Here is a 57671-nt window from a genome sequence, read left to right as displayed (position 1 = left end):
AGATCATGGCTTTCAGCGAGCGTTCGTAGAAATATTTGTAAAGACAAACCTGCTACTGAAAAATTAGCTGACTCGTTTAAACCTGGCGCAAGTGAATCGGATAAAAAATCCAAGTGAATTTTTATATCTTCTAATCGCTGCAAAAATGGATCAGTATCTTGTGCGTAAACCTGCCCCGCAGATAAGACTCCAAAAAATAGTAGACAGGCTACTATTAATCTAATATTGTTCATCTAATAAAAAGGGGTAAATTTCTTCAATACTCGTTTCTCCATTTATCAATACTTCCAAAGCACTTTCCTGCAATGTTTTAATTCGCTGCGAACGAAAATAGTCTGAAACATTCTTCGCATTACTAAGGATAAAATCAGACACATGATTATCCACAGGAATTACTTCATATATAGCTTTTCTACCTTTGAATCCTGTGAAGAAACACTCTTTGCATCCTTTCGCGATGAAGTGTTCCTTAATCACATTCTTATGCTTAAAGCTGGTTGGAAAAATCTGTTCGTTCGCAAAAACTTTTTGCTTGCAGTGGGGGCAAAGTAAACGCACTAAGCGTTGAGCAAGCGTGGCATTCAACGTATTCGCCAATAAGAATGAAGGTATCCCCATATCAATTAGACGGGAAATGGTACCCCAAGCCGAATTGGTATGGATTGTGGACAGAACAAGGTGCCCAGTCAGTGCTGCGCGAATAGCCAAATTCGCAGTCTCAGTATCTCTAATTTCGCCCACCATAATTACATCGGGGTCTTGGCGAAGAAAAGTACGCAACGCTTTTGAAAAACTTAAACCTATATCTTCTTTAACCTGTACTTGATTGATCCCCTCCAAAGTATATTCGATAGGATCTTCAACTGTAAGAATATTATCAGTCTCTTTATTCAAAAGCTTCAAAGTAGCATATAGTGTTGTTGTTTTACCGGAGCCGGTAGGACCGCTTATCAACACAATACCATTGGGCTTCCTGATACTTTCGCTATAGCGGCTATAGTCAACGGTAGATAAACCTAATTCACTTAAGTTTATTTCTGCAGCATTATTCCCTAAAATACGCAATACTATTTTTTCACCGTGCAACGTAGGAAGAACAGAAACGCGGATATCGAATTTCAGCCCGCTACGATTAAAAAATATTCTTCCATCCTGAGGAAGTCTTCTCTCCGAGATGTCCATACCTGCCATGATCTTGATCTTATTGATCAATGCTGGATACTCGGCTTTATTCAAGACAATACGTTCCGCTAACTTCCCATCAATTCTTAATCGTATTCTGCATTTCTGCTCATAGATTTCAATATGAATATCACTGCTCTTTAATAGCCGTGCTTCTGTGATGAGTTCAGACACAAAATCCTTTTGCGAAATCTCTACTTTTGAAATTCGCTGATCTTCAGTCTTAGTAACATTCCGCACGTAATGCAATGCGAGCGCCTTCTCAATGGTTGAAGCTTCACATGAAATTAGTTTAATCTTCCTTCCTAAAACAATTTCTAATTCGTCATGCAACCCCTTATTAGATTTACTATCTTCTATGAACAACTCCAGATAATCCGAAGTCACTCTGTGGGGCAAAATTCTATAATGCCAAGCCAGGTCACTGGAAATAACTTTCTTGGTCTCATGATCTACGGTAATATCAGAAAGGTTGGGCATCGATATTACGGATTATGAGTAGGGATAGAAAGCACAAACTCTGAATTCCGGCAAGAGGAATAGTTTTATGCTTATTATAAAATTCAAATTGTTTCAACAGTGAATGCGCTATTAAGGCAACAATAAGACTGACTGTATTAAAAACAACAAAGTTTATTGTATCAAACCATATACAGAATATAAGTAAAAGGAGAATATCCCCAACACCTATATATAGCAAAGGATTAGTAATTTTCTTATACCGCAGGTACAATACCGTTAGCGACATAAAGAGAAGTAATGACAGGTAAGCTAGGTTCATTCCAAAATCAATCAAAAGTCCGATTAACGATATATTATCAAAACGAAGAATAATCAAGGAAGCAACTAATAGGAGATAGAAGACTAATCGTACCATCCTATTCTTAAAGTCTTCATAAGCTATACTCAGTAGTAAACCAGCAACCAAAAATTTGAACCACAACATCTAAGCTTAATCCTTAACAACTTCTACCAAGTCATTATTTTCATTAATCTCCCATACATTAAACTCGCCATCACCATCGAAATCGACTACAGCAGTTGCTTTTACCAAAAAACCTCTGGTGTCAGCACTAATTATTTCAAATGTATAGTTAGATTTTCCATCACTGGTTTCTGTAATCAATTTCTCTTGCTCGAATCCAATTTTTTCGAGATCACTAGAGTACTTAGAAAACTCATAAAAAAAAGTCTTCTCAAGAGTATAAATATGCTTTAATCCTTGCTTAGCCTCCACACTGCGCGTTCTTGAAATAAGAGGCATTAACACTGGCAGAGCCATTAAAACCAAAATTCCAATAATTACCAAAACAACAAGAAGCTCTGATAATGTAAACGACTTGACTTTTAAACCTGAAAATTTACGTCTTGTTGACCCTGACACCAGATTTTTCATTTCGCCAAAGTAACAGGTATCCCGTCTAATGTACAAATATTAATGATGAGAAGTCGTGCTATTTATTACATTGAAAGTAAACAGTAAAAAAAGATTAATCAGTTGATAGTAAGCCTTTATTTAAATCAAGAAACTGCTCCTTACAGCAATTAGGCTAATTTCAGAATGTAGTTTATTAGACGACAGATAGAAGTTATAGTAAAGATTGTCGGCTTTATGTATTATATATATCATCTTGCGATAGAACACTCCAAATTTACGGTATATACTAAGTATATCTATACCCAATACTTAAGGACATATACAGTCTAAATTATTTCTAAATCTTACTTACCATAATTCTGACCAACAAAAGACTGTATATTCGTAAACCTTGCTTTAGATATAAAAGTCTATTCAGATATATTCAAAATTAAATTTCGTTTTTCGGATGGCCGAAGGAACGCCTTATCTCGCTTGAAAAAACAGAAGAACTCAAATTATTCTTTGGCAAACGGTAATTGTGGCAGTGGTTAAAGGATCGCTTTATATGCAAAAGCCAGTCGTACTAATATCGCGAGCACCAAGAATTACTGGTTAGAAAATTCGTTGACTTAAATTCAGTTTAAATCAAGCAAAAAATAACTCTTTGGGCTCAATTTCAGCAGCTTACAACACAAACATTTTTTATTTTGAATTGCCAAAAGCAGAATCTTATCTTTGCCGACTTCCCCCACTGGCTCCAGTAGGCAACAAACAATAGCAGTAGGCTGACTTCTACGAACTATTTCATTTGTAACAAACTGAAATTCAGGAGGGAACGTCACTCCCACTCTTCCACACAACCATGGATGTATTGCGATTGTCTATGGACTTAAAAACAAACAACCTCTAACTAAAGAGCATGCAATTAGCGAAACTGGAGATCAAAGGCTTCAAGAGTTTTGCCGACAAGGTGGTGATCAACTTCGATGAAGGAATCACCGGTATTGTTGGGCCGAACGGATGCGGAAAATCAAACGTGGTGGATTCCATTCGTTGGGTTTTGGGTGAGCAGAAAACAAGTGCCCTGCGTTCCGAGAAAATGGAGAACGTGATCTTCAACGGTACCAGTGGGCGCAGTGCGCAGCAGATGGCAGAAGTATCACTTACCATCAACAACACGAAGAATATACTTCCTACAGAATATTCACAGATCACCATTACGCGCAGACTATATCGTACTGGTGAAAGTGAATACTTGCTGAATGGTGTAACGTGTCGCTTGAAAGATATAACCAATTTGTTTCTCGATACGGGGGTTGCATCGAATACATATGCTATCATCGCGTTGGGCATGGTAGATGATCTGCTGAATGATAAAGACAGCTCACGCAGAATGTTGTTTGAGGAGGCTGCTGGTATATCTAAGTTCAAGAAGCGTAAAAAAGAAACGCTGAAGAAACTCGAAGATACGGATGCCGATCTGGAGCGTGTAGAAGATCTTCTCTTTGAGATTGAGAAGAACATGAAGTCGCTGGAGAAGCAGGCGAAGCAAACGGAGAATTACTATAAGATCAAGGAAGAGTATAAACAGAAAAGTATCACCCTGGCGAAGGTGGTGGTGAGCAAACAGAAGGACAAGTTCAACATCATCAATCAACAGGTACAGGAAGAGAACGATCGTAAAATAGCAATGGCTGCTGAGATCGCAGAGAAAGAAGCTGCCATTGAAAAAGCTAAAGCTGAACTTGTACTCAAAGAAAAAACATTAAGCTCACGTCAGAAGGCGATCAATGAATTTGTTTCGAAGATTCGTCAGTATGAAAGCGAGAAGCAGATCAAGAATGAACGTCTCAAGTATTTGAACGATCGTGCCGCTAGTCTTCGTGATCAGATTGAACAAGATCGTAAGAGCAACGAACGTGCGCGCTTTAGTATACAGAGTCTTGAAACCGAAAGGGATTCTGCTGAGAGTATATTAGCAGAGATGACCAATAAACTGGAGCATCTCAAAGGCGAATACGAAGAGCAAAAAAGAATTACAACTGAATTGCAGACGCAGGCAGATTCACTGCGCAGAGTACAACGCGAGAAACAAGAAGAAAGCTTTCAGATCAACAAAGGTGTTGAGATCCGTGAGATCCAGGTTTCGTCATTCAAGCAAGAACTTGAAAAAACAGCTTCGGATTCATCACAGCAGAGCGCTAGTCTTGTAGAGTTTGAAAACAAACTTAAAGTATTGCAGGATGAACTCAATGTGCGCAATGCAGATCAGGACAGACTAAAGAAAGAAGAAGAAGTAGTACAGGAGCGCATTGTGGCGATGGAAAAAACCATCGAGATGATACGCGAAGAAATGAACGTGACAGGTCGTAAACTCGATGCACGTCAGAATGAATTCAACCTTACTAAATCACTGGTAGAAAACCTCGAGGGCTTCCCGGAAGCTATCAAGTTTTTAAGAAAGAAGGTAGGAAAAAATGCTCCCCTCCTCTCCGATATACTTACTACATCTGAAGAGTATAGGGTCGCTATCGAGAATTACCTCGAACAATATCTCAACTACTATATTGTTGAACACGAATCGGAGGCTTACGATGCAGTAAACATTCTGAGCGATGCTGCTAAAGGTAAGGCTCACTTCTTTATACTGGATTCATTCGAGAAGTTCGAGTCGACTCCAGGACGTATATACGATAACGCCTTCCCGGCAACGGAGATTATTGAATACGATCAGAAGTATAGAAAGCTGATGTCCTATATTCTGGACAAAGTATATATATACGAAGGTGATATCAAGAATCTTCCATCGGGTAGTGACGACAATACATTTATCACCAAGAACGGTAAACTTACCAAGCGCAAGTTTAGCATCTCTGGTGGTTCGGTAGGTCTCTTTGAAGGAAAGAAGATCGGCCGTGCGAAGAACATGGAGAAGCTGGAGAAAGAGATCAAAGAACTCACCTCCAAGCTAGGCGATATCCGCGGAAGCTTATTGGAAAAACAGGCTGACCTTGAGAAGTTGCGTAACAACAAACTTCGTCAGCAGATCGATGAAGTACAAAATTCCATCCGTCAGGTAAACGAAGAGTTTGTATCGGTTCGCACCAAGCGCGAACAGTTCTCGCAGATGCTCGACAGTGCTGATCTACGTAGAGAAGATATACTTGAAAAGATCGATACGCTGTTAAAAGAGCTTGACGATCTGAAACCAAAAGCCAAGCAGGCACTGCACGATTTCGAAGCGCAGGAAGATCGGTTAAGTGCTATAGCACAGGATCTCGCTTCCAACAACGAGTTGCTCACACAAAAATCCGCTGCCTTTAACGAGCAGAATATATTCTTCCACCAGCAGGACAACCGCGTGAAGAGTATAGATCAGGAGATCCGCTACAAGCAGGAATCCATGGATCAAAGTGCGCAGCGCCTCGAAGTGAACAATGAAGATCTTCGTAAAAATGAAGAGGAAGTAAAGCGCATCATCGAGAATACACAAAGTAATGATGATGAGTTACTCGGCATGTACGAAGAAAAAGAGGCCATGGAAAAAGGCCTTAGCGAAGCTGAGAAAGATTACTATGAAAGCCGTGGCTTCATCGACCAGATAGAAAAAGCGTTGCGTGAGATTCAACATCAGCGCCAAAACATCGATACGTTATTAATGGAGATGCAAGGTCAGTTGAATGAAAGCAAGATGCAGCTGAACTCCGTGAAGGAACGTCTTTCAGTAGAGTTTAACATTGATCTTGACTCGGTGATCAACCAGGGCACCGAAGAAGAAAACAACGACTACGCTACTGCAGATGAAGATAAGATCCGTAATGATGTGCAGAAGATTCGTGATCGCCTGGATACCATGGGACCTATCAACCCAATGGCGATGGAAGCCTATACGGAGATCAAGGAGCGTAACGATTTCATCTTAAAACAAAAAGACGATCTGCTGAAAGCGAAAGAATCGCTCTTCAGTACCATCAGCGAAATTGAAGGTGTGGCGAGTGCTACCTTTATGGATTCGTTCAACAAAATTAAAGAACATTTCATCCGCGTATTCCGCTCGTTGTTTACAGAAGATGATCAGTGCGACTTACGTCTTGTTGATCCAAACAATCCACTGGAGTCAGATATAGACATCATTGCAAAACCAAAAGGTAAACGTCCGTTGACAATCAACCAGCTTTCCGGAGGAGAAAAAACACTCACTGCGACAGCATTGTTGTTCTCGATGTATCTGTTAAAGCCTGCACCGTTTTGTATCTTTGACGAGGTAGACGCTCCGTTGGATGATGCTAACATTGATAAGTTCAACAACATCATCCGTACGTTCAGTAAAGATTCACAATTCGTAATCGTTACGCACAACAAGCGTACGATGAGTGCAACCGATGTGATCTACGGTATCACCATGGTAGAGAAAGGCGTATCTCGAGTAGTACCTGTTGACTTAAGAGAGTTAGCTTAAGGTATAAAGCGAAAAGTATAAATAGAAAGCCTAAGGTATATCTGCCTTAGGCTTTCTCTGTTCTATAGATATTGTATAAGCAACCGTCATTGCTTATACCTGCAAATCCCGTATTTACTTTAAGCTTTAAACTTTGAACTTAAGCTTTATGCCTGACTATATTATCACAGATCACAGCGGTGGCGATGGCTGCATTGAGTGATTCCGCCTGGCCATACCGTGGTATAGTAATCTTGTCGGTAATGAATTTTTCAAGTGAATCAGAGATACCGCGTGACTCATTGCCGATCACTATCAACCCACTGCTGCCAAACGAAGTGTGATGAACATCTTTACCGTCCAGGTATGCACCGAAAACAGGGAGCGTTGTCTTACCCAGATAATCCTCCAGGTTGGTATAGTATATCTCCACACGAACAAACGACCCCATCGTAGCGCTGATCACCTTGGGGTTATAAAAGTCTGCAGTCTCGTCAGAAGCTATAATAGTATGTATACCAAACCAGTCAGCCGTACGGATAATCGTGCCGAGGTTTCCCGGATCACGTATATCATCCAGCACCAGCGCGAATGTATTCGGGCGGATCGTTAGGGGGTGGTTGAGCTTTAGTCGCGCCACGGCCAGCGCAGAGTCGTTCGTTTGAAACTCACTCAGGTCTGTCAGTTCCTTCGCGGTGACTTCGATGGTTTCAGCGTGAATCTGTTGAGAAGTGTGAGCAAAAAAATCGGCTGTGCCCAGCACAAGGCTTACTTCAAAGTCAGAAGCCAATAATTCCTGCACACTCTTTGCTCCTTGTACCACAAAACATTGTTCCTGTTTCCGGTATTTCTTTACTTGCAAAGATTTGATGAACTTGATTTTTGCTTTAGACAGCATTGTTAACGCTTGAGGACTCTGAAACGTAAATATTTTCTTTTTGCCACTTTACTCCCATTCCTTCTCTCGGGATGTCTGGGCATAAAGCACCTGAAAGAAAATGAAAAACTATTGTATCGCCAAAGAATTGAAGTGCCTCGTCACATCGATGCGACTGCACTTTACAACCTCCACGCCCAACGCCCTAACCGTAAATTCATTATCCGTCCTTTAGCTCCGCTCGTAAGTATTTATTATTTAGGATATCGCTATTACGATCAGGAAAAAATGATCAAGAAAAAAGAGCGGTTCGAAAAGAAATTCGATGCCAAGATAGCGGCGACCAAAAGAGAAAAACGCATCAACAACCTGCAATTCCGCAAGCAGCAAAAAAGTGAAAAGCTAACCAACAAAATCGAGAATGGTAATACTGTAATGCAATGGGGAGAACCGATCTCGGTATTTGACAGCAGTCTCGTTCGTATAACCCTCGAGCGCTTTCACAGCTATCTGTTTGCGAAAGGATATTTCCTGAATAAAGTACATGCACGCATCGATACACTCAAGATATACCCGAAACGGGTAAAGGTTACCTATACTGTTGATCCCGGACAAGCTTATTTCCTGGATTCTATCTTTTACCAGATTCTGGATACCGCTGTGAATCGTGTGGTAATAAAAAATGAGTCTGCCTCCTTTCTGAAAAAAGGTGAACGCTATGATGAAGATAACCTGACAAAAGAACGCGAGCGTCTAGACCTTCTATTAAAAGATTATGGGTACTATGATTTCAGCAGGCAATATATAGAGTACGCTTCGGACACATCGTATAAAACACCGGATCGAAAAGTGGCTATCATGATTATTATAAATGATCCTGCAAAGCGTGGCTATCATAAAAAATTTACCGTAGACGAAGTACATTTCACAACCGATATAGGAGTAAATAAACCAGGAAAAGAACGGAGCGGTCGCACTTATCGCGACATTCAGTATAATTATTATGATGACAACTATAATTTAAAGATTTTATCACAACGCGTCTTTATCAAGAAGGGTGAATTGTATAATCGTTCGCGAACACTCAACACGCAGCGGCAGCTTGCGTATGTGGATGCGTTCAAGTTCGTGAACATCAACTACGATACTACCAACGGAAAGTTCATATCCAACATCTTTACAAGTCCGTTGCCACGTTACGAATGGAGTAATGAAGCGGGTGTGAATGTAACACAAGGATACCCTGGTCCATTCTATAACATGACGTTTAAAAAGCGGAATGTTTTCAATGGTATGGAAACCTTTGACATCAGCGGTCGATTTGGGTTTGAAGGTGTGGCCTCCGCGACTGAAGATCAGAACTTCTATAAGAGCACAGAAGCCGGTATAAATGCATCGCTTACGTTTCCTCAGTTTATCTGGCCGTTTAAAGATCGCGTACGCTTCCGGCACGCAGAGTATAATCCAAAAACAAAATTCACAGTAGGTTATGCATATACCGACAGACCAGAATATAGGCGGACTGCTATATCTGTCAATGGAACATACTCCTGGCAAAATAATAAGAACAGACTATATCAACTCACACCGGTAAACCTGAGCGTGATCGATACTGCAAATCTATCCGGTGATTTTAAGAAGCTTCTTGCTGAACAAGCGCGGCTTGGTAATTTCAGTTTATTGAATTCATTCCGTCCTTCCTTTGTAAACAGTATCATTTTTGGTGTCACCTGGAATTACAAGAACTATGGCAACGTGGAGAGAAATTCAAGTTTCATCCGCGCTCAAATAGAAAGTGGTGGAACGATCTGGAATTTTCTGGATACCTCCATCGTAACACGCCAAGGATTGGAGTACTTTAAATATCTCCGGTTTAGTCTGGACATCCGCAGGATCAATGTACTCACCAGGAATACAACGGTTGCCTATAGATTCAATTCCGGTGTAGCGTATTCATATTCCGATAATGAAAGTCTTCCCTATGAAAAGTTTTTCTTTGCAGGAGGTAGTAATAGTATACGTGCCTGGCGGCCGAGAAGATTAGGACCCGGCTCCTTTAAACCGCGGACAACAGAAGATCCGGAATCATCGGGCGATCCGGTGAAGGATGGATTGTTTGATTATAATATAGAACAGCCCGCAGAAATTTTACTGGAAGCAAGTATAGAAGTCCGGCAAAAACTTTTTGGTTTTGTAAGCGGTGCTGTGTTCCTGGATGCTGGTAATACATGGACATTCCAACAGCGGAAAAAAACGGTAAACAATATTGAAGTGGACAATGGAAATTCACAATTCAGGATTAACCAATTTTATAAAGAGATCGCGCTCGGTACAGGCTTCGGGCTCCGCTTCGACTTTACCTTTCTTATACTTCGCTTTGATGTCGGGATGAAAGTATACGACCCTGCACGGGATGAAAATGATCGCTTCGTACTGGATAAAGTGCGCTTCTTTAAACCATATGCCACCAAGGTCACCACCGACAGCGGTACAACCTATACCAAATACCGGGAACCTGTGATTTACAACGTGGGGATCGGATTTCCATTCTGATCTATACTATATCTGCCGTGTTTAAATCGATATTTAAATCCAGATTCACTAAGAACACAGAGAATACACAAAGAAGCACAAAGTTTTTCTCCGTGTAACTTTGTTTCTTCTTTGAGACCTCTGTGTAATGGATTTCAGATTTAATAAGCCAGCAGTTCTCCCAATGCCTTTCTCACTTTATCGGCATTCGGCAGCATCATCTTTTCCAATTCGACATTCAACGGTATAGCAGGAAGATTTGCAGCACCCAATGTCCATACCGGTGCATCCAGGTATTGAAAACATTCCTTTGAAATTCTTCCGGCTATAGATTCAGCGAAAGAATTCAGTAACGGTTCTTCTGTCAATACAAGTACACGACCATGTTTCTTTGTCGCAGTAATGATCGCTTCCCAATCGATCGGGTTAAGCGTGCGCAGGTCTATAATTTCAACCTGATCAACAAAAGACTTCGATGCTTCCTTCGACCAATATATACCCATGCCATACGTGATGATCACGCACGACTCACCATTCTCTACCCGCTCCTGCGAAGCCGACTGAACAACAGAAGCCTTTCCTAATGGGATCCTATAGTCTTCATCGGGCTCTATTGTTTTAGCATCACCGGTGCCAGGAACTTTGGACCAGTATAAACCTTTATGCTCCAGTAATACCACCGGGTTCGGATCATAAAAAGCTGACTTCAATAATCCTTTCATATCAGCAGCGTTGGAAGGGTATACTACTTTTATACCGCGTATCGTGAGCAACGTTGACTCTATACTTCCGGAGTGATACGGGCCACCACCACCATAGGCGCCAATCGGTACACGGATCAATGCCTGTATCGGAAATTTACCACGCGACAAATAACAACTCTTGGAAAGTTCTTCTACCAATTGATTTATACCCGGCCATATATAGTCTGCAAACTGAATTTCTACTATAGGCTTTGCTCCTATTGCAGACATGCCCGCAGTAGAACCAACGATATAGGCTTCCTGAATCGGCGTGTTGAATACGCGTGCATCACCATACTTCAGTGCAAGTGTAGCGGCTTCACGAAAAACTCCTCCCAACCTTCTTCCTACATCCTGCCCATAGAACAATGCTTCGGGGTGTTTCTTCAGAATCTCATCTACGGCATGCAAGGCCGCATCTACCATGATAACTTTTTCTCCACCCTTCGGAGAACGTTCACCGGTTTCAGCAACGATAACGCTGGGTGCAAATTCATGTGAATCAAAATCAGCAGGGTCAGGATCGGCCGCTTGAATTGCGCGCTGATAATCATTTGCCACTATATCTGTAGCTTCCTGTAGTATGGCGTCCAGCGTATCCGTTGTTTCGCCTTGCTCAAGTAAATATTGCTTTAGCTTTACGAAAGGATCATACTGTTGATGAACCTCCAGATCGTCTCCCCTATACCATTCTCTGCGCACCCCAGACGTGTGATGGCCCAGCAAAGGACAACGTGCATGAACAAGTATAGGCCCTTTGCGCTGACGTACAAATTCAAATGCTTTCTTGATACCGAGATATGAATCAACGAAGTCGGCACCATCAACCGCCATCCGCTCCATACCTTTAAAGCCCGCGGCATATTCATACGCATCCATGGCACGCATTTCCTTTCCACAAGCAGATATACCCCAGTCATTATCCTGCACCAGGTATATAATTGGTAATTTCTTCAGCACGGCCATCTGAAATGCTTCGGCCACTTCCCCTTCGGTAACAGAACCATCTCCGAGCGAACACAAGACTATAGATCGATCACCCTCATCCTTAATCAGCTGTTGTGATTCGAGATACGAAATGCCATCTGCCATGCCGGTAGCCGGTATAGCTTGCATGCCGGTAGCAGAACTTTGATGAGGAATTACAGGAAAGCCATCACGCCTCAGCGAAGGGTGTCCATAGTAGGTTCGCCCACCCGAGAAAGGATCATCACGTTTCGCCATAAGCTGCAGCATCAGTTCATAGGGCTGTAACCCTATACCGAGCAACATCGCCTCATCGCGATAATATAGCGAAGCATAGTCTATAGGTTTCAACTGCAAGCCGGCAGCAAGCTGAATCGCTTCATGCCCACGCGAAGTGCTGTGTACATACTTACTGCAGATCTCGCGGTTTTCATCGTACGTGTCAGCCATACGTTTCGCTGTACACATCAGGAGGTAAGCTCTCAAAAGAATTTCACGGTCTACTTCCGGCCGCGTTTTCTTCTTGGCTTTTGTAGTCTCTTCAATCGCCATAGTCAACATGTTGGTCTCGGGTTAAAGTTAGCATTATTCGAAAAGAAGTTAACCGTATACTCACAACAATTAACGATTCACGAATAATGGTTTAACAGATAACAATTAACTTTACCGCCCTATGGTAAAGAAGGAAACAATTCGCGATTGGTTTACAACGCTTCAGCAAAATATCTGTGACGAACTGGAGAAGGCGGATGGCCAGGGAAAGTTTATCAGTGATCCCTGGGAACGTACCGGAGGTGGTGGTGGCGTGAGTCGCGTACTTACCAATGGAAAGATTATTGAAAAAGGTGGTGTAAACTTCTCTGCGGTGTGGGGGAAAACACCGGAGCCTGTTCTTAAAACCATGAAGCTTGAAACAGATGATCACCCGGATTTCTTTGCTACCGGAATTTCCATTGTGTTACATCCGATAAATCCGATGGTGCCGATCATTCACATGAACACGCGTTACTTTGAGATGAGTAACGGTACATCGTGGTTTGGTGGTGGTATAGATCTGACACCTCACTATGTTAACGAAGACGATGCGCGCACTTTCCATCAACATCTCAAGAGTGTATGCGATGCACATCATCCCTCCTACTACCCGGAGTTTAAGAAGTGGGCGGATGATTACTTCTATATCAAACATCGTCAAGAGACACGGGGTGTCGGTGGTATATTCTTCGATAATCTGAAAGCCGACAACGGTTTTACCCAAGAAGCACGATTTGAATTTGTGAAAGCTGTAGGCGCAGCCTTCGCCCCTATATATACTGCGCTGATGAAGAAGAACCACACGTTGCCCTTTACTGAAAACGAAAAGAGCTGGCAATATTTACGAAGGGGTCGCTATGTTGAATTCAATTTAGTGTGGGACCGCGGCACCAAGTTCGGCCTCGATACCGATGGCCGCACGGAATCTATACTCATGAGTCTCCCGCCACAAGCGCAATGGGTATATAACCATCAACCGCAGCCTGGCTCCGCTGAACAGAAGACGCTCGATCTTTTAAAGAAAGGGATTGACTGGGCGTAGAGTCGTTATCGGTTAATGGTGATTCGTGAGATGAGATTGAGAGTTGGTATATATTTCCTTTGTGTGCCTTTGTGTCTTCTTCGTGACCTTTGTGCAATGGGATTTAAAAGAAGCAACATTCCTGTCATGCTATGGACAGGCTTGCATCTGAGCGGAGTTTCTCGCAAGAGAACGCTGCGTATACAAACCTTAAACAACTACGCTTAACTATTTCACTACCCTATACAAGCTCATACCAACGCCAAAGCACGAGTGCAGAAAGAGTGGACAAAGAGTGGAGAACGAAGCTACCAAACACAACCCTGATAGCTATCGGGGCTCCTTCATTTCAGCAGCAATCTTTTTAAAGAAGTTAATCAGAAAGTATAGATGCCCTGCCATGTGCTCAAACTCCTGCGGAAGCGATTTGTGCTCGTTCATGATATATACCTGGTATACTTCAATCAACGTTTCGCGATACTCTTCCGGTGAAGAATAATCGAAAATGTCATCGAGGTATTTAACAGCATCCTCTGTCAGCTTGCTGTTTTGCGGAAGGAAAATACTTTTGCCTTTGCTATCATCCATAGTGCGATTCATTTTATATCATTGCAAAGGTATAATGCTTTAAAATGAATGATGGTCGCTAAAAATATAAGCTATACTTATACTTCTATAGGTAGGACTTATACTTTTCCCAAGCTGACTTATATAACTATAAGCAGTACCTATACTTCTAAGTTTTTTTATGGAAATGATTAATTGTATTCAGGCTGTTTTGATCAGGAAGAAGATGAGCCAAAAGGAGCTTGCAAGGCTGATGGGTAAGTCTTTAAATTCGATCTCTTCTATGTGTACGAATAAATCTCAGCCTCATTTAAAGGACTTGAAGAAAATGGCAGAAGCTTTAGATGTGGATGTACGAGAGTTGTTATTTCCTTCAAAGAAAAATTAAGTATGTTCTCGATTAAACTCACAGCTTCCGTTCGACAAGCTGATCAAACCAGAAAATACAGACAATTCCAGGATCTATATATTTTGATTATAGATTAAAAAAAATAACACGTTCAAAACGTATCTAAAAATTTATTTAAGAATTTCCCTTATATAATAAGCCGGAGTAATCATAGCCAGCTTACCACCGGTATTGTCGGAATACGTACCATGAACAATCCCGACCAGAATAGTTTGGTTGGGACCGAAAGTATATCCGACTTGATCGATGCCAACTAATACGGGACCACCACTTAATCCTTGCATGCTTGGATTCTCGAGAAGTTGGAAAACCGATTTGCTCCCTGTATCTGCGCGTCTCATTACCAATAATTCGCTTGCAAAAAACGAACGAAAAGTAAAAGCTGAAAAATTTCGTCCGATTTGACTAAATAATGCTATTGGGTAGCCTATAATTGTCACATTTATTTCCCTTGGCACTGCTTCCTTTGTAGCCAGTACATTACTCAAAGGAAAACTCCATTCTTTTAACCGTTTTCGGCTGTCCTCATTGTACGGAGTGATTTCAATTATGGAAATATCAGCTTCTTTGTGATTAGTCCAAATTATATCTCCCCTAACAAATTGATTCAACGGCACTGAAACTGCAATATCTTCATCTGTTTTAAAAATCAAAAATGGATGGTGCTTTAAGGCACTTGACACGTGAAGTGCTGTAACCAGATAGTATTTTAAGCTATCTGATATAATTGTCGCAGTGCCTAAGGGAGTACTATTTTGTCCACTCTGATCCGCAATACACACAACCATTTTTGAAAGGTCATCAACCGAATATTTCTTTTGTGGATAAGAATTGAATCCAAGAATAGAAAAAAGAATAAGAAAACATATACTCTTCATGGTTTTTATACAGATATAGGAAAACAAAGTCGTCTTTAATTTATTTCGGAAATATCAATTATTCTAATCGCAAATCTTTTATTAGCCAACATCTCTCGAACAGTCTGGACCAGCGAAAATTTAGCAATATTAGAATCGCTTAACTCTATCTTCTCTACCGAAGTCTTATTCCGATAGACCCTGTTATTAAAGGCCATCACAAACTTTATGGAGATTTCATTATTTGCAATTCTTGAGAAGAGAGCTTCAGCATCTAGCTTATTTGAAGGATTTCTTGCATTATATATATTGATTGTTTTAATGAAGTAATTAGTTCCTGAATGATTATTAATATCATTCCATAGTCTCTTTGCCGAAAGAATAATTTGACTCGATAAATTTCGCATGGTCGTATTAAAAGCATCCTTGACATGAATCAAATATATACTGTTACCATCAAGATGTAGTATATCACAAAGTTCAATATTTTCATTGAGCACCTTATCGAAGACATAATAACCCGCATTGATATGAGACTTGTTGTACTCGTCCTCATCCCATTCCAACTCCCACTTCTTTAAAATACCTATTTCAAGCTTATAAAGTTTATAGTAGTTGATGGCTTCAAGCTTGATCCGTTCTATGAATTTGCTATCCAAGAAAAACCATTGACCATCTACTCGAAAATACTTGCTATTCTGATATGAAATTTCCGCGTTAATATGTGAGTAAAAAGTACCGTATGTTGAGTCTTTTTCGGCAATAATACCTATGATGCTCAATTCAAAGAATTTTTGCTTTATTATAAACCTATTGTTGATATCATCAATATTATTGTAAATGTACTTGGTGCATTCTAAATAAAGATTAGCACGGTCCTGTATAAACTTGTCATTAGTCTTCCTCTTCCTTTTTAGCTTTATACGATATGTATCACATTCATAAAATTTCTCAAGTTTACTATTAACAAGCTCAATTATACCATCATTTAATGAATATAGCCCACTGGGATTATTGTGGTACACAACATCATCAGCTATTTTCTCCTGTAGGTAATTATCTAAACTATTAACTAATTTCTGATCTACCACCTTATTAAAAAGTGTTAAGGGAGTATAATTAGATTTGTCCAGCCGTATATTATGGATATCGATCACCAGTTGTTTCAGCTCTTCAAAGTCAATTTTTTTCTTGAGACAGAAGTAGGAACCTACTTCCATAAATGCCAATTCGCTATCTAATCCATACTTCTTGAAAATCCCCTCTCTGAGTTCGTCTCTTAACTTAACCTTTATTTTTTTGGGTATCTCCGAATAGTCCAGAGCATCATTTACCGATTGAGTATCATTGAAAGTATTAGAACGTTCAGACAAATTTCCTGTAACGCCTCTCGTATTCACCACTATAGAGATGTCATCATTCGGCTTCGCGAAGTGCTGGTAGAAGTCTATTCCAAAGTATGGATCAATAAACTTCTTGATTACATTAATTCCACTACCACCAATAACACTATATATATTGTCACTATAAACAATAAAAAGAACAAATGAAAGTTCTAACAAATCAAAAGTTTGATTCGTAGTTAGTTCATCAGGAAGGAACAACTTCCAATAGTTTTGATTTTTAGGCTGGTTATAACAGTAAGAATAAAATTTAAAACTACCCAATTGGTATATCTGTAAAGAAGGTTTTACGATAGCAATATTACTGTCATTGGCATAAATACCACTTTTATGATTCTCCCTAATTATATCAATAATCTCATCACTATTTTTATCCTTAAATTCATAGTACATCTTATCGATTGAAAAAATTTTAAGACTGAACTTCACATTATCTAGTGTCATAAGATCGATTTGATATAAATATTAAAATTGCAACTTTATCAATCGTACCCCGTCTATATATTGAATAACTTGCAATGTATCGATGCTATCATAGCTAGGAGCTTCTAAAATATCTCCCATAAGTAATTCAATGATTGCCCGCGGAATAGCTATTTGAAATCCAGTCCAAAATATATCAAAAATCGGGAAGACAGAATTAGACCGTCTCCCGTAATAATAGTATTCATTCTTATTACGAAAAAAAGCATCGTCAATTTTCAGTGGTTCATTAGTCGCGAGCCTAAATGCATTGTCTTGATCTCCCATTAACATAAACCATGAAGCATAGTGATATCGAATGATACTAAGATTGCGTTCGTCCCTAACAGGTAAACTTTGCGGATCAGCCAAGTAACCTACAGAACTTTGCGAGCTTAATTCATCTTCAAATTTTATATGTACCCCGTACTTATTAGTAATCGTATATCTTGGATCAAAATTTGTCAGGAGATTCTGCCCAGAGTGACATTGCTTTAGCGCTTTTTTAAGAGAGCTTTTCACCGGATCAGATTTTTCAGGATATGAACCTTTTGATTCAATCAAACCCACATTAAAATTTAGATTGTGATTTTGCATTATAAAATCAGGGGTACTGCTTTTTGCAGGAATAATCCCCCCACGAGAATTAATATATCCCTCAAAATCAACAACCGAGTTAAAGCGCAGATACTCTTGAGCTAGTAGGTATGTAATTCCTTGAGCAACCTCACCTGTTCTACTAGTCCTAGTAAAATCCCTAAGATTTGAAAAATGTCGCTTGTTTAATGTAAAAACATCATTGTTACTATAAACAAGAAAACCAAGTTGAAAAAAATTACCAAGTGCATCAAATAACAAAGATATATCTGAAATATCTCTTGATACAGTGGTTTTAGCCATAGCGAAGCAGAGTTTCCAGTACGAAAATTCCAACTCATAAAGATTCGAATTTATTATATTTAAAACTCCTCTCGAATTGATTGAGTTACTCTCAACTTCTTGAAACCACAACTTTTTTTTTCCGTAGGTAAACATGTATCGAAATTAAATAAGCCAATAAATCACATGAACCTATTACTCGCATGACCACACACCCTCTTTATCAATTGTCAAAATTCGCATATATATATTCAGCTGTGATATATTTTTCCCAAACCGCCCCAACATCCGCACAGGCTTGAAGAAACTCTTGACTACTAGCTTGCGATGTTATATTATCTTTCTTTAAAGTTGTATTAGGCAACTCATAATGCCTACCATCGTTGGCTGGGATTGTCTCTGAGTATCCATAGCTCTGAATTAACCTTTCCTTTAGTTCAACATGAATGCTTACAGTTGTTCTTCTAATATCATATGTAAGTAATACGTTAGGCATAAAGTATACAAGTTTAAGTTAAATTGTTGTGCTACAAGACATATTGCTTAAGGCTTTAAGGCTATGTATCATCTGAGTCGTAACATTATTTCACTCTTCTACCTTAAAGATGAAATTCTTATTCAGAAAGAAATAACAAACTTTCCGAATACGCACATATCCTTTCCGAACGATCAAGATTATTTTCCCAAACATCTAAAATGCCTTAACTGATCATTATATATTCGATTTCGATTTATTACAAATACAAAAGCCCATCCACCACTTCTTCCGAAGCGATAGATGGGCTCTACAATGCTAATGTATACAAATTAATTATAGTTGCCACATTCTTATCAAATAAATATTAACCTATATTTCAATAATGAAGGCTCGAGCATTTCTCTTGTTTTGTATAGCAGGACCGCTGATGCGGTTAACGTCTTTTGCGCAAACAACACCGTGCGATTCTGTATATACTATAGTAGACGAGATGCCGAAGTTCGGTGAGTCCAATGAAAGTTTTGGACTCTACATAATGAAGAACTTAAAGATCGGCAAATGCGGCCTCTATGAGATGAGACGAATAACCTGGATAATCGACTCCACCGGACATATGGAGACCTCTGTGTTTTCTCTGAGAACTTTGTGTCCCTGGATTTATATATCTTAAAAAGAGCCCCTACCCTTCACAAGCAGGCACCGCTAAATATACCGTGTAACGGTTAATGCTTAACGATCAGCCGCCTCTACCAAAGCACAAAAGGCTTGCTCAATAGCGCGGACATGTCGCTCGCGATCTTGCTGGCGTTTGGTGAGGGCTATAATTCCTTTTTGTTTGTGTACTTGTCCGAAGGTATAGTTGTCTTTTTTGAAGGCTAAGCGATCGGCATCGATAATAGTTATAGCGTAGCCATCGATCGTGATAGAGCTATGGCCTGCGGAATCGGTATGACTTACTATATATGTGTGGACTTTCTCGAAGTTTTGTCTCGAGAAGCAACGGGACGACTGAGGCATTTTAATAACGTGTATTGAAATCCAATGGCACAAAGGACACGGAGGAGACACAGAGGTTCACGGAGTTTTAAATGCAAACTCACAACATAACACTCCGCACTCCGGCAAGAGTTTGCGCGTCTATATCTATCGTTCTAAAAAGAATATATCTTTTTTAACTCCATCAATACATTATCCATCTCTTCTATGATTTAATGGACAACCATTAACGGATAACGGCTAAGCAATTCATCACTTTTTCTTTCCTAACAATTCCTGCTGCAGCTTTACAATTTGCAATGCAAGTTGATCGGATACCGATTGGTTGCTGCTATTTCCTTCCGGGAATTGATTGGAGAAAAATGCTTTCGCTGACCAGATCTCCAGTATATCTTCCGCAGCCACTGAGAACGGTGAGTATTGACGGTTATCCGAAACCATCAACAGTTTACCTTCATCATCGGCAAAATTAAAAACACGTTTAAAGACAATACCGTCTTGTTGTGTTACCAGTATATATAGCTTACCATTTTTAATATCGGTGACGTCTTCCACATACTCTCCAAAAATTATACTACCCGGCTGTACCGGCAACATTGAATCACCTTGTATCTCGAAGGCTCTATAGGTTTTATTTCTCGGCAGTACCGGTAAACTTATCTTAGGAAGCTCCTTTACAAATTCAGGATCCTGATATCCCGCTAAATATCCTGCGGAAGCTTTTTGTGATACCAGTTCAACATTCTCTCTATTATTAGCATCGACTGTGATCGCCAGTACTTCTTTGCCTTTACTGCTGCCTATTTTACGATCCTTCTCGGAAACTTTGCTTAGGTCCTGGCTTACAAGCGCATCCAGGTTAACATTAAAGATCTTGGTGATGTCGAGCAGTGAAGACAACGGAGGAGTTGCACGCTCTTCTTCATAGGCGCCAATGGCGGCTTGCTTCAATCCGAGCTTTTCAGCGAGTTGCTTTTGAGTTAGTCCTTTCTGTGTACGAAGGAACTTCAGATTTTTATTAACAGTTGCCATTATATATAATAAAGTACAAGTTACGATTTACAAAGTACGACTTGAATAAACAATAATCATTGCTCAGAGATATACTTCCTCTGAACAAAATATCGTCCACTGACTTCGCTTACAACCCTGATGCCCTCTCTCGCATAACCCTGCGAGAGAGGCTCAGGAAAAAAACTACAACACAACGTTTCATTGAGTTTATAGAATCTGAATGGCAAAATCAGTTTAACTCCCTTTGTTTCTCAATGATGACACAAATCTAAAATAATTAGATTAAAATAAAAACAATTAACTAATATTTTTAGTTATTTAGCGTCATGGATCGGAACATAATACACTTGGATTTGGACGCCTTCTTTGTGGCGGTAGAGCGCAAGAACAACGCTCAGCTTAAAGGAAAGCCTTTAATTGTAGGAGGTAGCAGCCGCAGAGGTGTTGTTGCCGCCTGTAGTTATGAAGCGCGGAAATTTGGTGTTCATTCTGCTATGCCCATGTACCTCGCCCTTCAGCTTTGTCCTGATGCGAAAGTTATTTCCGGCGATATGGAGTCCTATAGTAAGGCCTCGCATGAAATAACAGAAATGATAGCCCAAGATGCTCCGTCTTTTGAAAAAGCTTCGATCGATGAGTTCTATATAGATGCCAGTGGTATGGACAAGTATTACGGTGCACATAAATGGGCCACAGAATTACGCACCAAGATTATCAAAGAGAGTGGCCTCACTATATCTATGGGTATATCTGTAAACAAACTTGTTTCGAAAGTAGCAACGGGTGAACGCAAGCCGGATGCCAACGTATGTATACCGGCCGGCACTGAAAAAGAATTCCTCGCACCATTGGGAGTTGACAAGATCCCAATGGTAGGCAAGCAAACTGCGACCTTTCTATATGACATGGGTGTTCGTACTATAGCAACATTGCGTGAGATGCCTTTAAAATTTCTGACGAGTGCTTTCGGTAAAAACGGAATTGTATTATGGAATAAAGCACATGGCATCGATGATTCTCCGGTGGTGCCCTATAGCGAACAAAAATCCATTTCAACCGAAAGTACATTTCAGGAAGATACTATAGATGTAAAGCGGATGAAATCAATCCTGATTGCCATGGTGGAAAAAGTTTCTTTTCAGCTTCGCAGTCAGGAGAAACTCACATCATGTGTTACCGTGAAGATCCGCTACTCGAATTTCGATACCGAAACCAAGCAAGTGCACATTCCCTATACATCTTCGGATCATGTCCTGCTGCGAACCGTTACACAACTTTTTGATAAACTCTATAATAGAAGAATGCTAATTCGTTTGGTAGGCGTACGCCTGAGCGGATTGGTACACGGCAATCATCAGATTACACTCTTCGATGATACAGCAGAGAGCATCAGCCTATATGAAGCGATCGACCTGATCAAACACCGCCATGGTGTTGAAAAATTAATCCGCGCGACTACACTCGATGTCAGCAACCGCGTGCGAATGGAAATGAACATGTTTAAAGGCAACGTAAAGTAGGAACTCAGAAAATAAAGCAGTCAGAATAAAAATGTAAAGGTTATGAAAACATCAGCATTAAAAATCAGCAACCCGGTAAAGGAGTTATTCTTCATTATTGCGCCTCCACGTCACATCATGAGCGATGTATCTGTACTGAAAGACGATGTACATTATCTGATCGGTCACGAACTCGATGACCGGTATTCCAAAGCACATATATCGTTATTTAAATATAGCGATGACCACTTAGAGGATATGATGCGACACGTTGAAGCTAAAGCTGCACAGTTCAAACCCTTTAACATCTTTATAAAAGACCTGAATGTATTTTACAACGGACCAAGCCGTACCATCTATCTCGACATTGTAAACAAGTATCCTGTACGTGATATTTTCGAGAAGCTGATCAAGGAAGAATCCGGTTACACACCGCATATCACCATCGCTAAAAAACTGGCGGCAGAAGATTTTCTGAAAGCATGGCCCTATTTAAAAGATCTTCCTTATAGCCAGCATTTTCTATGCGACCGCATTACGGTACTCGCGCGCGCTGAAAATAGATGGATTCACTATAAGGATATAATGTTTGGGGAGTACTAACTTTACGAAAAGGCTCGTGCCTTGATCGTATTACTAAACCGTTTTGTATTCCTATTTGTATGTCTCCTTTACAAGTTCTTCAAACTCATTTTGGTTATTCCTCCTTTCGGTTGGAGCAGGAAGGTATCATTCAAGCTGTGCTGCAAAAGAAGGATACCTTCGTGCTGATGCCAACCGGTGGTGGCAAGTCGTTGTGTTACCAGGTTCCTGCACTGATCTTTGAAGGACTCACCATTGTTATCTCGCCTCTCATCGCGTTGATGAAAGACCAGGTCGATGCGCTGCGACTCAATGGTATACAAGCTGCGTATTTAAATTCGACGCAGTCATATCCGGAACAGGAAGCGATCTTAAATAAGGCGCGTGCAAAGGAATTAAAGTTACTATACCTCGCTCCGGAGAAATTACTAAGACAAGATGAAACGAATGGAGGCACGAAAGATATATCGCCTTCGAAGTTTACGCCATCATCGTTCTTCAATACTATACTTTCAATGGATATCAGTCTCATTGCCATTGATGAGGCACATTGTATATCGCATTGGGGACATGATTTCCGTCCAGAGTACTTAATGCTCGCGCAGCTAAAACGGTCGCTGCCAACGGTACCGGTAGTCGCACTCACTGCCACAGCCGATCGCCTGACGCGAAAAGATATAGTCGAGAAATTAGCGCTGAAAGAACCGCTTACCTTTATATCAAGTTTCAATCGCGCCAACATACGGTATACCGTTGAGCCCAAACAAGGAGCTTCCGAAAAGCTATTGAATTTCCTGGGCAAGCGAAAAACAGAATCGGGTATTATATACTGTTTGTCACGCGCCTCTACCGAGAGTCTGGCTAATGACCTGAGATCAAAAGGATTCGATGCTCTCCCCTATCACGCAGGTCTGGAGCGACAGCAACGCTTCAAGCACCAGGAAATGTTTTTGCGTGATGAAGTAAAGATCATGGTCGCTACCATTGCTTTTGGAATGGGTATAGATAAATCAAACGTCCGGTATGTGGTACATATGGATCTCCCTAAAAATATAGAGAGCTACTACCAGGAGACGGGCCGTGCCGGACGCGATGGACTTGAAAGTGAGGCGCTGTTATTTTACTCGTATGCAGATGTAACCAAACTGAAACGCTTCACACAAATCGAGGGCAATGAGGCGCAGACAAGTGTGATTTTTCGCAAGCTCGACCAGATGGCGATGTATGGCGATTTGTCTTCTTGTCGCAGAAAATATTTACTCAATTACTTCGATGAACCCGCTGACGATTATTGTGGTAACTGTGATGTTTGCCTCTCGCATGTCGAACGCGTGGATGGTACTATTCACGCACAGAAAATACTGTCGGCTATATCACGTTTACAAGAACGTTTCGGCGCAGGATATGTGATCGACTTCCTGCGTGGATCAAACAGTGCCAAAATTCAGGACGATCACAAGCAACTCAAAACGTTTGGCATCGGCAGTGACACCGGTAAAGAAGAATGGAACAGAATTATCCGGGATATAGCGGCTCAAGGCTATATTATGAAATCTGAAGGAGCTTACCCGGTACTGAAGCTCACGCCTAAAAGTATAGCCGTTCTGAAAGGCACTGAAAAAGTAATGATCACCAAATCGAAAGAGGTGATCGAAACACAAGCAGCCGCAGAGACAATTGAATACGATGCTATACTTTTCGAATGCCTGCGCCTCGTACGAAAGCAATTGGCAGAAGAAGAAAACGTACCAGCCTATATCGTGTTGTCGGATGCTACGCTACAAGAACTGGCAGCCTATATGCCGCTCTCGAAAGAAGAGCTGAGCAACATCACCGGTTTTGGCCAAATGAAAATTGAAAAGTACGGACCCCCCTTCTTACTCGCCATCGCCTATTACTGTGATGAGAACAAGCTTGCATCACGCATGCATCTTAAAACTCCCAAGCGGCAGCGCAAAGAAAAACCAGAACGTGAAAGTGATACCAAACAGCAGAGCCTCACACTTTTCAACGAGGGAAATTCCATTGAGAAAATTGCAGTGATGCGTGGACTTAGTCCTTCCACGATTGAAGGACATCTTGCTTTTTATGTTCAACGCGGACAATTGCCGATCGATCAATTGATCGATACCAACAAGCTCCAGGTAATTCAGAGCACGATTGATAGTATAGGAGGCATGGCGCTTTCTCCAATCAAGGAGGCTCTGGGAGAAGAATATAGTTTTGGGGAAATCAAGATGGTGCTGGCCTACCTCAACCGAATGAATATATAGCCCTGTAACAGGTATTAAATACGATCGCATGTTCCTCAATTGTCATACCGGCTTCAGCTTTAAATACGGGATGCTTCCGGTAAAAACGCTCTTTGAAGAAGCCAAACGTTGTGGCGTGCATAAATTAATCCTGACGGAGATCAACAACACCGCCTCCTATATGGAGATGCTTCGTGTGTGTGAGAACAACCGTCCGCAAAAAAATGGTCTCACTAAATTCAATGAAACTGCCTATCAGCTCGATATAGCAGTTGGAATAGAATTCAGAAATGCGAACGAACTGCTATATATAGCCATCGCCGAAAACAATGAAGGGTTCGAAACTATAAATCGCTTTCTCTCCCGCTATAATCGTGAAGAAAAAGAGTTCCCGGCAAAAGCTCCCGAATTTGAAAATGTATTCGTTATTTATCCATTCGGCAAGTTCGAGCCGGAACAACTTCGTCCGTATGAATATATAGGTATACAACAGCATCAGGTCAATCAATTTTCGCTTTACGCGCAACGGGCTGAGTACATGCAGAAGTTCGTTATTCTTCACCCGGTATCATTCCTTCCGCCTGTACGAAATACAAAAGGCAAACTTGTTAATAAAGATTATAATGCCCATCGCCTGCTGCGTGCTGTTGCCAATAACACACTGCTAAGCAAGTTACCCGAACATCAGCAAGCTCGTCCGGATGAGTATATGATTCCTGTGCAAGATCTTCTGCATTATTTCGAGCGCTATCCTGAATTGATCAGCAATACAAATGCTATCCTGGAGAAATGTACCATCGACTGTAAGCAAGGTGTTGATAAGAACAAGAAGTTCTTTACGGAAAGTAAACAGACTGACCTTGCGTTTCTAAGAGAGGAGACACAAAAAGGCTACAAAAGAATTTTCGGAGATAACGATGCCGTTTGGAACGAACGCATTGAAAAGGAATTAGCGATCATCGAGAAAAAAGAATTCACAGCCTATTATCTCATCACCTACGACCTGATCAATTTTGCCAAACGAAACGGCTACGATTTTGTAGGACGTGGCAGTGGAGCCAACAGTACGGTGGCATATTGCCTAGGCATCACCAATGTCAATCCTATCGAACTCAATCTATACTTTGAACGCTTCCTGAACGAAGAACGTACTTCACCTCCTGACTTTGATATTGACTTTTCATGGGATAACCGCGATGCGATCTATGACTATATATTCCAAAAGTATGGACCGGATAAAGTATGTCTGCTCGGTACACATGTAACCTACCAGGGCCGTTCAATTTTACGTGAGCTGGGAAAAGTATTCGGGTTACCGAAAGAAGAAATTGACGATCTCGTAGAAAATCCCGGGAAGAACAGCGGACGTGATCACATCAGTGAACTGGTATATAAATACGCTTCCTATATCGTTGAAAAAGAATTGCCTGCCAATTTTTCAATTCATGCCGGAGGTGTGTTGATTACCGAGAAACCAATTTATGCCTATACCGCCACCGAGCTTCCTCCTAAAGGTTACCCGGTATCGCATTTTGAAATGCACAACGCAGAAGACTTTGGCATTTATAAATTTGATATACTGAGCCAGCGCGGCCTGGGTCATATCAAAGAAACGATCCGTCATGTAAAACGGAACCAAGGCATTACGATTGATATTAATCGCTTCGATGATTTCAAGAAAGATGATAAAATAAAAGACCTGTTACGCAACAGCCGTGCTATAGGCTGCTTTTACGTGGAGTCGCCCGCGATGCGGATGTTGCTTGGAAAATTACAATGTGACGATTACCTCACGTTGGTGGCAGCAAGCTCTATTATTCGTCCCGGGGTTGCCAGCTCTGGTATGATGCGCGCCTATATAGAGCGGTATCATGCTGTACGCAATGGAGGAAGCTATGAAGCCATCCATCCGAAGATGGATGCGTTGATGAAAGAAACCTATGGTGTAATGGTATACCAGGAAGATGTAATCAAAGTAGCGCATGAGTTTGCCGGTATATCATTGACAGAAGCGGATGTTTTACGCAGAGGTATGTCGGGTAAATATAGATCGCGTGAAGAATTTCAGCGGGTACGCGAACGCTTCTTTGAATGTTGCCATGAGCGCGGTTATGAACAACATATTATTGATCGCGTTTGGTTTGAGATTGAAAGTTTTTCAGGCTACTCCTTTGCCAAAGGACACTCTGCGAGTTATGCTGTAGAGAGTTATCAAAGTCTATATTTGAAGGCTCATTATCCGCTGGAATTTATGGTGGGCGTGATCAACAACTTCGGGGGCTTCTACCGTACTGAATTTTACTTTCATGAAGCCCGCATGAGCGGAGCACTGATCCAGGCTCCATGCGTCAACCACAGCGATTATCTCACCACCCTCTACGATGATCATATATATGTCGGCTTCGTTCACCTGAAAAGTCTGGAAACAAAAGTAGCACAGCAAATTCCGCAGGAGCGCGAACGGAATGGTATATACAAGAGCCTGGATAATTTTCTGCGCAGAGTGCCGCTGGGACTTGAACAGATCCGCATCCTGATCAGGCTTGGAGCCTTTCGTTTTACAGGACGCAGCAAGCAACGGCTGCTCTGGGAGGCTATGCTATATTTCGGCAATTCCAAGAATAGAAATAAAACAGCCGTTGAGCTTTTCGATACAGAGCCGAAAGACTACCCACTTCCGATCCTGGAGCACAACGAACTGGAAGATATATTTGATGAGATCGAACTGTTAGGCTTCCCGTTGGGTGACCCGTTCCGGCTATTGAAAACCACCGATCGCGGAGATACCATTGCGTGTGAGTTATTATCCAGGGTCGGCCAGCAGGTATATATTATCGGCTATATGGTTACCGTCAAGAATACACATACCAAAAATCATCAACTGATGAATTTTGGAACATTCTACGATCACCAGGGCGAAGTCTTTGACACCGTTCATTTCCCGAATGTAGCTGCCCAATACCCGATGCGCGGCAGGGGATTTTACGCAATCAAAGGAAAAGTAGTAGACGACTTTGGTGTATGTACCATTGAAGTAACCTGGATGGACAAGCTCGCCCTCATCAGCAAACGCCCCGAGGTAGCCTTCCAGGAAATCTAAATATACTATAGGATTAGGATCGTCTGTTCACGCAGGTAATCGACCCGTCTTCTTATTTTTTCAACAAATCTCTGATCTCTGTCAAAAGTTTGACATCAGCCGGTGGCTCTACCGGAGTGGGAGATTTTTCTTCTTTCTTCTTCAATGAATTCATGCCCTTCACCATCAGGAAAATAATAAAGGCAAGGATTGCAAAATTCAGCACCACGGTAACAAAGTTTCCCCACGCAAATACAGGTCCCAGTTTTTTTGCTTCCGCCAGTGGAAGACCTTTCGCTACTTTATCAGAAAGCGGAACATATAAATTGGAAAAATCTGCCTGAAACGCTATCCCTATCAGTGGCATAATGAGGTCATTCACAATGGAGTTAACGATGGTTCCAAACGCTCCGCCAATGATAACACCCACGGCCAGATCCATAACATTTCCGCGCAGTGCAAATTCTTTGAATTCTTTTAACATGATCGAGGGGTTGATGTTGATGAAAAGTACAATATATGGCCTAAACAACAAAACGATACTTTCTGTTATTCCTTCCGGAAGACAATAAAAAATAGTTACCTTATACACAAAAGTATTTTCCTATGCCTGGCCGAAAGCGTGTAGCCTCCCCGAAGAAGCCTCCTCTTGCAAAAGCTTTTAATGCCAAGAGTAAAAAGACGGTTGGTAAAAAAAACGTCAGTATACTGCAAGCACTCCGCGAAAGTCAGGATAAACTCAACCTTGCATTGAGTGCTGCCCAGATGGGTATATGGGAATGGGACGTTCGAACCAATGAAGTCAACTGGTCTGATAATGTACTCTCTATCTTCGGACAAAATAAAAATTCATTTGACGGCACCTTTGACGCCTATAGCAGGCTGATTTATCCAGACGATTTAGAGACCGTTATCACTACGATTCGTGAAGCGATTTCGGCCAAGAAAAATTATTTCATACAACACCGTATAGTATGGCTCGATGGCAGCATTCGCTGGGTTGAAGCAGCCGGAAAAGTTATTATCGATAAACAAGGCGAGCCCGTAAAGATGACAGGTACCGTTCAGGACATTACGGAGTTCAAGCTAAAAACTGCCGAGAATGATGACTGGAAAATGCGGTATGAACTTATCACAGCATCTTCCGGGCAGGTGGTATACGACTATCATATACCCACCGGTAAAATTGTGTGGAGTGGAAATATATATGAAGTGCTGGGATGTAATGCCGGTGAGATGGGCGACATTGTTACGTGGGGAGATTTGATTCATCCCGATGATCGCGAGAAAGCATTTTATGAATTGGAACGAGCCGAGAAGTTGTTGACTAAATATGATGTGACATACCGTTTCAGAAAGAAAAATGGTGACTATGTATTTATGCACGATCGTGGGTTCTTCTTACCGGGTCGTCATAGTAAAGCAGAGCGGATGCTGGGCACCATGCAGGATATATCTGACAAAATCAGAGCCGAAGAAATTTATGCGCAAAATATACGGTTCCGCGAAAGTATAGAGAAGACTATGCCTGGCGAACTTTTCGTTCACGATCTTGTACAGCGCCGCAATCTATACTCTACAGGAAAAATTATCAGTGGCTATACGCATGAAGAAGTTGAACGTATGGCACCGGATTTTCCTATGGCACTTGTTCACCCGGACGATATAGCATCCATTGCCGGTTGGACGGATGAACCCTTGGGCACTATTAAAGAATCACTTTTTCGCTTGCGCAAAAAAGATGGCGGGTGGCTCTGGATCTCCAGTCGCACCACCGTTTTCAAGAAAGATGAAACTGGAAACGTTGTGCAGATCATTGGTATTGCGCAGGACGTAACAGAACGGAAATTAGCAGAGGAGCAAATACGCGAACGCGACAAAAGTTATCGCGAATTATTTGATACTGTAAATGAAGCCATCTATATACAGGCCCCCGATGGTACATTTGTAGATGTGAATGAAACGTCCTGCAAGATGTATGGCTATGATAAAAAAGATTTCATCGGCAATACACCTGCATTTCTTTCAGCTCCCGGTAAAAATGACTTTGATGCGCTGATGAAACAAACGGAGCTGGCGTTGCAAGGACATCCACAGTCCTTTGAATGGTGGGGACAACGGAAAGATGGCTCTATATTTCTGAAACATGTTCAGCTCACCCAGGGCTCATACCTCGGACAGAAAATAATTATAGCAACCGCGCGCGACATTACAGAAGAGCGAAGTGCTATCGATCAACTTCATAAAAGTGAACAAAGCTATCGAGAACTTTTTAATACGGTTGGTCAGGAAATATATATACTCACACTGCAAGGCACCTTCCTCGATGTCAATACAGGAGCGTGCGAAATGTATGGCTACAGCAAAGAAGAATTTATAGGCCGTACACCTGAATTTCTGGGTGTCGAAGGGAGGAATGATCTTGTACAACTATCCAGTATATTTCAAAAAGCAGCTGATGGAACTCCGCAGTCTATGGACTGGTGGGGAAAGAGAAAAGACGGTGGTATATTCTTGCGGGAGGTACGTATATATAAAGGCACCTATTTTGGGCAGGAAGTATTGGTAGCCATTGCCTGGGATATCACCGATCGCAAGAACAAAGAAGATATACTCCGCGAAAGTGAAAAGCGTTTTCGTAACCTGATCAGGAACCTGAACATCGGTGTGTTGTTGCAGGACGACCAGGCTAACATTGTTCTCTCCAATAAGACAGCACAAGAACTTTTAGATTTATCAGAAGATGCACTGCTCGGACGATCGTTATTCAATCCGGGGTGGCGTGTAATCCACGAAGACGGATCTGATTTTCCGGGAGCAGCACATCCTGTTCCGCAGGTAATGCGAACCCATAGACCTGTTAGGGGTACCGTTATGGGAGTCTGCCGCGATACAAAGCAAGATATAGTGTGGCTGCTGGTAAATGCAGAGCCTATATTAAACGAGCAAAAGAAACTTGTTGAAGTTATCTGCACGTTTACAGATATAACAACGCTTAAAAACATTCAGCAGGAATTACGCGAAAGCGAACAACGCTTCCGTATACTTCAGGAGGCTTCATTCGGTGGAATTGGATTGCACGACCGTGGAGCCGTCATCGACTGCAACCAGGGACTTTGTGATATTACAGGATATACCTATGAAGAATTGATTGGTCGCAACGGACTGGACTTGATTGCTCCGGAGTGGCAGCCGATGGTGATGAGCAACATACGTTCCGGTTATGAAAAGCCTTATGACGTAGAAGGTATACGCAAGGACGGTACGCGATATTTTCTGGAAGTGCACGCCAAGAATATACCATACCATGGAAAAACAATTCGTGTAACAGAATTTCGTGACATTACCGATCGTAAACTATCGGAAGAAAAAATAATAGAACAAAACATTAAGCTGCAAGCCATCACGGAAGATCTCAAGAGAAAGAACGAACAACTTGAGGAATTCACGCAGATCGTATCCCACAACCTGCGCTCACCGGTTGGAAATATACTCACACTGCTAAGCTTCTTCGAAGGAACTGAAGCCGAAGATGAAAAAGCAGAATACCTGAAACTGTTGAAAGAGTCGGGCGTCATCACGCTAAATACCTTGCATGAACTAAATGAAGTATTAAAAATCAAACAAAATAAAAACATTGAGAAGCAACAACTTGTTTTCAATACAGTCTTCTTACATGTAAAGGCAATGCTGAGCGCGCGAATAACGGAAACCGGTGCAGAAATATATGCTGATTTTTCTGCTGCGCCGGTTATTGAATATCCGCGTATTTACCTGGAAAGTGTTTTGCTGAACCTGCTGAGCAATGCGTTGAAATATATTTATCCGGGAAGACCACCCGTCATTTATTTTAAAACGTATACTGAGAATGGAAACACTTTTTTACAAGTAACAGACAACGGCTTGGGAATAAATCTGGAGCGCTATGGGCATCAGATCTTCAAGCTGCGAAAAACATTTCATCGCCACCCGGAAAGCAGAGGTATTGGATTATTCATGATAAAGAATCAAATTGAAGCCATGGGGGGCGACATCACGATTTCGAGTAGAGAAAATGAAGGAACCACTTTTAACATTAACTTTAATAAGTACCTAACCGATGGAAAATAAGACTCCCATCATTGCCCTTGTTGATGATGACAAGGTATTCCAGATCACTGCTTCGCGTACCATTATGGCAGCTCAGCTTACGGATAAGATTCTGCAGTTTGAGAACGGAGAAGATGCTTTGATTTTTCTGAAACATCATGCCGGTGATTCTGAAACACTCCCTGACTATATTTTCCTGGATATCAACATGCCCTTTGTAGATGGATGGATGTTCCTCGAAGACTACTCGCTCTTCAAGACTAACCTATCTAAAAAGATTTTGATCTATATGGTTAGCTCATCCATTGATCCACGTGATGTAGACCGGGCTAAACAGAATGAAAACATTCGCGAATATATAATCAAGCCCGTAACACGCGAGAAATTTATTGAGCTTTTAAGCAAAGCCGCCTAGCCCACCCGTTATCCCGCGCGTTCTGGGATCAGTCCTTTTTCGCGCGCAATTTTCATAACGAGTTCAAGCGCTTGTGCGCGGTCATTCTTTATATTCCCTTCGAGGATAGCTTCTTTGATCTGCTCTTTTATTTCACCTACTATTTTTCCCGGAGGAACATTGAACATCTGCATGATCTCATCGCCCGTAACAGGCGGTTGGAAGTTACGAATGTTGTCCTTCTCCTCCACTTCCTTCATCTTCTGCTCTACGAGATCGAAATTTTTCAGGAAGCGGTTTACCTTATCGTTGTTCTTGGAAGTAATGTCGGCACGACATAGCTTCATCAGCGCGTCTGTGTCCTCTCCTGCTTCAAAGAGTAATCTGCGTATAGCCGAGTCCGTTACCTCTTTCACCAACGCTATAGGGCGCAAGTGAAGCTTCACGAGCTTTTGTACAAACAACATCTTCTCATTCATCGGTAACTTCATTCTCCGAAATATACCGGGCACCATGCGTGCACCTTTATCTTCATGTCCGTGAAATGTCCAGCCATGCACTTTGTCAAATCGCTTCGTAGCAGGCTTGGCGATATCATGAAGTATAGCTGCCCAGCGTAACCATAAATCATACGACATTACCGAGACATTGTCCAACACCTGGAGCGTATGAAAGAAATTATCTTTATGCGTTTTGCTGCCAACTGCTTCAACGCCGTGAAGCGCTATCATTTCCGCAAAGAAATGTTTCAGCATACCGCTATGGAAAAGTAGTTTGAATCCGTAGGAAGGAACAGGACTTAAAATGATTTTATTCAATTCATCCGTAATGCGTTCTTGCGAAACGATCTTGAGGCGCTCTGCCTGATTTATAATAGCCTCAAATGTATCCGGGTCTATATCAAAGCTCAATTGAGATGCAAAGCGTATAGCCCGCATCATGCGCAATGGATCGTCTGAAAAAGTTATAGCCGGATCCAGCGGAGTGCGGATCATTTTTTTGTTCATGTCTTCGATCCCATTGAAGGGGTCGATCAAATCTCCGAACGTATTTTTATTAAGACTGATAGCCAGTGCGTTCATTGTAAAATCTCTGCGCTTCTGATCGTCATCGAGCGTTCCATCTTCCACTATAGGCTTACGCGAATCACTGCGATACGACTCCTTGCGCGCGCCTACAAATTCAAGATCCAGATCTTCATAGCGGATCTGCGCAGTACCAAAGCTTTTATAGATGTTAACATGAACCTTGGGGCCAAGCGCCTGTGCAACGGCTTCTGCCAACTCTATACCACTTCCCACGCAAACAAAATCAATATCTTTTGAAGGACGATGCAAAATCAGGTCGCGTACATACCCTCCCACCACATAGGTATCAAATCCCAGTTGATCGCCAACGGCACCAATGATTTTAAATATTTTATTCTCGAGCGAGGAAGACAGATTCATTTCCAAAAGCAATTCAGCCTCCAAAGGTAGGCAATGTTATGCTTTCGTGGGAATAGTAATACGATAGAGTTATACGAGCGACTTTTTACGTGGATAAAACCTATTCTGTTTAAAAACTATATGCATACGCCAGTGTAGCGGTTAGCGATCGCGTGGTTCCTCGTTCTTCAATGTCACGCTGTTGCCAGATGGTGTTGGCGCTGAGGTTGTGGCGCTTCAATAAAGTATAGCCTGCATTCCAACGCAAGTTCAATACTTTGTTTTGTACTTCACCTTCATTGTAACTCACGTTATACGAAGATGATAATCCCGTAGTCACAGCCTTCTTAAATACTTTGGCCCTCACACCCAGCGTTGGCCCGAGTGTAAGGAACTCATCGCCCCCTACATGATTATAGGTGGTGTTGAATGCCACATTGAAATTGATGGCCTGTGGAACAAGCAATAATCCGTATACTGTGCTGAGGTTATAAAATTGAGACAACGCTCCGGGGCGAATTACATCGCCTTGCTTATCGGCAGCTTCCTGGTAACTCGCGTTTACATTCAGGTTCTGTCTTCTGTTTTCATTCTTACCGAAATTATAGATTGTGTTGATGGCGAGGTTCTGTGACAGCTGCGTGAAGTCCAACGTATCCAGATTATCGTAAGGCGACTGCCCATTTATATAGTCAAACTGCGAGCGAATGTTCATATAGGTTTGAAAGCTTGAGTACGACACCGACACATTGATTTTTTCATTCGGAGTATAGTTCAGGTTAGCCGAACTCACAAAACGCTTGGATGATTGCTCCTTATCATTATCAAGGTTATCTCGCTGTACGCCCCAACTCAAGGCTATATTTGCTTTGTCCTTTAAAAAAGGACGGGCATAACGCAACGTAATATTTTCATAATCATTGTTGAAGTAATATGCACCGAGCGTTCTATACTCCGGATCAATCCGCTCATACCCTACTCCTATAGTATTTTTAAAAAGCTGATAATTAGCCTCTACCTTAAAAGCTTTATAAGCCTCCGAAGAAGTTCGGTTGGCAAGCGTTTTATGGATGATCGATGAACCTTCTCGTGATGCACGTACATCGCGCGTTAAAACACTCACACCATATTCACCCGAGAGATTCAGGTTGTCCATCAACTTGATTCCTCCTTCCCAACTGAACGCTACATTTTGTTGTGGAAATATATTCAGGCTATCCGGTTGCCATCGTAGGGAATTAGGATCATCCTTTGCCGCGAACATCGTCATACCCAGGTAATGGTCTTCCTGGTCGTATCGAACCTTTGCCCCGTAGCCCATGCGTTGATACGCAGCAGGCACAATGCGGTTAGCAGTATCGTACTCGACACTACGCTGCAGTCGCCCGTACATGGCGCTATATTTGAACGGACCTTTCGGAGTAAGATCTACACCCACACCAGTAAACATGTGACCATTGAGGGTATACGGTGAGAAGCTCATGGCAACATCCCCTATATGGCCGGTAATCCATTTATACACCGGATGTACACTGAATCTATTGGGCAATGTAGGATAACCATAACTGGAACCGAGGTTGGTGATATTGAAAGAGAACGGAAGGTTGATTTGATTATAGATATTGAAATTTATACTCCCACTCAGGAAGTACGTGAAGGGTTGTCGCCCCTGACCATCATTACCATCGTAAAATATAGTATTAGCCGAGATACCACCACCAATGCGGACAGGCTTTTGAGAAAATGTATTCTTCAGATTGCCCAGATCAACTTGTTGTGCGCGTGTATCCAGATTGAGCAACATCGCCACGAAAAGAATAGTCAACAACCTGTATATATTTTTACAGGAAGCGATATAGCCGGTAACTGAGCGAGTATTCATCGTTTTAATTTTTGCACCTTAATATCAAGAAGTATATACGACTGCGATCCATCTACCACAAAGCTCTTCACTTTGATCGCACCTTTTCTTCCATCACTTGTCTCAAACAAAACAATGCGAGGTACAACCGTACTATTGAAGAAAGATATTTTACTATCGTTATTCTTTATATCGAGAGGCTGCAGCGGTGTATCATTCGTCATAGCATCGAACTGGCTCGCTGAAAATGATATGGCGCTCGATTCGAGCGTATTGATAAAAGCCGTATGCGAAGCACCTGGTATAGGCGGGAACGCATACTTGGCAGCAGAGTCTGGTGATATAAATCGGCTATAGCTGAAACTCGAATTTATACCGAAGAACACAATATCTATTAGACTTCCGTTATCCGCATTTACATCTTCACGCTTCAAAACTTGTCGGAGTTTCGTAGAGTAGAAACTACCGGAAGCGACATGTCCCGCACTGATCGCCAACTTAACATCCTCCATAACATACAGGTTTGTATTTGGTTTTACTGTAATGGTGCGTTGTGTCGTCTGAACATCTTTATCATTTTCCGTCTGCAGTGTTACCGTGTAGGTGCCGGGATTCTCAAAATATATAGTTGTATTTTCCGCTGTGGTATTGTTGATCACCCCACCGGTAGCTGACCATGCACTGCGCAAAGTGCTGATTGTAGCATTCTGAAGACTGGCCGTTAATGGAGCCTCATAGTCTTCATCTTCAAAAGAAGGTATAATTGAAAAATCAATAGCCATGGCAGGCTTTAAGACAATTGTTTTTGATGAAGAGAAGAACTCTCTTCCATTGCCTACACGTAATTGTATAGCATGCTCTCCCGGAGAATCAAACACTACATCCGGAGGATTTGCCAGCGTAGAAGTTGCCGGTGTTCCTCCCTCAAATGTCCACTCATACGAAGAAGCACCACGAGTCTGATTTGTAATCTTTACAGTAGCAGGTACAAAATCATTTACTTGTACAGCAACATCAAACGCAAGGTTAACAGCTGAATCAAGCGTAAATGTAATTTCTTTGGTATCGCGTTGCGTGTCGTTCCACGCTTCGAGTTTTATAGTATAGGTACCTGCTTTATCATAGGAGATTGTCCCAGGATTCTTATCATCCGATGTTGCCGGGGAAGCACCCTCAAAAGTCCAGCGATAAAAATCAGCACCTGAAGTCCGGTTTACCAACGCAAGGTCTACCGGCACGGTATAACTTTCCGGCTGGATATACTCAAAGTCCATGATGACCGGAACCTCTTCCTCTTTATAGCAGGAGACCATCACGACACTCAGAATTAAACTTACAAGAAGGGTAGCGTTAAATTTCATACAGGCAACTATCGTTAGGCTAAAACAAGCTGCAGCCCTTTACAAGATTACAGCTTGTATATTTATAGCTTAGTCATTCAAAATACTGGTAAGCGGACCGCTGTAATGACCAGTCACAGCATGCTCTTGTGTCTGATTTTCAACAACTATTTTTCCTTCGAAATCAATGGTATAAATATCACCGGATTTTGCAACGGTCACAGTACCGGACGTGAAATCATATTCTGCGGTAGAATTTCCGGATGACGCATTAAAGCCAACTGCGATATCACCATATACAAAATCTTTCGGCTCAGCCTCCATATCATCGCCAACAAAACTGTGTGTACCTGTTTCTAACTGTGCAGTCTCTGAAGCTAACATAAACGTAACCAGGTCACCGGTTCCTGTTGCACTTGTTCCTGTCAAATCTATACCCGCAGAAACCAGTATAACCTGGTGATAGTATATATCTTTTCCAGAGTTACTTTCTCCTGGGCTATTATCATAGAAAAAAACTCCTGACACCAGTGTCTCCTTCGATCCATCCAGCGTATAGTAACTCGATGGCCCCTCATCATCATCTCCACAAGATGCCAATACAACAGCCACAACCAACAACAAAGCATTCGTAAATTTTCTTTTCATGTTTACTTATTTTAGATTAAAAAATATATTTTAAATCACTTTAATGAATCCAACTCCTTTTTAAAGTCTTGCAAAAAGTAATCTTCGGGATCCGTACATGCCAACAACTCCCTATATTGAATAAATCTGGAAATACAATTAAGCATTTCAGATATATACACGCTCTTAGGAACTATAATTTCCTGTTTCAAATAATCCGTTCGCGATACAAACACATCATCACCGTTATCATCTTCGTATCGCATAATGCCGTAATACCGAATACGGACACCATCCGTCTTGGCATCAACATAATCAAAAGTCATATACTCACCGGTGGCATTCTCCAGATAATTGCGAAACTCAACGCCCTTTCTTATAGCTTTGATCGCCTGCAAGTGCACAGCAAACATTAAATACCAAACGGTCTCTGTTGCTACCACAAGTGAGTGCTTATAAAAACGGATATCTACTTTGCCATAATTACCTCTATGATTCTTCTTAAGTAATTTTTCTTTGAATGCAGGATCATTTCGAAGAGCACTCAGCAATGCTTTCTCCGAGATAGCGGTTCGTTCGTCATCGTGGTCTTTATAGATCTCAAAATTTATCGACATCATAGTATAATTTTTTTAATCACTTTAAGCTGTCCAGATTTAATTCTTATTCCTCCTTCTACCGGATAAAAATGTCCAATAACATTTTGTTCAGCAGTGAAAGGTGATTTCGGTGGCTTCGGCTGATTGACAATCAGATTCCCTGGATTAGAACCAATTTCAACTTTCATTCCGTTTTTCAGCGTCACCTGCTCGTAAGCACCATTAATCGGATAATTAGGACCTTTAGTTGTTCTCAAGATCGACAGAGCCTCATCAATATAGCCAGCTACTTGCTGTTCCGTTGTCCCAATCGGGAAAAAGTCTATATCCTGGGCAACACCGATCCCTGAAAAATCGAAATGCTCTGCAGTGTGCTTACGCAAAATATAGTCCATGTTAACATCATCAAACACTTTTGTGGCATTTGAGAAATAATTCGGTTTCACACCTTGAATGGATTGTGTTGAAAATACGTCCAGGTAATCTATAACCTTGCTAAAGAAAGCATAATCAGCCAAGGCATTCTCCGCAAATAGTGTATTAACCTTAGTCATATTATTTCCAGTTCTGTGAATAAGTTTCTCCAGTCGAACAATATCATGATTCACAGTTGCCTTTTGTAAAATTGGTCCTATGTCACTTCCACTTATATTATTAAGTCTTCTGTATGCTTTGATAAAATCAGCTTCTATCAAATTTGTGTGACCTGCTCTTTGAAATTTCTGGAATGACTTAAGTTCTTGCTGCGTAATCTGAAGACCATCGAGCATTGTACCAGCTTTTCCAGACAACACAACACTCTCTTCCGTCATAAAACTGCCTGTCTTACCCTTCGGAATACCGGAACCTGTTAATTGAACAGGATTTTTATTTGCAGTAAATGAATAACACTTCCCTCCTCCTGCTATGTATCCCGTTTCAAATACCTCTACAGCACCTTCCCATGCAGTAACATTATAGGCAGCTCCAAGCTTATTTGATAAATTTTGAGCTGTTGATATATCTGAACATGACAACAATACTATATTTCTTGTCGTAAGATTCTGATCGAGAATCCACCTTGCTAGCGATCGATGTGTTATGTCAACCTCTACTCCATTATGTATAACTTTGAAGAGCGTTCCGTCTCCATGGACCGCTACATATAAGCTACCATCGTTGACGTGATTAAGCCAACCTTTCACCTTCGTAACATCTCCTGAACCAAGTGTAATTACCCGCTTGCCAAATTCAGCAACATCGTCAGCAAAATTTAATCCACTGGCGGCAGTGCCAAACTCTCTTACAAATATTCCCGTTGATGTTGATACAATTTCAAGCTCCGCATTTTCAACCACCTGGAAAAATCTTCCTTCATAGGAAGCTGGCTTTAACCTTTCCAATACTTGTATTTCGCCCTGATATGCTAATGGCAGCCAACGAACTTGAGAGAGATAAACCTGATTGTTTTTGATCGCGTACCTCGCGATCTCATAGTTAAATGCTGCATTGAACATAATTACACGCGTCAGGTCTTTGATCTCCATTACCATTGTGCTTGCTGCATTTGTCGCACTCACGCGTATAGCCTGTAAATCAAGTGTGAGACTCATGTCCATCAACTTAAAATATAGCGTCTCCCAGTTCGCAATGTTTTTCACAGCTCCCCAACGTTTTAAAAAGGCCGCCATCGTTTTAAAACTTCCGCTTAGAGAGCTTTTTGCCTGCGCAGGGAAGGTTTTCACATTTGATAATAACTCACCAAAGTTGAAGGACATTTTTAATTTACCTGAAACTGCGAGGTTGCGCAGACCTACACCAGCAGTATAGAGTGACGCTATACCATATGCAGTATCCCAAGCCTCATAAAAACCTTCTGCTCCATCAAATTCTTTAACGACATCAGCTTTCACCCCCATCAAAAAAATGTCGGTAGTAGCAAAGCCAACTTCAATTGCTGCAACAGCTCCTGATCCTGTACCTAATGTTGAAACTATAACGGCAGCATCCAGCAACACACGGATCGTTGTTAACATACTTTGTGTACCCATGTTGGCCTGGAATCGATAAGCCCATATTGCAGGAACTACAAGTGTTTTTCCTTCCTTTATATCTCCCGGGAAATTGGTCTCAAAAATAATCTTAACGATGTCAAAAGGATTTATTTCTACATAGCCTGACTGCTCCATCGAATACCAGTATAACCGATTGTCCATCTTGCTAAGTCGTTTCCCGCTGACTCCTGAACTTTCATGTCTCCAGTTGAACATTTTCGCCGGATATATCGGCTGACCATACATGACTGGCGTTGACATCAGCATGCCGACTTCTGCAACTTCAAAACTTTTAACGCTTAGCACCCATGAAGTCAGGATACCTATAAATTTATCATTACTACTTAAATCAAGTTTACTATAGGCTTTAAATAAAAGCTCATTGCCATTTACCGTGAATTCATTCAGTAACTTAACCCGATCATCAATCGGGGTTGTCTTCAACATCTGATTGAATAGGTTTTCCTTATCGTTACCCCAGCTTAACCAATAATCAGCTACAACGCCTTCGAGCAATTTTTTTAGTGCATGGATGCGATTTTCATAATCAATTCCCTCCCATACACATTCATACCCTTTAAACTCCGAACAAATGCTAACCAAGTCATCAACTTTGTCTATTGTTTTCAAAGTTTTCAGTTTCTCTAAAGCAGTCTGCCTTTTTTTGTATATATCTATACCAGTAGACCATTTCCGTACTTCTTCATAGTACTTCATAGCATCTGTTTGTGGAATCGCTATTTGATTCTCCTGATAGCCTTTATGCAAGGGAAGATTATCGAGGTACACCGACATTGGATCCAAACTCCTGTAGTCTGTATAGCGGTTACAATAATTATACGTACCCGGATTATAGGTTATTTGATAGGCGTGCACAAATATATAGGGAGCTATTGAACTCTTACATCCCGCATACTCACTTCTAAAACTAAGATATTCTTTAGCCTCTTCGCTCAGGTTATGTCGTGCTTCAACTGCAATTGAAACAGGAGCTTGGCCTCCCTCCATAAAATAGTTGATGAACGAATCAAACTCTTGTAACGGTCCGGCTGCAAGATATACTGTGTTTGCTGCTGGCAATGTTGTTGAAATACCTTGTTGATATATAACGAAAACAGTTTTGTTGTTTGCATCTAAGCATGGATATCCAACAATCGCCTTGTCAGGCTTAACTATACTCGTGAGCTTATCTTTGAAAAACGTTCCTTTGTTACTCTCGTAGTATAAAAACTTCCCGTCATCAACGCGTCCCTTAGCGGAGTATGTGGTATCCCTATAGGTAAAGAATACCAATGAACCGAAAGGAGCAACCTTGAACTTCCCACTAATCCAATTTTCACCGGTAGCAAAGGCTACCATCGTCGTTGTTGCCGGTAACGTTATAGGTACACCACCAGGAGAAAGAAAGGTATAGCTTCCATCGCTATTCTTGAATTTATCAAACTGAGTCAAATTATTAACAACGGCAAGATTAGATTTCTCATCCCCCTCAAAAATACTCACCAACATCGCAGGATCATGCATAATATCCCACTGCCACTTGGCTACGTGGTGGCCGTTGTTGTAGTCCATCACGTTTTCGGTCTCGCCTTTCTTGTAGCCTCCATAGTGCTCATCGAAGGTGTGGAAGAGTTTCCAGCGGCCGTGTCCTAACTCGTGAGCTACGGTAATAGGTTCGTTTATATCTTTAATCTCACTGGTAAATATATACCCGAACTGAGAGCCACGCGGCATAAAGCCGGTAGCATCACGGTCGTTGATATCTTCGGAGCCGGTCGCCTTTAAGAAGAATAAATAGTTAGCAGCTTTATCAAAATTTTCTGGGCGTGCTGATTTATACGCATTATTGAGAGCACGCATGTCTTCGTTATAGGTACTCAGTCCGGTTGACTTTTCCATTAAACGATAGTTGTCGGTATAGTCAAAATTGGCATCGAGTATAACGTCCCACGTTACCCCTACTGCTCCGTAAATGTCCTGTAATGTTTTCTGGATCGCTTGTTTATCGACCGGCACGTTGTTCACCGGAACAAGCACCACGGTATATTTCTGCAACTCGTAACTTACGATGTTCAGTTTACCGAGAGTATAGTATTTATCTTTACCATTGGGATAAAGCGCATATAGCTCCTGCACATCGCCTGCCGGACCAGCCGCCAGTTGCAACGTATACTTGCCATTTTCATACGTAGCTTTATATTCTGTGCCTTTCGGAGTTTTGAAAATGACCTGCTCCGGCTTAATGTTTTTATCCTTGATCTCGATGGTTGCAACTACCTTGTCCGTTTTGCCTACCGGTACAAGTTTCCAGGGTGCGTAATAGCCGGTGTATAGTTTTTGATATTTATTTTCAATCAGTGATACGTTATCGTAGTAATCAAGCCAGGTATCAAATCCATATATACCATCACCTTTGGCAAATGTTACAATCGCCTTATCGCCGTTCAACTGCGATGGATCGAAGCTTCCTTCTGCTAACGGAGTTCCTGCTCTACCAATATAGGTTGCTTTTGCTTTCTCGACTTCTTTACCGGTTGCGTCTGTCTCCGTAACTTTTTCTACCTGGTATACATTCCCATCCTTATCTTGTACTGTCATCGGGAAGACAACAACCTTATTACCTTCATTGCCTTGTCCTTCGTTGCTGGCAGGCGTTATGGTATGCGGCTCACCTTCGCTGTCGGTAATAACCAGATCTCCTTCTTCGTTGAGACTGAATGCTTCTACACCCGGAATAGAAAAATCGAGAACATGATCAATTTTTGTTATACCGGTTTTCACCGTACCTACATCAAAGCCTCCTTCAAATACATCATCGAGATTGGCAATCTGTCCTTCATTCTTATCATACTTGGCATCGATATACCCGTTGATCATCTGCTTGTCGGTATTCACCGTGATGCTGGTGAATTGCACTGCGATCTTGGCATCGTTCAGCCAGGGTACAATTGTCCATCCTTCTCCGGTATATATACCGTTGACGCCTGATATTTTTGTTACCGTTACGGGGTAATCATTCGCCATAATGATCTCGCCAGTCTTCAGCTCTTTGATGGGCTCTTTATTGGTAAGATTTACATTGGGCATAATACCGCATTGTGCCAGACGAGCACTATCGGTTTCAGGAAGCGTAATGGTAAATATAGGGCTATATACAGGCTGGCCTGCCATACAGTAACTCCCCACACGATACTCGTATGTACCTCCGCTCTGCAGGCCATAAAGGATAACCTTCGGTTCTTGTGATTGTTGTTCTTTCCATTCGGAGGCATCCACCTTACCATCGGACGTTCGCGCCTTGATAACACGATAACTTACGCTGAAACCTATATGATCGGGTAATGCTGTCCATTCTACGTTAAGTCTTTTCTTCTCAGCGGTGGCCATCACAAATTCAGGAGGTGCACAGTTGTCCTGTAAAGTGAACCAGCGTATCTCGCTATAGCCATCGTTCTGAAAAAGATTGACCGCATCCATACCATCACGAGCTTGCGCGCGTATACACCAGGCATATCGTTTACCTGCAAGCAGAGGTGGTTGCATCGCACCGTATACCAGTGATGTACTTCGTGTGGTCTCACGGTATATTTCAGGTGCATATGGAAATGCAGCCTGCGGTGTCATACCATTATCCCAGAGTTCTTTCAGTATAAATTCATATTCTACCTGCGCGAGTCCCTGGTGTAAAGGCGTCCATTGAAATAAAACATTCAGTGGTTCACGAAAAACTATACTTTCATTGTTACGTGGCAGACTCAACAGCGGTGGCTTCTGACTCGTGATCCACGCGCGTGTACACGTTGATAGCGATAGTGCTTGTCCAGTATATGCTTCTACTGCTTGAAAGCAAAACTCCACCATGCCTTCCGGAAACTTACCGGATGTCATATAGCCTTGTGTAATTAAATTCTGTGGCTGAAAGTAAGGTGCTAAATCATCTTGTGTGAGACGAACGGGAGAACCGTTCTCTACGATGATAGGTTCAATAAAGGATTGCTCGTTGGTTTGTAACCGAAGTCCACCGGGTGCGGTAATGATCATTCTCAAGCGAACATTGAGTGTAGGCTTGAACTGATCACGGTTAATCAGCGTAAGCGTAAGTTTTTCGCGTGTGCCGCTATAGTAATCACTCAGGTAAGCGCTATAGGGCGGCAGCAGGTTCGCGTTGACCTGTATCGGGTACGTTGTCTGTGCCTGCGCCTGCAGAACAAGCGCGCTTAACAACACTATATAGAACCAGTAACGTTTTAACATTCTTGCCATGTTTGCGGATTGAACTGATCGGCTCGTATTATTTATTGATCATTACTTTATAAGTTGATTGTCCCTGCGCAGTGATCAGCTGCAGCATATACAAGCCGCTCCCGGTAACCGATGATACATCGTACTCCATCTCTATAAATGATTTACCGGTAACCTGATCTTCCTGTATAATATTGGATTGATTGGCGTACAGAATCAGTTTTACTGCACCCGCTTCACGCAATTCGATCGTAGCTTTGAAGTGCCCATCATTTGGATTGGGCGTTACCGCGAATTGTTTAATATAGGGTTCATCCGGAGTTTTATAGTCAGTGAGTTCGCTCTTGTCAACAACGCGTACGGTGCTGGTAGAGGTTTTCTCGCATAGACCTTTAAAGCTTCTGATACCAACAGGATATTCTCCCTTCTCCTGGAATATAAGTTCCAGGTATTCCGGAGTTTCTTCCAACACCGTTGCCTGTGCAGGAATAATCCACTCAACACGGTCGGGTGCCGGATGACTTATATTTGCCACACGCACTTTTCCACCCTGCGGTACACGCGTTGCAACGGCAAGGCTAGCCGCAATCTCAGTATCATCACGTGTGATGGTTATTTCATCCTGGTTAAAGCAACCTTTACTGTCCGTTACTCCCACGCTATAATTTCCGGCATCACTCAAAATTACCGAAGCAGTGGTCGCAAACGACTGTCCGTCTTTCTGCCATATATACTGTGAGGAGGGATCTTCGATCGTTGTGTTCAGCTCCAATACCTGGTCGCGACACAGCACACGATCCGACCCCAGATCAAGGGCAAACAACTCGGGATTATCAAGGCTATATTCACGGGTGATGAAACATCCATTGGCATCCGTTACAACTACTGTATATATACCATGTCCAAGATCAGTCACAGAAGAAACCTCCGGACCGTGTTGCCATTTGTACTCGTAGTCTGTTTTACCTCCGGTAACTGTAAGTACAATCGAACCATCAGTATAGCCATTACAGGTTGGCGCTATAACAACGGCCTCGGCAGTTAAACTATTTGGCACAACCACTTCGGTCTGACCAAACGTTGTACATCCGCGGGTATCGACTATTACTACCGAGTACCAACCGTCTGCTAAATTACTTACGCTTTTGGTAGTGGCATCCGTACTCCACGCATAGCGGTAGGGTTGTGTACCTCCTTGTGGAAGCGCTTCGGACGTTCCGTTGGTGTCACCGTTGCAAAGCAATTGTGATGTTTTAAAATTTATTTTCAGTTCATCCGGTTGCACCAATTTAAAGTCTGGTGACCATGCTATAATTCCATTGCGATCAGTAATCTTCACACGGTATAATGCCGAAGGGCGTTGCAGCGCCGTACTATCCGACTCTCCAAAAGGTGCGGTGCCTCCTGCATTGTCCGCCACAAACCATTCGTATCGATACGGCTCATAGGTATGTCCTGTAAGATAAGGGCGTCCACCTTTGGCGTGTGCTACTACTTCCCCGTCCGTATATCCATAACAGGAAACAAAATGCTGTTCCGCCAATGCAACTTCAAGCAGCGGTGGTTCCTCCACAAAGATCGTTAGTGTATCATAACAGCCGCGTATGTTCACTTCAGTTTGTGGCAATGCCAACACATATTGATTGTCCTTCGCTACTACACGATATTTACCCTTGCCTATATTGGAGAGCGTACTCTTCATACTACCTCCTTCGGTTACAGGTGCATCACCGGTAAGCGCTATACTATTTATCTCGTCTGTCCAATCGAATGTATAGGGATACGTACCGCTCTCGGCACGAACCGTTACCCGACCGTTTTTCAATCCAAAGCCAAGAGGCTCTATATTTTCAACTGTACTTAACAAAACCTTCTGAACGGGTTGATCTATAGTTGCCGGATTTACGATAACAGCAGCCGTTATTAAATTCTTCGGATCACATCCGTTGCTGTCTTTCAATCGCACGCTATATTCTCCTTTTTTCAGATTCAGGAAACTGTTTCCCGCAGACTCGGTAAGACTGATGGTGTCAATGTTAGCATTGTTTTGAACAAGATATGCTGTATAGTCTTGCGTTCCTCCCTGTGCGGTGACGGCAATTTTACCATCCTCGCCTTCAAAGCAATGTACGTCCGCTTTTACAGCATTGAAGTTTACAATAGCGGGACGCGCTATAATGGTTTCACTATCCTTGTGGTTATCACCATCGGAGTAGCCGTTGCCCAGTACTCCGAACGTTGTTTGTAACGATATACCATAGGTACCAGGCGATCTGTTTCCTATTTCTATAGCGTGATTAGCATCAAGCTGGTTCGGAAAGGCCTGGAATGTTTCTCCGTTGATATAGATATAGATTAACTCGTTAAATGTTATACCAGAATAGGTCTCGCCGGCATACAACGCGCGATCAAATGTTATTCTGAGCTTCGCATTATTATCCTTGTAACACGTTTCCATAATCGGCTCGGTTGATACTATACCGGGTGCTGATGGCAAATGGCGTAACGATATCGGTGCAGTCTCACGACCATATGCTGATGTGCATGTATAAAATGCTTTAAATGATATCTGTTTAAAAAGGTAGTTATGATAATCTGCTCCAAGTGCATCAAACAATTTTTTACCAGATATAGTGATCTTATTTCCTGTACCAAACACCGTTGGCAAATTTTGCCAGCTGCTGCCTTCAATCATATAACGCCATTGGTAGCCATAATACGATTCGGGTATTGAAAGTGTAATATCATTGGTGGATGGAAGTGTATTGGAATTACCAGGACTATAATTCACTGGCGTAAGTGGTCGGCCATACCGAATTCGTAAAGAACTTTCAGGTCCCATCATATAAAACGGTTCAGGCAAAGTCACATCGAAATCAGCAAGAGGGTCCGAATCTGTAACATCGAAGGTCTTCGTCTCACTAAAACTCATAAAAATACTTTTCCTGAAAGACGTTGTAACCAACACCTGAGTCACTCGTATATTTTTACCAGATTTTATTTTAGCCTCGTTAAAATTTACTGTTTCCCCAGCCTCTGCACTTCTTGCGCTCACGTTGGCAACTTCTTCTGTTGTACCATTTGAATATTTCAACACGACCTTTACATTAAGTGCATCTATTCCTGACATTACTTGTACCGAGGCATCAGATTGAATAGCATGTACACCTGAAAGCGGTTTAATAGCCACCTGCAATGAACTGTTGCCAGCATATCCCGGAAATGCAGCAGGTATATCTATAGCCGGAGGTAAACAGGGATACCGATAGTATGCACCTATATTTACGTCCTTATCTCCACCATCACGGTAATCACAATCGGTCCAGCTTTCAGTAAATCGTTCCGAGTGAATACTAATCGAAACAACAGAATCTTTAGCATCAGTAGAAAACGTTTTGCTAGTTACTAACCAATCACCGTCATCAAAGTTGAAGCGCTGATACCATGTTATCTCTTTACCTTTCTGTGTTTTCAGTAATATTCTAAAATGGCTTCCACACTCTACATCATTATTACCGTAGGTTATTCGTGCGGTGAGCGTGTACTCATACTGCTGTGCAGACACTGTTACACAGGCAACTATACATACTAAAAGTAAAATCGTTTTTCTCATAACATGTCCTTTTACCAAACTGTACATCGTACTTATCTTTTTAGTATTGCTTTAGCCGTTGCTCCACTCTTTCCATTTTCCAGTACGGCTCGTATCAGGTATTCGTATTGTACTTCAGGCTGAGCGCTGTCATCGTATACCTGCGTCTCAAATCCTTTTACTACCTTCCAAAGTGAAGGCGTTTTATCTAATTCGCTTCGGTATATTTCAAGCTGCTTCAGATCTTTTATATCGTGCTTCCACATTAAATCGACACGTTTATTCTTTCTGTTTAAACGTGCAGTAAAACTGGTAAACTCACCTTTACGCACAGCGGTTACTGCAGCCTGGATAGTTACTTCCGGTGACGGTGCCGATGATAGGCCGCGCTTGGTTACAACTGTAAGAGTATATTTATAGTATGCGTTCGATCGCACGGTTGAATCTATATGCTGTGTTATTGTAACATCGCTAAATGTTTTTACAAGCGTATTCTCCGTTGTGCCCCGCTCCTGCCGGTAAAGTCTGAGTGTACCTATATTTTCCTCTCCACCGGTAACCCATGTCAAGACAATACCTTTTGCTGTAGCCTTGTAGTTGGTTATAACCGGTGTCGATGGAGGAACCAGTTCTGGTTTTTCCAATGCAATAGCGGGTGATTTATCAGATTGATTGTATCGACCGTCCAATGCTGTTACCGCATAGTGAATGGTGGTGTTCAGATTCCGAACTTCAACTGTATCAATAAAACTGTTGGTGCGTACGGCCACATCGTTCAAAGGGATCAATTCTTCTCCGGCTGTTTGTGCCCTATAGATGCGATACCCGAGTATATCCTTCTCTTTATTGGCAGTCCATGAGAGCCTTACAACGCCAAGGCTATCCACAACACCTTTCAAGCCTATTGGTATAGCAGGCGGAACAGTATCAGATGGTTGTATCAGCACCGGGAATGATTCCACAGGTTCTCCTTCCCGTGGTATAGCTGCGATTACAAAGTAATTGGAAGCCTGAAGCGAATCGTAAGTGATCTTGCGCTTATCGGCTGCTATATTTTTCAGCACAGGCTTAAAAGGCCCGTTGGCGTTATCGGCTCTTTTTAATTCAAAACCTTTCAGGAGATTATTACCGCGTTCATCAAACTCCCACTCAACTTCCAGCTTTCCGGTAGCATCCGGTACAGCACGATTGATGTGTGGCACATACATCAACCGGTTCTTGCCTTGCCCTTTCACTACTTCAGATGCAGGGCCCTCTTCGCTAAAGGCAGTTACACCTACCAGGCGATAATATACCGTTGATGTATTGTTAGCAAATGAATCTGTATAGAACATGCGCTGCACACTCACATTGTCCTTACTGTTCATGTTGGTAAGCGGTATATCGGTGATGCGCTTGAATGCCTTGCCATCATTCGATTTTTCAATGTAGTACGAGTTATAGAGATCGCTCAGCAGTCCGTAGTTCCAGGCGAGTAAAACACTCTTGTCACCAAATATAGCGGTGAGTTCCTGGGGCTGCGGAAGCTTGGTATATTCATTAAGACTCACATACGCAGAACCCATTTCTACTTTCAGCATCTTCTCCGGTATAGCCGATATCACCCGGTATAAATATCGTTCGTCAGGTTTTACAGTTTTATCATCAAGACCCCAACCCGCCAGTAACGCTGCAGGGTAACATAAATCAGCGGCATACATCGACACCAGATACCGTTGCTCTAACTCCTGTGCCAATGCTATCAATCGCGATACACCTTTGGAATCTGCATCGGACAATTGAAATTCTTCTCCATAAAGAGCCTGTGCTATAACCGCGGCATAGTTGTTGGCGGTGGCCAGTGTTTGCCAGTTATTCAGTGGTTGTGGTTTCAAAGGTTGTGGTGTGAGCACGACTCTTTCAGGCACCGGCAGCACAACATTGTTACGCACAACGGTATAGCGTTCAACTCTGAATCCATGGCGGTTGCTTTGCTTCCAGGCTATAGGAGAATTAACAGCCCATCGCAACTGAATCATATCCGTCTTGATATTGGCGCGTACACGAATCTTCAATGTATCCTGTGCCTGTACAGCCCACGAAGCGATTACGCAAAAAATTATAGCAATAACGTAACGCATGTTCTATTTGATAAAATTATAGTATTCAAAACGTGTACTCGTACCCTTTGTGCCATCCGGCAAAGTATATTGTAATTCGATGGTATAATTACCTTCCCGAATGAAACGATAGTAGCCGTTAATGATATAGTTATAGTCGGCCTGACGTGCCGTTCCTAGGAACTGATTCACGATCTTCTGCTGGAGATCCGTGAAATCCTGGCGGTAGATCTGTGGCATGTTATAGATATAGGGGAAGCGCTGACGGGCGAGTCCATAGAAATTACCATTCTCAACCTCGGTCAGGTACGCTGCCGAAATCGGTATAGATTTGACTGGAGGTATGCCCATTACATTAACATCACGATCCAGCTTGATCCCCGCTACGGGGTAATTGCGATATATAACAGGTTCTATATCTACTTTAAAGTATGCATCTGTCAGAACCGCCTTCGTATCAACCAGTGATTTATTACCACTGAACGATGTACCTATCATTTCAAGTACTTCGAAAGGTTCGCCTTGCGAGATTTCGTATTGCAAGTTGATGACATCCGAGGACACACGTCCGGCAACGGCATTTCCTTTCTGTATACTATTTACTTTCTGCGCAAATGTTTCGAACCGGCTTGTAGCAAATGTATAGTTCAGTAAACTCTTGCCCACATCAGAACGAATTACGGTGGCAGCCTGACGATTTGTTACTTCTATATTGTTCTCTTCGTCGTTTACAGTCTGTACCGTGTTCTCAATGGCTGCAGCTTCTCCTCCACCTGCGTTGCTCAACGTTACCACATCGAAGCCATAGTTGCTTTGCAGATCAAGTTCAGGCAAAGTATACTTGATTCTGTTCTGGCCCGCATCGTAGGTGAAGGCAAGTGCTTTGCGATCGTTGCTGGCCGATGTTATATGTACTTCATGTTTATACTCGGTGGAGAACAGGTAGCTCTGTCCGCGTTTCAGCTGAATATACCCTGCATTGGACTCATCACGCAAAAAGAATCTCTGATCTACTACCGGGTATGCATACTCTACATTGGTAAGCGGAATAACATCAGGCGCTGTTCCGGTAGTGAAAGTTGCCTCCATGAATTCCTCCGCCTTCTGTCCGGAAGTATATACTACCACCCATTTACCATTCTGCCATTGTTCAAAGCCAACTTTAACGATAGCCTTCAATGATTTATTCGGAGGCAGCACTTCATGCGAATAGAATGATACCGCATCACTGTTGCTTGCCCATACCAGTTTACCGTCAATCTTCTTACCATCTTCTTGCACCGTGAAATCGTTCAGGTGTATGCGGTACATCTTCGGGCCCTGATCATCCTCTACGGAGAACGGTACCCCTACACGCATCGTAAAAGCGGCTTGAGGAGCTGCAAATACATCTACATCGGTAGAACTTGTCTTCGGCGTCAGATCGCTGATCATGCGCATCTCCAGCGGACTGCTTCCCGGTATCACGAGTTCGCACTCATCACCAATGGTCATCTTGAAGCGACATTTACCACGCACGAGTCCACCGAGTAAATCGAATTGAACACCAAGGTATCCTTTCACGAAAGTCGGGTTGGGAAGTTTAGCTTGCATCAACGCAGCGGCTGCACCTTTGATGATTGGAATTTTTGTTTTCAGGAACCACAGATTTACTTTCACTCCTAGCTCACCCTGCAGGTATACATATGACTGCCCGTTGGCATACCAACCATCCATACCAATCTTGCCAGGACGTCCTTTACACTGCATGTCCTGATAGTCTTTCAACATAATATCGAAACCTATACCAGCCTGAAAGTTTGCATAAAGGATCAGGAAGGTCATATCGCCTGTAGCCACTTTGAGACTTGCACCGAAAGCAAAACCTCTTCCATCGCCCAGCGCGTTGAGATCACGCATATAGTCTAACTCAGCCATATCAACACCGAGTATATCTGCAACTTCTTTCGGTGGTGGTGGTGAACCTGGTATACGCGAACCGAGCATCAGGTACGAGCCCGTCTCAATGCTTATACCAGCTATACCCATCTTTAGTCCAAGGCGATCGGTTGGTGTACCCATGTGTACATACCATTCTTTCGGATCGATATGCAACACCGCCCAGCCTGCACGATTGCCCGAAGCTGTTCCACGAATCACACCTCCGATGGCATTGACGTATAGGTCAAACGTTGCGTGTAGTGAACTCTGTGTAAAATCATACTGTATACCTACGGCTGCAGAGAAGCCTGCTTCACCCGGTTTTTCTGAAGGTTCAAATACAGCAGTGGCTGCTTTGTTCGGTTCGTATTGCTTGAGTGTCTCTAATGTTTTTGACAACGCAGGATTATTCTTCACGAACTTTTCTTCCAGTTCAGCAACCTTCTTCATCTTGTCGCCAACAAACTTCTCTATATTTTCTGTGCCTGGTATTTTACCAACGAACTTGGCAAATCCATAGAAACCTATAAAGTTGAGACCACCCGAACGGCTAAACGCAATTTCAAAAGATGCCTCGCCATTTATAGCGGCATCGTTCGCTACATTAAAGAGCACAGATGCTTTTACACCTATACCTGAATTTTCATCCGGCACATATTTACAACCTGTAGGTGATGCCAGCAGGTCAGCGCCATCGCGTTTCATACGATAGGACACACCGCCACCAAAACCGTTCAGGTTCAACGGAGGAAACACCGGTATACCTTGTCCGAATTTCACACGGCCATCCACAAACCAATAGCGGAAATCTTTCCGGCCAAACATAGCCCTGGCTTGTACGTTGAATCCCTTCAACACTTTATCAAAGGTCATCTCGATACTACCAGCATAACCATCGCCATAGATCGGGTCATCATTTAATATAGTAAGCTGTGCTTTGAGACTGAACGTCTCGGCAATTTTAGCATTGACAGCAATGTTGCTGATGTTAAGTTTCTTATACTTCCATCGTTCGGACTGCTCTTCGCCTGTACCGGATTCTTTCAACTCCCCCACCACCTCCAGACGTGTACTTCCGGTAAACATGTTATCACTCAGCGTGAGTTTTATATCCATGCCGAGTGCTATTTCTTTTTCAAGTATCCTTACACCGATGCGATCGATCGAGATCGGAAAGTTCATCATCTTGATCTCTCCTTTATAGCCAAAGTATTCGGCTGTAAATTTTGGCGATTCAGTTTTCAGGTGAAGACTTCTGAACTCTATACCTTTAAACTCTGCGATTTTCTTCCCGGTAGTGTCTTGTGGATTGGAAGCAGAACCAAGTCGTGCTGCTAAATTGAGACTACCGTGCAGCATGGCTTCCGGTTTGAAAGAACCGTCAACAACTTTTAACTCTACATATGAGTTTGGAAGTAATTCCGCTTCTGCATTGAATATATCAAACTTGGTTTTACCGAGTGGCTTCACACGAAGCATATACTCGTTGTCCATCGTGATCAATGCATCGTAACCGAGATTCGATTTTTCTGATACAGGTAAACCGATCATACCGGAGAAACCGGCTTCAGTAAGTTGATTGGCTTCGAGCGCCATACGAAATGCATCCACCGAAAAACGCCAGCCAGAAGCTGAGCCTTTATCGATCGGCAAAATTCCAGTCGCTTCAAATACACCACTTATACCATTGTTATCGAGCAACATGTTATGCGCTGCAAACGATGGACGCGTTTTATCTTTTTTCTGAAAAGGTTTCGGAAGAGTAATACTGAGATCGCGAACAAATACACCACGCCACAAGGTGGGATTACCGGGAATCATATAGTTAGCTTCGTATCCTTCCGGATAAGCAATAGCCGGGTCGTTGCGCAGATCGCTGAAATCAAATATAGCTTCGTTCAATACAAAGATAAATCCTTCCAAACCTTTAATCTCAAAAGGTGGAAGTGAAATGGATGCCAGTATATCGTTCCAGTCTTTTACAATGGTTTTGAAAGAGCCCTTTACGCGCCCAGCCGTACCATGGCCTGATGTATCTACAGGTACTAACAGGCTTTCCGGAAATTCAACATCTGCTGTAATTCCCATTTCCTTGAAGCCCTGGCAATCGATCGATACATACGTGAGTTCTTTCGCACGACCGGTGTTCTTATCAAAGCTTCCTTTTAACGTCAGCGCTGCACTGTTCCCATTTATAGGTATAGATATATCACCCATCAGCACGAGCGACGCATCTCCTATTATATCACCGTTGTGCGATAGTTTTATACCCTGCGCTCCGAAGAACAGCAGCTTGTCATCCTGAGGAATTTTAATGCGTGCAAAAACCGTAAGCTCGCTATAGTTGGTTTCCCAACGCATATCGCTTACAGCAATGGTAACTTCGATATTGCTGAGGGTTTGCCTTATACCCATCGGCAACACATTCATATCCGCATACGCGAGCGACTCTGTGAAATTATTAGATTGATCGAGTTTATAGAAGGTCTCAACAGCCTTTCTATACTCTTCAGGTTTCTGTGCTGTAGTTTGTGCCGCTGTATTCTCAACGGCTTGAGCGAGTGATGAATGAAAAGGTAACGAAAGAAGAAAAGCAAAAAATACAGGCGTACAATTAAAGCATACTGCAACCAGCCTGCGAAAAAATCCTCGTATAGACAATATCATGCAACTGACAGGGTTAGGCTAAAGGGTGTAGGTTATCATAAAAAATCCATAACCAAAGCACAGCTTTTATGTACTCACGATTCACGTGTTCACAATAACTGCGCTATATATAGCGTTATGCATCTTGTGATACGCGTGTACCATTAAGCATTCTTAAGCAAGAAAGTAACTTTAGAATATCTAAATAGTGTTACTGAAAGGTGGTTCGTTACCTATGTAAGAATATCATCCAAATGGGTGTAGTAAAGTATATAAAAGTTTAAACACTTAATTTGTTTTCGGAGCAATTTCTAACAACGTGATGGCTACCTGAACGGGCAATAATCACTTGATCTTCAATAATTTAAAACCCTTGCAAAAGCACTGATTTTCGCATTGGGGTATATATACCCATATACCTTAAAAATCCGGTAATTATAACACTGATCTATATGTACATACTTACCTGCACTTACGAGTATTATCAGTATGTTCTGCTATAAAATACCTAACTTACCCTTACCACTCCTCTACCTAAACCCATTAACACCCAATGTTTTCAATGCTATGAACCGCAGAACTTGCCTTCACCATCTTTCAGCGCTAAGTTTAGCACCCTTAACTATAGGGGCTATGCCCACTGCTTCAAGCATGTTCAAAAGGAAAATTCCTTCCTCAGATGAATCTATACCGGCTATAGGTTTGGGTACATGGCAGACGTTCGATGTGGGGAACGCTTCTACTGAGCGTGAACCGTTAAAGGAAGTATTGAAAAAATTAGTTGAGAAAGGCGGGAGTGTAGTGGATAGCTCTCCCATGTATGGCGCCTCTGAAAAAGTAGTTGGAGAACTCTCCACAGAAGTGAATCTGAATGATAAACTTTTCATGGCTACAAAAGTATGGACCACGGGAAAAGATGAAGGTATAGCGCAGATGAACCGATCGTTTACACTTTTACAACGCAAGCAACTCGACCTGATGCAAATTCATAACCTCGTGGATTGGCAAGTACATCTCAAGACGTTACGCGATTGGAAAGAGCAAGGAAAGATTCGTTACCTAGGCATCACGCACTATACGGAAAGCGCCTACAGCGCTATTGAAAATATTCTGAAGAACAATCCTGTTGATTTTTTGCAGATCAATTATTCGATGCTGAGTCGCACAGCGGAGCAAAGATTATTTCCGCTTGCGCAGGAGAAAAAAGTTGCCGTCATCATCAATCAACCCTTCGAAGAAGGATCTTTATTTCAGCGCGTAAAAGGAATGACACTTCCTGAATGGACAAAAGAATTTGATTGCGCGAGTTGGGGACAATTCTTTTTAAAGTTTATTCTTTCTCAACCTGCCGTAACTTGCGTGATACCGGGCACCTCCAAGCCTCATCACATGATTGACAACGCAAATGCTGCAATCGGAAAATTACCAGATGAAAATCTGCGCGCGAAAATGCTTCGCTTAATTGAACGATAACCGTCCAAATTTTATTCCGTAAATTTTTCAAAAGAAGTTATCCCTTCCTGTAAACTGTGCCTTGCGGTTGATTGTTATTTGGTTAAATTTAGAAGACTGTATCTAAATTGCTTATGGGAAGACCTCTACTGCTGCTACTATCATGTTTATTTTTTGCACTCCAGGTTCATGCCCAGGGGACCAAAGTTTCGGGAAAAGTAACATCTGCTAAAGATGGTACGGAGTTACCGGGCGTAAGCATCCGAATAAAAAATTCCACCCGCGGTACGATAACAAACAGTGCTGGTGACTATGATATCCTAATAGACTCTCCTCAAGACTCTATATTATTTTCATTTATAGGCTTCACTCCTAAGTCTGTTCTGGCCGGGCAGCGAAGTACAATTAATATTGCACTGGAAGCGGAAACGACAGAACTGGAAGAAGTGGTTATCACTGGATTTCAGGACGTGGAGAAAAAATTATTTACAGGATCATCAGTCAATGTAAAGATGTCTGACATCAGAACATCCGGTATGACTGATGCCAGTCAAATGCTTGAAGGTCGTGTAGCGGGCGTTACCGTGGATAACGTCTCCGGTACATTCGGAACCAGTCCGAAGATTCGTATCCGTGGTAACACCACTATAAATGGTGATACACGACCACTCATGGTAGTGGATGGTGTTATCCTTGAAGATCTCAATTCGCTTACTGCAGATGATATCATTACCGGGAATGCCAATACGCTAACCTCCTCATCTATAGCAGGCCTTAACCCGGATGACATAGAATCGCAGCAGATATTAAAAGATGCATCGGCTACCGCGCTCTATGGTGCACGCGCTAAAAATGGTGTAATCGTAATTACAACAAAGCGTGGCAAAAGCGGGCAGACCAAAGTAAACTACTCCGGAAATTTTTCTATTCACTTACGTCCAACCTATAATCAATTTGATATACTCAACTCCAAAGATGAGATGTCGGTATACCGCGAGCTCTATGAAAAAGGATTGATCGATATTACAACTTCTGTACGCGCACAAAATTATGGAGCGCTTGGCAAAATGTTCGCACAGATCTCTGACAAGGAAATAAACTGGGGACCTGATGGAACGCTGAATGAAGAATTTCTGAATCAGTACGAAAACGCGAACACCGATTGGTTTGATGTACTCTTTAAAAATTCTTTACAGCAGCAGCATTCTGTAAGCCTCACT

Annotated in this window: 35 protein-coding genes (2 of these 35 running past the window's edge); 13 read left to right on the top strand and 22 right to left on the bottom strand. The window is 42.2% G+C overall.

The window, feature by feature from the left end; translation table 11 throughout:
• From B5Y40_RS09170 to B5Y40_RS09155, 3 genes are all read right to left on the bottom strand, one after another.
• Positions 1–233 carry the 5' end (the start) of a type II secretion system protein GspD gene (locus B5Y40_RS09170; protein ID WP_079686378.1) on the bottom strand. Its footprint begins 1705 nt before the window's first position, so 233 of the gene's 1938 nt are visible here — the first part of the coding sequence; its start codon is at positions 231–233; its stop codon lies off the left edge, out of view.
• A complete protein-coding gene (locus tag B5Y40_RS09165; protein WP_079686377.1) occupies positions 220–1662 on the bottom strand; it encodes a GspE/PulE family protein in 1443 nt (480 codons plus the stop codon). Before B5Y40_RS09165 ends, B5Y40_RS09170 begins: the two co-directional genes overlap by 14 nt.
• Positions 1663–2134: 472 nt before the next feature.
• Entirely contained in the window at positions 2135–2578 is a 444-nt protein-coding gene (locus B5Y40_RS09155; RefSeq protein WP_079686375.1) for a type IV pilin protein, read from the bottom strand.
• 883 nt (positions 2579–3461) lie between these two features.
• On the opposite strand from B5Y40_RS09155, the gene smc reads away from it, so the two are divergent.
• Positions 3462–7001 (top strand): chromosome segregation protein SMC, encoded by a 3540-nt coding sequence (gene smc, locus B5Y40_RS09150; protein ID WP_079686374.1) that lies wholly within the window; start codon positions 3462–3464, stop codon positions 6999–7001.
• Between the two features lie 139 nt (positions 7002–7140).
• On the opposite strand, the gene B5Y40_RS09145 is transcribed toward smc, so the two are convergent.
• Complete coding sequence (locus tag B5Y40_RS09145; protein ID WP_079686373.1) at positions 7141–7878, bottom strand: TrmH family RNA methyltransferase; 738 nt, start codon at positions 7876–7878, stop codon at positions 7141–7143.
• Between the two features lie 9 nt (positions 7879–7887).
• Between B5Y40_RS09145 and tamL the strand changes: the two genes are divergently transcribed.
• Positions 7888–10410 carry a translocation and assembly module lipoprotein TamL gene (gene tamL, locus B5Y40_RS09140; protein WP_143785668.1) on the top strand — a complete coding sequence of 841 codons (2523 nt, stop codon included), beginning with the start codon at positions 7888–7890 and terminating at the stop codon, positions 10408–10410.
• A gap of 140 nt (positions 10411–10550) precedes the next feature.
• Here the strand turns inward: tamL and B5Y40_RS09135 are convergent, their stop codons facing one another.
• On the bottom strand, positions 10551–12650 hold the full coding sequence (locus B5Y40_RS09135) for an alpha-ketoacid dehydrogenase subunit alpha/beta (protein ID WP_079686371.1): 2100 nt from the start codon (positions 12648–12650) through the stop codon (positions 10551–10553).
• 121 nt (positions 12651–12771) lie between these two features.
• On the opposite strand from B5Y40_RS09135, the gene hemF reads away from it, so the two are divergent.
• On the top strand, positions 12772–13674 hold the full coding sequence (gene hemF / locus B5Y40_RS09130; protein WP_079686370.1) for an oxygen-dependent coproporphyrinogen oxidase: 903 nt from the start codon (positions 12772–12774) through the stop codon (positions 13672–13674).
• Between the two features lie 309 nt (positions 13675–13983).
• Here the strand turns inward: hemF and B5Y40_RS09125 are convergent, their stop codons facing one another.
• Complete coding sequence (locus B5Y40_RS09125) at positions 13984–14241, bottom strand: hypothetical protein (RefSeq protein WP_079686369.1); 258 nt, start codon at positions 14239–14241, stop codon at positions 13984–13986.
• A gap of 160 nt (positions 14242–14401) precedes the next feature.
• On the opposite strand from B5Y40_RS09125, the gene B5Y40_RS30100 reads away from it, so the two are divergent.
• Positions 14402–14608, top strand: a complete 207-nt coding sequence (locus B5Y40_RS30100) for a helix-turn-helix transcriptional regulator (protein ID WP_079686368.1) — start codon at positions 14402–14404, stop codon at positions 14606–14608.
• A 131-nt stretch (positions 14609–14739) separates the two neighbouring features.
• Here B5Y40_RS30100 and B5Y40_RS09115 read toward each other — a convergent pair whose 3' ends face one another.
• The 4 genes from B5Y40_RS09115 to B5Y40_RS09100 form a co-directional block, all read right to left on the bottom strand.
• Positions 14740–15507 carry a hypothetical protein gene (locus tag B5Y40_RS09115; RefSeq protein WP_079686367.1) on the bottom strand — a complete coding sequence of 256 codons (768 nt, stop codon included), beginning with the start codon at positions 15505–15507 and terminating at the stop codon, positions 14740–14742.
• A gap of 35 nt (positions 15508–15542) precedes the next feature.
• Entirely contained in the window at positions 15543–17333 is a 1791-nt protein-coding gene (locus B5Y40_RS09110; protein WP_079686366.1) for a DUF6119 family protein, read from the bottom strand.
• A gap of 21 nt (positions 17334–17354) precedes the next feature.
• Entirely contained in the window at positions 17355–18251 is an 897-nt protein-coding gene (locus tag B5Y40_RS09105; RefSeq protein ID WP_143785667.1) for a hypothetical protein, read from the bottom strand.
• A gap of 202 nt (positions 18252–18453) precedes the next feature.
• On the bottom strand, positions 18454–18726 hold the full coding sequence (locus tag B5Y40_RS09100; RefSeq protein WP_079686364.1) for a hypothetical protein: 273 nt from the start codon (positions 18724–18726) through the stop codon (positions 18454–18456).
• Between the two features lie 364 nt (positions 18727–19090).
• Between B5Y40_RS09100 and B5Y40_RS29345 the strand changes: the two genes are divergently transcribed.
• Complete coding sequence (locus B5Y40_RS29345) at positions 19091–19378, top strand: hypothetical protein (protein WP_143785666.1); 288 nt, start codon at positions 19091–19093, stop codon at positions 19376–19378.
• Between the two features lie 59 nt (positions 19379–19437).
• Here B5Y40_RS29345 and B5Y40_RS09095 read toward each other — a convergent pair whose 3' ends face one another.
• Both B5Y40_RS09095 and B5Y40_RS09090 read right to left on the bottom strand, forming a co-directional pair.
• A complete protein-coding gene (locus B5Y40_RS09095) occupies positions 19438–19725 on the bottom strand; it encodes a hypothetical protein (RefSeq protein ID WP_079686363.1) in 288 nt (95 codons plus the stop codon).
• 231 nt (positions 19726–19956) lie between these two features.
• The gene (locus B5Y40_RS09090; RefSeq protein ID WP_079686362.1) at positions 19957–20736 is read right to left on the bottom strand and encodes an XRE family transcriptional regulator; all 780 of its coding nucleotides are present in this window, start codon (positions 20734–20736) and stop codon (positions 19957–19959) included.
• Between the two features lie 308 nt (positions 20737–21044).
• Between B5Y40_RS09090 and dinB the strand changes: the two genes are divergently transcribed.
• From dinB to B5Y40_RS09070, 4 genes are read left to right on the top strand one after another with little or no spacing between them, the layout of a single operon-like run.
• A complete protein-coding gene (dinB, locus tag B5Y40_RS09085; protein ID WP_079686361.1) occupies positions 21045–22238 on the top strand; it encodes a DNA polymerase IV in 1194 nt (397 codons plus the stop codon).
• Between the two features lie 42 nt (positions 22239–22280).
• Complete coding sequence (locus B5Y40_RS09080) at positions 22281–22820, top strand: 2'-5' RNA ligase family protein (RefSeq protein WP_079686360.1); 540 nt, start codon at positions 22281–22283, stop codon at positions 22818–22820.
• A 59-nt stretch (positions 22821–22879) separates the two neighbouring features.
• Positions 22880–25072, top strand: coding sequence for a RecQ family ATP-dependent DNA helicase (locus B5Y40_RS09075; RefSeq protein WP_079686359.1), 2193 nt, complete (start codon positions 22880–22882; stop codon positions 25070–25072).
• Between the two features lie 28 nt (positions 25073–25100).
• Positions 25101–28151 carry a DNA polymerase III subunit alpha gene (locus tag B5Y40_RS09070; RefSeq protein WP_079686358.1) on the top strand — a complete coding sequence of 1017 codons (3051 nt, stop codon included), beginning with the start codon at positions 25101–25103 and terminating at the stop codon, positions 28149–28151.
• Positions 28152–28203: 52 nt separating this feature from the next.
• On the opposite strand, the gene mscL is transcribed toward B5Y40_RS09070, so the two are convergent.
• Positions 28204–28614, bottom strand: coding sequence for a large conductance mechanosensitive channel protein MscL (gene mscL, locus B5Y40_RS09065; protein ID WP_079686357.1), 411 nt, complete (start codon positions 28612–28614; stop codon positions 28204–28206).
• 122 nt (positions 28615–28736) lie between these two features.
• On the opposite strand from mscL, the gene B5Y40_RS09060 reads away from it, so the two are divergent.
• On the top strand, positions 28737–32240 hold the full coding sequence (locus tag B5Y40_RS09060; protein ID WP_079686356.1) for a PAS domain S-box protein: 3504 nt from the start codon (positions 28737–28739) through the stop codon (positions 32238–32240).
• A complete protein-coding gene (locus B5Y40_RS09055; protein WP_079686355.1) occupies positions 32230–32634 on the top strand; it encodes a response regulator in 405 nt (134 codons plus the stop codon). The genes B5Y40_RS09060 and B5Y40_RS09055 overlap by 11 nt, the downstream gene beginning before the upstream one ends.
• Before the next feature lie 8 nt (positions 32635–32642).
• Here B5Y40_RS09055 and B5Y40_RS09050 read toward each other — a convergent pair whose 3' ends face one another.
• The 9 genes from B5Y40_RS09050 to B5Y40_RS09010 all read right to left on the bottom strand — a co-directional run bounded on the left by B5Y40_RS09050 (position 32643) and on the right by B5Y40_RS09010 (position 55020).
• Complete coding sequence (locus B5Y40_RS09050; protein WP_079686354.1) at positions 32643–34061, bottom strand: CCA tRNA nucleotidyltransferase; 1419 nt, start codon at positions 34059–34061, stop codon at positions 32643–32645.
• 109 nt (positions 34062–34170) lie between these two features.
• On the bottom strand, positions 34171–35922 hold the full coding sequence (locus tag B5Y40_RS09045; protein WP_079686353.1) for a TonB-dependent receptor: 1752 nt from the start codon (positions 35920–35922) through the stop codon (positions 34171–34173).
• Positions 35919–37262, bottom strand: a complete 1344-nt coding sequence (locus tag B5Y40_RS09040; RefSeq protein WP_079686352.1) for a PKD domain-containing protein — start codon at positions 37260–37262, stop codon at positions 35919–35921. Before B5Y40_RS09040 ends, B5Y40_RS09045 begins: the two co-directional genes overlap by 4 nt.
• Before the next feature lie 69 nt (positions 37263–37331).
• On the bottom strand, positions 37332–37889 hold the full coding sequence (locus tag B5Y40_RS09035; RefSeq protein ID WP_079686351.1) for a hypothetical protein: 558 nt from the start codon (positions 37887–37889) through the stop codon (positions 37332–37334).
• A 35-nt stretch (positions 37890–37924) separates the two neighbouring features.
• The gene (locus B5Y40_RS09030; protein WP_143785665.1) at positions 37925–38488 is read right to left on the bottom strand and encodes a hypothetical protein; all 564 of its coding nucleotides are present in this window, start codon (positions 38486–38488) and stop codon (positions 37925–37927) included.
• Positions 38485–44763 carry a fibronectin type III domain-containing protein gene (locus B5Y40_RS09025; protein WP_143785664.1) on the bottom strand — a complete coding sequence of 2093 codons (6279 nt, stop codon included), beginning with the start codon at positions 44761–44763 and terminating at the stop codon, positions 38485–38487. The genes B5Y40_RS09030 and B5Y40_RS09025 overlap by 4 nt, the downstream gene beginning before the upstream one ends.
• Before the next feature lie 28 nt (positions 44764–44791).
• Positions 44792–48355, bottom strand: coding sequence for a T9SS type A sorting domain-containing protein (locus B5Y40_RS09020; RefSeq protein ID WP_159453637.1), 3564 nt, complete (start codon positions 48353–48355; stop codon positions 44792–44794).
• Between the two features lie 32 nt (positions 48356–48387).
• On the bottom strand, positions 48388–50454 hold the full coding sequence (locus tag B5Y40_RS09015) for a fibronectin type III domain-containing protein (RefSeq protein ID WP_079686347.1): 2067 nt from the start codon (positions 50452–50454) through the stop codon (positions 48388–48390).
• 3 nt (positions 50455–50457) lie between these two features.
• Complete coding sequence (locus tag B5Y40_RS09010; RefSeq protein WP_079686346.1) at positions 50458–55020, bottom strand: hypothetical protein; 4563 nt, start codon at positions 55018–55020, stop codon at positions 50458–50460.
• 612 nt (positions 55021–55632) lie between these two features.
• Here B5Y40_RS09010 and B5Y40_RS09005 point away from each other — a divergent pair.
• On the top strand, positions 55633–56472 hold the full coding sequence (locus B5Y40_RS09005; protein WP_221408881.1) for an aldo/keto reductase: 840 nt from the start codon (positions 55633–55635) through the stop codon (positions 56470–56472).
• A 113-nt stretch (positions 56473–56585) separates the two neighbouring features.
• A protein-coding gene (locus B5Y40_RS09000) for a SusC/RagA family TonB-linked outer membrane protein (RefSeq protein ID WP_079686344.1) crosses the window boundary here: on the top strand, positions 56586–57671 show its 5' portion. 2226 nt of this gene lie beyond the right edge of the window; 1086 of the gene's 3312 nt are visible here — the first part of the coding sequence; its start codon is at positions 56586–56588; its stop codon lies off the right edge, out of view.

Origin of the sequence: Ohtaekwangia koreensis (assembly GCF_900167975.1) — a bacterium.
Taxonomy (GTDB): domain Bacteria; phylum Bacteroidota; class Bacteroidia; order Cytophagales; family Cyclobacteriaceae; genus Ohtaekwangia; species Ohtaekwangia koreensis.
This window is presented reverse-complemented; position numbering and strand designations above follow the sequence as displayed.

Excerpts from the sequence above, each read along its gene's own strand:
- B5Y40_RS09165 (WP_079686377.1), bottom strand. The coding sequence starts at position 1,662 with ATGCCCAACCTTTCTGATATTACCGTAGATCATGAGACCAAGAAAGTT.
- B5Y40_RS09155 (WP_079686375.1), bottom strand. The coding sequence starts at position 2,578 with ATGAAAAATCTGGTGTCAGGGTCAACAAGACGTAAATTTTCAGGTTTA.
- smc (WP_079686374.1), top strand. The coding sequence starts at position 3,462 with ATGCAATTAGCGAAACTGGAGATCAAAGGCTTCAAGAGTTTTGCCGAC.
- B5Y40_RS09145 (WP_079686373.1), bottom strand. The coding sequence starts at position 7,878 with ATGCTGTCTAAAGCAAAAATCAAGTTCATCAAATCTTTGCAAGTAAAG.
- B5Y40_RS09135 (WP_079686371.1), bottom strand. The coding sequence starts at position 12,650 with ATGGCGATTGAAGAGACTACAAAAGCCAAGAAGAAAACGCGGCCGGAA.
- hemF (WP_079686370.1), top strand. The coding sequence starts at position 12,772 with ATGGTAAAGAAGGAAACAATTCGCGATTGGTTTACAACGCTTCAGCAA.
- B5Y40_RS09125 (WP_079686369.1), bottom strand. The coding sequence starts at position 14,241 with ATGGATGATAGCAAAGGCAAAAGTATTTTCCTTCCGCAAAACAGCAAG.
- B5Y40_RS30100 (WP_079686368.1), top strand. The coding sequence starts at position 14,402 with ATGGAAATGATTAATTGTATTCAGGCTGTTTTGATCAGGAAGAAGATG.
- B5Y40_RS09115 (WP_079686367.1), bottom strand. The coding sequence starts at position 15,507 with ATGAAGAGTATATGTTTTCTTATTCTTTTTTCTATTCTTGGATTCAAT.
- B5Y40_RS09110 (WP_079686366.1), bottom strand. The coding sequence starts at position 17,333 with ATGACACTAGATAATGTGAAGTTCAGTCTTAAAATTTTTTCAATCGAT.
- B5Y40_RS09105 (WP_143785667.1), bottom strand. The coding sequence starts at position 18,251 with ATGGCTAAAACCACTGTATCAAGAGATATTTCAGATATATCTTTGTTA.
- B5Y40_RS09100 (WP_079686364.1), bottom strand. The coding sequence starts at position 18,726 with ATGCCTAACGTATTACTTACATATGATATTAGAAGAACAACTGTAAGC.
- B5Y40_RS29345 (WP_143785666.1), top strand. The coding sequence starts at position 19,091 with ATGAAGGCTCGAGCATTTCTCTTGTTTTGTATAGCAGGACCGCTGATG.
- B5Y40_RS09095 (WP_079686363.1), bottom strand. The coding sequence starts at position 19,725 with ATGCCTCAGTCGTCCCGTTGCTTCTCGAGACAAAACTTCGAGAAAGTC.
- B5Y40_RS09090 (WP_079686362.1), bottom strand. The coding sequence starts at position 20,736 with ATGGCAACTGTTAATAAAAATCTGAAGTTCCTTCGTACACAGAAAGGA.
- dinB (WP_079686361.1), top strand. The coding sequence starts at position 21,045 with ATGGATCGGAACATAATACACTTGGATTTGGACGCCTTCTTTGTGGCG.
- B5Y40_RS09080 (WP_079686360.1), top strand. The coding sequence starts at position 22,281 with ATGAAAACATCAGCATTAAAAATCAGCAACCCGGTAAAGGAGTTATTC.
- B5Y40_RS09075 (WP_079686359.1), top strand. The coding sequence starts at position 22,880 with ATGTCTCCTTTACAAGTTCTTCAAACTCATTTTGGTTATTCCTCCTTT.
- B5Y40_RS09070 (WP_079686358.1), top strand. The coding sequence starts at position 25,101 with ATGTTCCTCAATTGTCATACCGGCTTCAGCTTTAAATACGGGATGCTT.
- mscL (WP_079686357.1), bottom strand. The coding sequence starts at position 28,614 with ATGTTAAAAGAATTCAAAGAATTTGCACTGCGCGGAAATGTTATGGAT.
- B5Y40_RS09060 (WP_079686356.1), top strand. The coding sequence starts at position 28,737 with ATGCCTGGCCGAAAGCGTGTAGCCTCCCCGAAGAAGCCTCCTCTTGCA.
- B5Y40_RS09055 (WP_079686355.1), top strand. The coding sequence starts at position 32,230 with ATGGAAAATAAGACTCCCATCATTGCCCTTGTTGATGATGACAAGGTA.
- B5Y40_RS09050 (WP_079686354.1), bottom strand. The coding sequence starts at position 34,061 with ATGAATCTGTCTTCCTCGCTCGAGAATAAAATATTTAAAATCATTGGT.
- B5Y40_RS09045 (WP_079686353.1), bottom strand. The coding sequence starts at position 35,922 with ATGAATACTCGCTCAGTTACCGGCTATATCGCTTCCTGTAAAAATATA.
- B5Y40_RS09040 (WP_079686352.1), bottom strand. The coding sequence starts at position 37,262 with ATGAAATTTAACGCTACCCTTCTTGTAAGTTTAATTCTGAGTGTCGTG.
- B5Y40_RS09035 (WP_079686351.1), bottom strand. The coding sequence starts at position 37,889 with ATGAAAAGAAAATTTACGAATGCTTTGTTGTTGGTTGTGGCTGTTGTA.
- B5Y40_RS09030 (WP_143785665.1), bottom strand. The coding sequence starts at position 38,488 with ATGATGTCGATAAATTTTGAGATCTATAAAGACCACGATGACGAACGA.
- B5Y40_RS09025 (WP_143785664.1), bottom strand. The coding sequence starts at position 44,763 with ATGGCAAGAATGTTAAAACGTTACTGGTTCTATATAGTGTTGTTAAGC.
- B5Y40_RS09020 (WP_159453637.1), bottom strand. The coding sequence starts at position 48,355 with ATGAGAAAAACGATTTTACTTTTAGTATGTATAGTTGCCTGTGTAACA.
- B5Y40_RS09015 (WP_079686347.1), bottom strand. The coding sequence starts at position 50,454 with ATGCGTTACGTTATTGCTATAATTTTTTGCGTAATCGCTTCGTGGGCT.
- B5Y40_RS09010 (WP_079686346.1), bottom strand. The coding sequence starts at position 55,020 with ATGATATTGTCTATACGAGGATTTTTTCGCAGGCTGGTTGCAGTATGC.
- B5Y40_RS09005 (WP_221408881.1), top strand. The coding sequence starts at position 55,633 with ATGCCCACTGCTTCAAGCATGTTCAAAAGGAAAATTCCTTCCTCAGAT.